General features: G+C 61.1%; 56 protein-coding genes and 2 tRNA genes (1 of these 58 only partly in view). 38 read left to right on the forward strand and 20 right to left on the reverse strand.

Annotated elements, in window-relative coordinates:
• Positions 1-2,646, forward strand: a 2,646-nt coding sequence (locus Q0478_RS04670) for a Hint domain-containing protein (RefSeq protein WP_298676688.1), incomplete at its 5' end; no start/stop codon positions are given.
• 143 nt (positions 2,647-2,789) lie between these two features.
• Here the strand turns inward: Q0478_RS04670 and Q0478_RS04675 are convergent.
• From Q0478_RS04675 to Q0478_RS04690, 4 genes are all read right to left on the reverse strand, one after another.
• Positions 2,790-2,866: transfer RNA gene (locus tag Q0478_RS04675), tRNA-Arg, on the reverse strand.
• A gap of 114 nt (positions 2,867-2,980) precedes the next feature.
• Positions 2,981-4,351, reverse strand: coding sequence for a HAMP domain-containing sensor histidine kinase (locus Q0478_RS04680; protein ID WP_298676689.1), 1,371 nt, complete (start codon positions 4,349-4,351; stop codon positions 2,981-2,983).
• Between the two features lie 15 nt (positions 4,352-4,366).
• Entirely contained in the window at positions 4,367-5,758 is a 1,392-nt protein-coding gene (locus Q0478_RS04685; protein ID WP_298676691.1) for an FAD-dependent oxidoreductase, read from the reverse strand.
• 36 nt (positions 5,759-5,794) lie between these two features.
• The gene (locus tag Q0478_RS04690; protein WP_298676693.1) at positions 5,795-6,526 is read right to left on the reverse strand and encodes a VTT domain-containing protein; all 732 of its coding nucleotides are present in this window, start codon (positions 6,524-6,526) and stop codon (positions 5,795-5,797) included.
• A gap of 305 nt (positions 6,527-6,831) precedes the next feature.
• Between Q0478_RS04690 and rpmH the strand changes: the two genes are divergently transcribed.
• From rpmH to uvrC, 9 genes are all read left to right on the forward strand, one after another.
• Positions 6,832-6,966 carry a 50S ribosomal protein L34 gene (rpmH, locus tag Q0478_RS04695; protein WP_048599009.1) on the forward strand — a complete coding sequence of 45 codons (135 nt, stop codon included), beginning with the start codon at positions 6,832-6,834 and terminating at the stop codon, positions 6,964-6,966.
• Positions 6,967-7,078: 112 nt separating this feature from the next.
• Positions 7,079-7,420 carry a ribonuclease P protein component gene (rnpA, locus tag Q0478_RS04700; RefSeq protein ID WP_298676703.1) on the forward strand — a complete coding sequence of 114 codons (342 nt, stop codon included), beginning with the start codon at positions 7,079-7,081 and terminating at the stop codon, positions 7,418-7,420.
• Positions 7,417-7,638 carry a membrane protein insertion efficiency factor YidD gene (yidD, locus tag Q0478_RS04705; protein ID WP_298676705.1) on the forward strand — a complete coding sequence of 74 codons (222 nt, stop codon included), beginning with the start codon at positions 7,417-7,419 and terminating at the stop codon, positions 7,636-7,638. The genes rnpA and yidD overlap by 4 nt, the downstream gene beginning before the upstream one ends.
• A 109-nt stretch (positions 7,639-7,747) precedes the next feature.
• Positions 7,748-8,686: an ABC transporter ATP-binding protein gene (locus Q0478_RS04710; protein ID WP_298676707.1), complete on the forward strand. Its 939-nt coding sequence runs from the start codon at positions 7,748-7,750 to the stop codon at positions 8,684-8,686.
• Positions 8,683-9,444 carry an ABC transporter permease gene (locus Q0478_RS04715; RefSeq protein WP_298676709.1) on the forward strand — a complete coding sequence of 254 codons (762 nt, stop codon included), beginning with the start codon at positions 8,683-8,685 and terminating at the stop codon, positions 9,442-9,444. The genes Q0478_RS04710 and Q0478_RS04715 overlap by 4 nt, the downstream gene beginning before the upstream one ends.
• A 100-nt stretch (positions 9,445-9,544) precedes the next feature.
• A complete protein-coding gene (locus Q0478_RS04720; RefSeq protein WP_298676711.1) occupies positions 9,545-10,342 on the forward strand; it encodes a S49 family peptidase in 798 nt (265 codons plus the stop codon).
• A 172-nt stretch (positions 10,343-10,514) separates the two neighbouring features.
• Positions 10,515-11,483, forward strand: a complete 969-nt coding sequence (locus tag Q0478_RS04725; RefSeq protein ID WP_298676713.1) for a calcium/sodium antiporter — start codon at positions 10,515-10,517, stop codon at positions 11,481-11,483.
• The gene (locus tag Q0478_RS04730) at positions 11,480-12,259 is read left to right on the forward strand and encodes an SDR family oxidoreductase (RefSeq protein ID WP_298676715.1); all 780 of its coding nucleotides are present in this window, start codon (positions 11,480-11,482) and stop codon (positions 12,257-12,259) included. The genes Q0478_RS04725 and Q0478_RS04730 overlap by 4 nt, the downstream gene beginning before the upstream one ends.
• Positions 12,260-12,559: 300 nt before the next feature.
• Positions 12,560-14,428: an excinuclease ABC subunit UvrC gene (gene uvrC / locus Q0478_RS04735; RefSeq protein WP_298676716.1), complete on the forward strand. Its 1,869-nt coding sequence runs from the start codon at positions 12,560-12,562 to the stop codon at positions 14,426-14,428.
• 18 nt (positions 14,429-14,446) lie between these two features.
• Here the strand turns inward: uvrC and Q0478_RS04740 are convergent, their stop codons facing one another.
• Complete coding sequence (locus Q0478_RS04740) at positions 14,447-14,830, reverse strand: BrnA antitoxin family protein (RefSeq protein WP_298676717.1); 384 nt, start codon at positions 14,828-14,830, stop codon at positions 14,447-14,449.
• A gap of 181 nt (positions 14,831-15,011) precedes the next feature.
• On the opposite strand from Q0478_RS04740, the gene pgsA reads away from it, so the two are divergent.
• Genes pgsA through Q0478_RS04760 form a run of 4 tightly spaced genes read left to right on the forward strand, consistent with a single transcriptional unit; the run spans position 15,012 to position 17,530 of the window.
• Positions 15,012-15,677, forward strand: a complete 666-nt coding sequence (gene pgsA / locus Q0478_RS04745) for a CDP-diacylglycerol--glycerol-3-phosphate 3-phosphatidyltransferase (RefSeq protein ID WP_298676719.1) — start codon at positions 15,012-15,014, stop codon at positions 15,675-15,677.
• Between the two features lie 3 nt (positions 15,678-15,680).
• Positions 15,681-15,926 carry a molybdopterin converting factor subunit 1 gene (moaD, locus tag Q0478_RS04750; RefSeq protein WP_298676720.1) on the forward strand — a complete coding sequence of 82 codons (246 nt, stop codon included), beginning with the start codon at positions 15,681-15,683 and terminating at the stop codon, positions 15,924-15,926.
• A complete protein-coding gene (locus Q0478_RS04755; protein WP_298676722.1) occupies positions 15,927-16,376 on the forward strand; it encodes a molybdenum cofactor biosynthesis protein MoaE in 450 nt (149 codons plus the stop codon).
• On the forward strand, positions 16,373-17,530 hold the full coding sequence (locus Q0478_RS04760) for a crosslink repair DNA glycosylase YcaQ family protein (RefSeq protein WP_298676724.1): 1,158 nt from the start codon (positions 16,373-16,375) through the stop codon (positions 17,528-17,530). The genes Q0478_RS04755 and Q0478_RS04760 overlap by 4 nt, the downstream gene beginning before the upstream one ends.
• On the opposite strand, the gene Q0478_RS04765 is transcribed toward Q0478_RS04760, so the two are convergent.
• The 3 genes from Q0478_RS04765 to ubiA are packed head-to-tail and all read right to left on the reverse strand — an operon-like array spanning position 17,527 to position 20,793.
• Positions 17,527-17,859: a hypothetical protein gene (locus Q0478_RS04765; RefSeq protein WP_298676726.1), complete on the reverse strand. Its 333-nt coding sequence runs from the start codon at positions 17,857-17,859 to the stop codon at positions 17,527-17,529. The two genes, Q0478_RS04760 and Q0478_RS04765, sit on opposite strands and share 4 nt — an antisense overlap.
• Complete coding sequence (locus Q0478_RS04770; protein ID WP_298676728.1) at positions 17,856-19,763, reverse strand: OmpA family protein; 1,908 nt, start codon at positions 19,761-19,763, stop codon at positions 17,856-17,858. Before Q0478_RS04770 ends, Q0478_RS04765 begins: the two co-directional genes overlap by 4 nt.
• A gap of 58 nt (positions 19,764-19,821) precedes the next feature.
• A complete protein-coding gene (ubiA, locus tag Q0478_RS04775; RefSeq protein WP_298676730.1) occupies positions 19,822-20,793 on the reverse strand; it encodes a 4-hydroxybenzoate octaprenyltransferase in 972 nt (323 codons plus the stop codon).
• 11 nt (positions 20,794-20,804) lie between these two features.
• On the opposite strand from ubiA, the gene Q0478_RS04780 reads away from it, so the two are divergent.
• From Q0478_RS04780 to Q0478_RS04790, 3 genes are read left to right on the forward strand one after another with little or no spacing between them, the layout of a single operon-like run.
• The gene (locus tag Q0478_RS04780; RefSeq protein WP_298676732.1) at positions 20,805-21,530 is read left to right on the forward strand and encodes a 16S rRNA (uracil(1498)-N(3))-methyltransferase; all 726 of its coding nucleotides are present in this window, start codon (positions 20,805-20,807) and stop codon (positions 21,528-21,530) included.
• On the forward strand, positions 21,527-22,081 hold the full coding sequence (locus Q0478_RS04785) for a hypothetical protein (RefSeq protein ID WP_298676733.1): 555 nt from the start codon (positions 21,527-21,529) through the stop codon (positions 22,079-22,081). The genes Q0478_RS04780 and Q0478_RS04785 overlap by 4 nt, the downstream gene beginning before the upstream one ends.
• A gap of 30 nt (positions 22,082-22,111) precedes the next feature.
• Entirely contained in the window at positions 22,112-23,482 is a 1,371-nt protein-coding gene (locus tag Q0478_RS04790; RefSeq protein WP_298676735.1) for a glutamate--cysteine ligase, read from the forward strand.
• A 159-nt stretch (positions 23,483-23,641) separates the two neighbouring features.
• Here the strand turns inward: Q0478_RS04790 and plsY are convergent, their stop codons facing one another.
• The 4 genes from plsY to Q0478_RS04810 are packed head-to-tail and all read right to left on the reverse strand — an operon-like array spanning position 23,642 to position 26,890.
• Positions 23,642-24,247: a glycerol-3-phosphate 1-O-acyltransferase PlsY gene (gene plsY / locus Q0478_RS04795; RefSeq protein ID WP_298676737.1), complete on the reverse strand. Its 606-nt coding sequence runs from the start codon at positions 24,245-24,247 to the stop codon at positions 23,642-23,644.
• Positions 24,247-25,518: a dihydroorotase gene (pyrC, locus tag Q0478_RS04800; protein WP_298676739.1), complete on the reverse strand. Its 1,272-nt coding sequence runs from the start codon at positions 25,516-25,518 to the stop codon at positions 24,247-24,249. Before pyrC ends, plsY begins: the two co-directional genes overlap by 1 nt.
• A 3-nt stretch (positions 25,519-25,521) precedes the next feature.
• Positions 25,522-25,941, reverse strand: a complete 420-nt coding sequence (locus Q0478_RS04805) for a hypothetical protein (protein ID WP_298676740.1) — start codon at positions 25,939-25,941, stop codon at positions 25,522-25,524.
• Positions 25,934-26,890 carry an aspartate carbamoyltransferase catalytic subunit gene (locus tag Q0478_RS04810; RefSeq protein ID WP_298676742.1) on the reverse strand — a complete coding sequence of 319 codons (957 nt, stop codon included), beginning with the start codon at positions 26,888-26,890 and terminating at the stop codon, positions 25,934-25,936. Before Q0478_RS04810 ends, Q0478_RS04805 begins: the two co-directional genes overlap by 8 nt.
• A gap of 106 nt (positions 26,891-26,996) precedes the next feature.
• Here Q0478_RS04810 and Q0478_RS04815 point away from each other — a divergent pair, with 106 nt between their 5' ends.
• From Q0478_RS04815 to Q0478_RS04830, 4 genes are all read left to right on the forward strand, one after another.
• Positions 26,997-27,764 carry a uracil-DNA glycosylase gene (locus Q0478_RS04815; RefSeq protein ID WP_298676744.1) on the forward strand — a complete coding sequence of 256 codons (768 nt, stop codon included), beginning with the start codon at positions 26,997-26,999 and terminating at the stop codon, positions 27,762-27,764.
• The gene (gene moaB / locus Q0478_RS04820) at positions 27,761-28,303 is read left to right on the forward strand and encodes a molybdenum cofactor biosynthesis protein B (RefSeq protein WP_298676746.1); all 543 of its coding nucleotides are present in this window, start codon (positions 27,761-27,763) and stop codon (positions 28,301-28,303) included. Before Q0478_RS04815 ends, moaB begins: the two co-directional genes overlap by 4 nt.
• A gap of 134 nt (positions 28,304-28,437) precedes the next feature.
• Positions 28,438-29,901 (forward strand): HlyD family efflux transporter periplasmic adaptor subunit, encoded by a 1,464-nt coding sequence (locus Q0478_RS04825; RefSeq protein ID WP_298676747.1) that lies wholly within the window; start codon positions 28,438-28,440, stop codon positions 29,899-29,901.
• A gap of 2 nt (positions 29,902-29,903) precedes the next feature.
• Entirely contained in the window at positions 29,904-33,284 is a 3,381-nt protein-coding gene (locus Q0478_RS04830; RefSeq protein WP_298676749.1) for an efflux RND transporter permease subunit, read from the forward strand.
• Here Q0478_RS04830 and Q0478_RS04835 read toward each other — a convergent pair.
• The gene (locus tag Q0478_RS04835; RefSeq protein WP_298676750.1) at positions 33,269-34,054 is read right to left on the reverse strand and encodes a protein-disulfide reductase DsbD domain-containing protein; all 786 of its coding nucleotides are present in this window, start codon (positions 34,052-34,054) and stop codon (positions 33,269-33,271) included. The two genes, Q0478_RS04830 and Q0478_RS04835, sit on opposite strands and share 16 nt — an antisense overlap.
• Before the next feature lie 143 nt (positions 34,055-34,197).
• On the opposite strand from Q0478_RS04835, the gene Q0478_RS04840 reads away from it, so the two are divergent.
• The gene (locus Q0478_RS04840) at positions 34,198-34,749 is read left to right on the forward strand and encodes a YqgE/AlgH family protein (protein ID WP_298676752.1); all 552 of its coding nucleotides are present in this window, start codon (positions 34,198-34,200) and stop codon (positions 34,747-34,749) included.
• A 22-nt stretch (positions 34,750-34,771) separates the two neighbouring features.
• Here the strand turns inward: Q0478_RS04840 and Q0478_RS04845 are convergent, their stop codons facing one another.
• Positions 34,772-35,737 carry an L-threonylcarbamoyladenylate synthase gene (locus Q0478_RS04845; RefSeq protein ID WP_298676754.1) on the reverse strand — a complete coding sequence of 322 codons (966 nt, stop codon included), beginning with the start codon at positions 35,735-35,737 and terminating at the stop codon, positions 34,772-34,774.
• Positions 35,738-35,830: 93 nt separating this feature from the next.
• On the opposite strand from Q0478_RS04845, the gene Q0478_RS04850 reads away from it, so the two are divergent.
• From Q0478_RS04850 to Q0478_RS04870, 5 genes are all read left to right on the forward strand, one after another.
• On the forward strand, positions 35,831-37,546 hold the full coding sequence (locus Q0478_RS04850; protein WP_298676756.1) for an acyl-CoA dehydrogenase: 1,716 nt from the start codon (positions 35,831-35,833) through the stop codon (positions 37,544-37,546).
• Entirely contained in the window at positions 37,543-38,598 is a 1,056-nt protein-coding gene (locus Q0478_RS04855; RefSeq protein WP_298676758.1) for an MBL fold metallo-hydrolase, read from the forward strand. Before Q0478_RS04850 ends, Q0478_RS04855 begins: the two co-directional genes overlap by 4 nt.
• A gap of 27 nt (positions 38,599-38,625) precedes the next feature.
• Positions 38,626-39,081, forward strand: a complete 456-nt coding sequence (locus Q0478_RS04860; RefSeq protein WP_298676760.1) for a DUF6173 family protein — start codon at positions 38,626-38,628, stop codon at positions 39,079-39,081.
• 94 nt (positions 39,082-39,175) lie between these two features.
• Positions 39,176-39,310: an aa3-type cytochrome c oxidase subunit IV gene (locus tag Q0478_RS04865; RefSeq protein WP_298676762.1), complete on the forward strand. Its 135-nt coding sequence runs from the start codon at positions 39,176-39,178 to the stop codon at positions 39,308-39,310.
• Between the two features lie 4 nt (positions 39,311-39,314).
• Positions 39,315-39,926 carry a hypothetical protein gene (locus Q0478_RS04870; protein WP_298676764.1) on the forward strand — a complete coding sequence of 204 codons (612 nt, stop codon included), beginning with the start codon at positions 39,315-39,317 and terminating at the stop codon, positions 39,924-39,926.
• A 9-nt stretch (positions 39,927-39,935) separates the two neighbouring features.
• On the opposite strand, the gene Q0478_RS04875 is transcribed toward Q0478_RS04870, so the two are convergent.
• Both Q0478_RS04875 and Q0478_RS04880 read right to left on the reverse strand, forming a co-directional pair.
• Positions 39,936-40,262, reverse strand: coding sequence for an AzlD domain-containing protein (locus Q0478_RS04875; protein WP_298676766.1), 327 nt, complete (start codon positions 40,260-40,262; stop codon positions 39,936-39,938).
• Positions 40,259-40,975, reverse strand: coding sequence for an AzlC family ABC transporter permease (locus Q0478_RS04880; protein WP_298676768.1), 717 nt, complete (start codon positions 40,973-40,975; stop codon positions 40,259-40,261). The genes Q0478_RS04875 and Q0478_RS04880 overlap by 4 nt, the downstream gene beginning before the upstream one ends.
• 54 nt (positions 40,976-41,029) lie before the next feature.
• On the opposite strand from Q0478_RS04880, the gene Q0478_RS04885 reads away from it, so the two are divergent.
• From Q0478_RS04885 to Q0478_RS04895, 3 genes are read left to right on the forward strand one after another with little or no spacing between them, the layout of a single operon-like run.
• The gene (locus Q0478_RS04885) at positions 41,030-41,911 is read left to right on the forward strand and encodes a formate dehydrogenase accessory sulfurtransferase FdhD (RefSeq protein ID WP_298676770.1); all 882 of its coding nucleotides are present in this window, start codon (positions 41,030-41,032) and stop codon (positions 41,909-41,911) included.
• The gene (gene mobA, locus Q0478_RS04890) at positions 41,908-42,495 is read left to right on the forward strand and encodes a molybdenum cofactor guanylyltransferase MobA (protein ID WP_298676771.1); all 588 of its coding nucleotides are present in this window, start codon (positions 41,908-41,910) and stop codon (positions 42,493-42,495) included. Before Q0478_RS04885 ends, mobA begins: the two co-directional genes overlap by 4 nt.
• Complete coding sequence (locus tag Q0478_RS04895) at positions 42,492-44,348, forward strand: bifunctional molybdopterin-guanine dinucleotide biosynthesis adaptor protein MobB/molybdopterin molybdotransferase MoeA (RefSeq protein ID WP_298676773.1); 1,857 nt, start codon at positions 42,492-42,494, stop codon at positions 44,346-44,348. Before mobA ends, Q0478_RS04895 begins: the two co-directional genes overlap by 4 nt.
• A gap of 27 nt (positions 44,349-44,375) precedes the next feature.
• On the opposite strand, the gene Q0478_RS04900 is transcribed toward Q0478_RS04895, so the two are convergent.
• On the reverse strand, positions 44,376-45,395 hold the full coding sequence (locus Q0478_RS04900; RefSeq protein ID WP_298676774.1) for a hypothetical protein: 1,020 nt from the start codon (positions 45,393-45,395) through the stop codon (positions 44,376-44,378).
• A 21-nt stretch (positions 45,396-45,416) separates the two neighbouring features.
• Positions 45,417-45,887, reverse strand: coding sequence for a transcription elongation factor GreA (gene greA / locus Q0478_RS04905; RefSeq protein ID WP_298676775.1), 471 nt, complete (start codon positions 45,885-45,887; stop codon positions 45,417-45,419).
• Positions 45,888-46,163: 276 nt separating this feature from the next.
• Here greA and Q0478_RS04910 point away from each other — a divergent pair, with 276 nt between their 5' ends.
• The 5 genes from Q0478_RS04910 to Q0478_RS04930 all read left to right on the forward strand — a co-directional run bounded on the left by Q0478_RS04910 (position 46,164) and on the right by Q0478_RS04930 (position 51,743).
• A complete protein-coding gene (locus Q0478_RS04910; protein ID WP_298676777.1) occupies positions 46,164-47,807 on the forward strand; it encodes an electron transfer flavoprotein-ubiquinone oxidoreductase in 1,644 nt (547 codons plus the stop codon).
• 228 nt (positions 47,808-48,035) lie between these two features.
• Complete coding sequence (locus Q0478_RS04915) at positions 48,036-49,757, forward strand: tetratricopeptide repeat protein (protein ID WP_298676779.1); 1,722 nt, start codon at positions 48,036-48,038, stop codon at positions 49,755-49,757.
• A 1-nt stretch (position 49,758) separates the two neighbouring features.
• The gene (locus Q0478_RS04920; RefSeq protein WP_298676781.1) at positions 49,759-50,619 is read left to right on the forward strand and encodes a 4-(cytidine 5'-diphospho)-2-C-methyl-D-erythritol kinase; all 861 of its coding nucleotides are present in this window, start codon (positions 49,759-49,761) and stop codon (positions 50,617-50,619) included.
• Positions 50,620-50,690: 71 nt separating this feature from the next.
• Positions 50,691-51,023, forward strand: coding sequence for a hypothetical protein (locus Q0478_RS04925; RefSeq protein ID WP_298676783.1), 333 nt, complete (start codon positions 50,691-50,693; stop codon positions 51,021-51,023).
• Between the two features lie 279 nt (positions 51,024-51,302).
• Positions 51,303-51,743 carry an MmcB family DNA repair protein gene (locus tag Q0478_RS04930; RefSeq protein WP_298676785.1) on the forward strand — a complete coding sequence of 147 codons (441 nt, stop codon included), beginning with the start codon at positions 51,303-51,305 and terminating at the stop codon, positions 51,741-51,743.
• Between the two features lie 3 nt (positions 51,744-51,746).
• Here Q0478_RS04930 and Q0478_RS04935 read toward each other — a convergent pair whose 3' ends face one another.
• On the reverse strand, positions 51,747-51,926 hold the full coding sequence (locus Q0478_RS04935; protein ID WP_298676787.1) for a DUF6324 family protein: 180 nt from the start codon (positions 51,924-51,926) through the stop codon (positions 51,747-51,749).
• A 48-nt stretch (positions 51,927-51,974) separates the two neighbouring features.
• On the opposite strand from Q0478_RS04935, the gene Q0478_RS04940 reads away from it, so the two are divergent.
• The gene (locus Q0478_RS04940; RefSeq protein ID WP_298676789.1) at positions 51,975-52,487 is read left to right on the forward strand and encodes a GNAT family N-acetyltransferase; all 513 of its coding nucleotides are present in this window, start codon (positions 51,975-51,977) and stop codon (positions 52,485-52,487) included.
• Between the two features lie 43 nt (positions 52,488-52,530).
• Positions 52,531-52,607: transfer RNA gene (locus Q0478_RS04945), tRNA-His, on the forward strand.
• On the opposite strand, the gene Q0478_RS04950 is transcribed toward Q0478_RS04945, so the two are convergent.
• Positions 52,608-52,925, reverse strand: coding sequence for a DUF6476 family protein (locus Q0478_RS04950; protein ID WP_298676791.1), 318 nt, complete (start codon positions 52,923-52,925; stop codon positions 52,608-52,610).
• Here Q0478_RS04950 and Q0478_RS04955 point away from each other — a divergent pair.
• A protein-coding gene (locus tag Q0478_RS04955; protein WP_298676793.1) for an RluA family pseudouridine synthase crosses the window boundary here: on the forward strand, positions 52,924-53,796 show its 5' portion. 153 nt of this gene lie beyond the right edge of the window; 873 of the gene's 1,026 nt are visible here — the first part of the coding sequence; it begins with the start codon at positions 52,924-52,926; its stop codon lies off the right edge, out of view. The two genes, Q0478_RS04950 and Q0478_RS04955, sit on opposite strands and share 2 nt — an antisense overlap.

Below are 53,796 nucleotides of genomic sequence, written 5' to 3' on the forward strand. Positions count from 1 at the left end.
GACCAACTGGATTATGCCACGCTAAACGCCATGGGCATTGCCCCCGGCACGCAAGATGGCGTGGTTGATGGCACAGCCGGCAACGATGTGATCGACACGGCCTATGTTGACGCCGATGGTGACGCAATCGACGGCAATGACGCGCTTGACGGGTCCAACGCCGACGTGATTGACGCCGGCGCTGGCAATGACCTGATCAGAGGCAGTGACGGGGCCGATACCATTGAGGGTGGTGCGGGCACCGATACGATTGATTACCGCACCAGTGCGGCAGGGGTTGATGTCAACCTGGCCACAGGCACGGGCAGCGGCGGCGACGCTGAGGGCGATGTATACACCGGTATCGAGCGCGCCTATGGTTCAAGCCATGATGACACGCTGGTAGGCGACGACGGAGCCAACCTGATTTACGCCTATGATGGAGATGACTCTATAGATGGTGGCGCTGGCAATGACATCCTGCGGGGCGCGGCGGGCGCAGACACACTCGAGGGTGGTGAAGGTGTAGACACCGCAGATTATCGCGACAGCGCAGCCATCAATGTCAACCTTGAGACAGGCGCAGCCTCGGGCGGCGATGCGCAAGGCGACGTGCTGAGCAGCATCGAGCGGGTCTATGGTGGCAGCGGTGATGATACCATCACAGGCAACGCCGATGACAACCTGTTCTACGCCTATGACGGCGATGATTATATCGACGGCGGGGCCGGGGATGACTTTATCCGTGGTGGTGCCGGGGCCGACACCATCATCGGCGGCGACGGTATGGACTATGTCGATTATGCCGATGACACCGCAGGCGTCACGGTCGATCTCGCCAGCCAGACGGTCTCTGGCGGTCTGGCCGAGGGAGATGTGATCTCGGGCATTGAATATGTGCGCGGCGGGTCGGGCGATGACACCATCACCGGCGACGCGGGCGACAACTACATCCGTGGTATGGACGGGGCCGACTCGCTCGATGGCGGCGCGGGCAACGATGTTCTTTACTACCGTGACGACACAGCCGGCGTGGACGTAGACCTCTCCCGTGGAACAGGCATTGGTGGCCAGGCCGAGGGCGACACTTTCGCCAACTTCGAAACGGTCCTTGGCGGTTATGGCGATGATACCCTCGTGGGGGATGCGGGCGACAACCGGTTTGAGGGCCGCGAGGGCGATGATGCGCTCTCCGGCGGCGACGGCAGTGATACGCTGCTGGGCGGCACCGGCAGCGACACGCTGACAGGCGGCACGGGGGACGATACCTTTGTGCTCGTCGATGGCGAGGGCAGCGACACGATCACCGATTTCCAGATGCCCACCGACAACGGCGATGGCACCTATACGGTGACCGATACGCTCGATCTGAGCGGGCTGACCTCGGACGGCGGCACAACGCCTGTCACCACCGATGATGTGACCATCTCTGATACAAACGGTGACGGCACGGGCGATGCGATCCTGAGCTTCCCCGGCGGCGAGAGCCTGACGCTAACTGGCGTCACGCTCGACCAACTGGATTATGCCACGCTGACCGCCATGGGCATTGCCCCCGGCACGCAGGATGGCGTGGTTGATGGCACAGCCGGCAATGATCTCATTGACGCGGCCTATGTTGACGCCGGTGGCGACGCAATTGACGGCAATGACGCGCTGGACGGGTCTAACGCCGACGCAATCGACGCCGGTGCTGGCGATGATACGCTGCACGGGGGGCTGGGCAACGACACGCTGGATGGCGGTTCTGGCGATGACTCCCTGAGCGGTGACGCCGGCGATGACGTCCTCACAGGTGGTGCGGGAGCGGATACGCTGGAAGGCGGGGACGGCGCCGATATATTCTTCGCAAACGCCGGTGATGTGGTCGATGGTGGAAGCGGTGGCACCGATAACGATACACTGGATCTCACCGGGTCCACGTCAGCTGGCGGCTCGCTCAAAGTGCTCCTCTCCGGCGCTGATGCTGATGGCAACGGAGTTGACGGCACTGTCGAATATTATGACACGGCGGGCACTCTTGAGGGCACCATGTCGTTCTCCAATATCGAGAACATCGTGCCGTGTTTCACACCCGGAATTTGCATTGCAACACCCCGCGGCGAAGTGCCTGTAGAGGCGTTGCGCGTAGGAGATCTTGTGCAAACGGCAGACAATGGCTTGCAGCCGATCCTGTGGATTGGAAAGCGGACCCTGGAGCAGGCGGAGTTGCAGGCCAACCCTGATTTGCGCCCCATCTTGTTGCAGCCAGGGTGTCTGGGCAATGAGAAACCAATGCTTCTGTCGCCACAGCACCGTTGCATCACCCGAGATCGTGCTCTGGCAGGGGCTTTGGGCGAGCATGAGATGTTTATCCGCGCGAAATTCTTGGCCGAACATCCACAGTTTGATGCCCGTGTGGCCAATGGCAAACGCACTGTGACCTATATTCACATTCTCACAGAGGGCCATCAGGTTATCTTCTCTGACGGGGTGGCCACAGAAACTTTCTACCCGGGCCAGCAGGCGCTTGCGGCCCTGCCAAAGGGCGAAGCCAAAGAGCTGCTCAGCCTTTTCCCAGAGATTTTCGAGATGCAGGACCACAAGGGGATGCGTGCGCCGTCCTATCGCGGGGGGCTTGCACGGGCAAATGTGGCCCGCAAACATATGCTCCACGCCTTCGCCTGAATGTGGAGAGACACCAACGCGATGCGCCTGCCTCCCCAGAGGTGGGCGCTTTGCCTGTTGCACAGCCACAAATAACGCAAGCTACGGGCTTTGCGCAGGCTCAGCAGCACTGCCGCCAGATCAGTCTTTAAAATTTTGGAAAATGGCGGACCGAGGAGGATTCGAACCCCCGACCCCCTGATTCGTAGTCAGGTACTCTATCCAGCTGAGCTATCGGTCCGTGAGGGTGGCAATTAAGCCTTGCGCTTGGGCTTTGCAAGCAGGTTTTCGCAAAAATTCAAATTTAACGCCCTGTGAGATTTTGATGGCGGATGATCTGTGTGGCGCTTGCAGATTATTGAGGCAGGTAGATGCGAAAGCATGTGCCGTTGGCGTCGCTGCTGTGCAACGTCAGCTCGCCGCCATGGCCGCGGATGAGCTCGGCCGCAATCGCCAGCCCCAGGCCCGACCCTCCCTTTCGGGCGCCGCCGTGGAAGGCTTCAAACAGATGTTTGCGCGCTTTGTCCGGCAGGCCCGGTCCGGTATCTGTCACTGTGAGGGTCACGGCATCTGCTGTTCTGATGGCGTTGACGCGCACCTCTGCCTGGGTATGTCGTCCCTCCAGAGCTTCGCGGGCATTGCGCACCAGATTGCTGATCACGCGGTAAAGCTGCTCGCTGTCTGCGCGCAGGGCAAACCCCTCGGGCACGTCGCTGACAAAGGAAATAGCCTGTGTCGCGCCGGCCAGCTGTTCGGCCTCAAAAACATCTGCGACAAGCTGGTCAAAGCGCAGGCTATCAAGCTGAGGCGCGGGCTCTTCGGCTTTTCCGAAGGCCAGAGTTGTCTCGCACAGGTTTACAGCTCGGCGGATTGAGCCGACAAGTTTAGGAGCCATCCGTTGCACCGCTGGATCTTCGCTCAGTTCGATACGGTCGGTGAAGAGCTGGGCGGTGGTGAGAATATTGCGCAAATCGTGGCTGATCTTGGCGACAGCCGCCCCAAGCTGTGCGAGGCGTTCCTTTTGTTTGAGCGCGCCTGTCAACTGCGTTTCAAGGCTTTGCAGCGCTTGTTCGGCTTCGCGCAATTCGGCGACGCGGGCGGAGGGGTTGATGATGTTGTTGGCGTCCTCCGGGTCTGCGGCATAGGCTTGAATATCTCCTACAACCCTCTTGATGGGCCGCACGAGCAACATCCGCACGGCCCAAAACAGCAGCACCGCCGTAAAAACAGAAATCACCGCACTCAGCGCCAAAATCCGCAATCCGTAGTCGATCATGGCCAGCCGCAGGTTTCGGGTGTCGAGCGAAATCTCGATCAGCAGACCCGCCTCGCGCACGGGGTTCCCAATCACACGGATGATCCGGTCTTCGCTGTCAAAGAGCCGGAACATGGCGTCGCGGATCAGCACCAGCGCCGGGGCGTCGCGCAGATCATAGGTCTGGTAGATCGGGCGGGGCATGGGAGAAGAGAGGATAAGCTGGCGGGCCTCGTTGCGGCGCAACACCACGTTAAAGACTTCGGCATTGCGCAACAGCTCCGCCTCCAGCTCGGGTCCGATCATATCATCCGCCAGCAGCGCCAGCGAGGCAATCTGGCCACGTTCAAGGCGGCTTAACAGATAGTCTTCGCGAAACCGCGCAATCGAAGGCACGAAAATAAGAATTTCAGCCAGCATCACAAAGATGACCGTCAAAACCAGAAATCGCCCGGAGAGCGTGTTGATCATGGCCCGAAAAACCTCTTACGGCAAATAGCGCTGCACCGAGCGCACAAGTCTTTTGACCATCTTACTCTGAAACAGCCGTGGAGAGAAATAGGCCCCGGCAACCCTCTTGTTGATCTCTCCAATGGTCGGATAAGGGGCGACCGTGGCGGCAATCTGGCTCATTTTCAGATTGTTGGCGAGCGCCAAGGCCCAGGTTGTGATGAGATCGCCCGCGTGCTCCCCCACGATGCTGGCCCCAACCGGGCGGCCTTTCACAACCATCACCTTGGCAAACCCTGTGGTTTTTCCCTGCGCAATCGCGCGGTCGTTGCCCACATACTCCACCCGCAGAACCTCCAGGCTGGTGCCGTGCAGGGCGTGGGCTTGGGCCTCTGTCAACCCGACCTGGGCAAGCTCGGGGCTTGTGTAGGTGGCCCAAGGGATATGGGCTTGGCTGGCCTTGGCGGGTAGCCCGAAAAGTGCAGAGCGGATCACGATCCCGGCGTGATAGCCAGCCATATGGGTAAATTGCAGCCCCCCCACGACATCTCCGATGGCATAGACACGGCGGTTGCTGGTCTTGAGGGCGGCATTGACAGCAATACTGCCGCGCTGTGTTGCTATCCCTGCCGCTTCAAGGTTGAGCTTTGCGATATTGGGTTTGCGCCCCACCGCGACCAACAGATGGCTGCCCTTGAAAACGCGGCCGTCTTGTGCGGCCACCTCAATCGCTCCGTCGCCGCCCGATACCTTGGCGGCCAGGGCGTTTTCCTCGATGGTGATGCCCTCATCGCGCAGGGCCTGCACCAAGACTGCGGCCGCGTCAGGGTCATCTTTTGCCAGAACCTGCGCCCCCTCAATGACCGTCACCTGACAGCCCAGACGGTGATGCGCCTGTGCCATCTCCAGCCCGATCGGCCCACCGCCTATGATGAGCAGATGCTTGGGGCGCTCGGCCAGCTCGAAGATCGTTTCGTTGGTTTGGTAAGGCACGCTGTCAAGCCCGGCAATCGGAGGCACGAGCGGCGCAGACCCGGTGGCGATCACAATCCGGCGCGCGCGAATTTCGTGGGGCCCCGCCTGCACGGTATCGGCGCCGATAAACTGGCCAAACTCCCGGATGACACGCACGCCGAGCCCCTCGAACCGTTCTACAGAATCATGCGGCGCAATTGTTTCAATCACCTTGCGCACATGCGCTTGTGCGGCGCTGTAGTCTTGGGGGTTCGCGCCTCCACGGGCCTGCGCTGCGGCTGCCTGTGCAAGCAACGCCTTGGAGGGCACGCAGCCATAATTCAGGCAATCACCGCCCATCTTGTGCCCCTCAAGCAAGACAACATCGGCGCCCATCTGGGCCGCCCCTGCGGCCACAGAAAGCCCCCCCGAGCCTGCACCGATGATCAGAAGGTCTGTTTTGATTTGTGCCATGATGTGGCCTTTCAAAGAAGAGGAGGGCAGGGGCGCTCAGAGCGTGTTTTCGCGCCGCAGCGCCTTGAGCAAGACAGGCAGGGCCGCAAGTGCGGCCAGGCCCAGAATGGGAAGCAGGATATGGGCTTCAAAAATGATCCCCAGATCAGGGCTCTCGCCTCGCGCGAACACGTCTGCGAGCCCCGCGCCCACCGATGTATACACCACAGCACCGGGGATGATCCCCAAAAAGGTGCTGATCACAAAACGGTGCCAAGCCACGGCCAGAAAAGCAGGGAGCAAATTGGCCACAAAAAAAGGCACCACCGGCACCAGCCTCATGAGAAACAACATGGACCACTGGTTGTTGTCCAACCCGTCCTTGATGACTTTGATTTTGCCGTCTTGCGCGTCAAGCTTTGCGCCAAGCCGCGCGCCCAATCCCCAGCGGGCCGCAAGAAACACACCTGTGGCTCCCAAGGTGGCACCGGCCACATTGAACAAGGCGCCCGGAAAGGTCGCAAAGAGAAATCCGCCCGTCAGGGTGGCAATCGTAGCGCCGGGCAGCGAGAGGCTCACAATGAGCGCATAGGCGAGGATAAAGCCGAGCGCACTGAGAAAATAATACGAATCCCGGAAGGCAATGAGCGCCGCACGGTTTTGCCGCAGGGCCTCAAAGCTCAGATATTCGCGCAGATAGATTGCCCCCAAAAGGGCGGCAACCACCAAGAGGCCAAGGGCGAAAAGCCCTTTCTTGGAAGATGTGGTTGGTTGGTCTGTCGCGTCCATGTGCTTTGTCCCTTGGTGCTTTGTGATGCACATACCTGCGCCGGATCGCCCCAAAACCCAAGGGGCATAGCAAGCCCTTCACGGGGCCTTGATCATCTGGTCATGTTTTCGTGATCCTTGAAGAAGGATTTCTTGGGAACTGTAACAAATTCCCGCAGGCGTTTGGGGTTTTTGTTGCAAATTCTCCCGAAACGGCGCGCAACAGGTTTGACAGCCTTCCGCATGGCCCCTATAGAGCGGGCTTCAAGTATTCACGAGGCATCCGGGCGACTCGCCTGCCTGCCTTACAATTCGGAGACGGAGCGATGAAGCGCACCTACCAACCAAGCAACCTCGTCCGCAAGCGCCGCCACGGCTTTCGCTCGCGTATGGCTACCAAAGCAGGCCGCAAGATCTTGAATGCCCGCCGCGCGCGCGGCCGCAAGTCGCTCAGCGCTTAAGCTGGTCGCGCTCCCTTGGGAGCCACGGATTGCGAACAGAAATCAAACCGCTTGAGCGCGCTCAGGCGGTTTTGACTTGTTACATTGTCTCTTTGGCGTGAAAATCCTCTCCATGACAACATCTTTGGACATTCTCAAGAAACGGGCCGATTTTCTGGCAGCCTCGCGGGCCGCCAAATGTGGCACCAAAGGGATGATGGTTCAGGCGCGTCTGCGCGAAGATGACGGCCCCTTGCGTGTTGGTTTCACCTGTTCCAAGAAAGTGGGCAATGCGGTGGCGCGCAACCGGGCCAAACGCCGCCTGCGTGAAGTGGCGCGAGCGATTCTGCCGTCGGCGGGGCAGGCGGGCTTTGATTATGTTTTGATCGGCCGGTTTGACGCCACGGCAAGCCGCGATTTTGAGGCCCTCAAGGGGGATCTCGCATACGCGCTGAAAAAGTTGCACCGCGCATGAGCCCGCTGGCCTTTATCTTGTCGCTGCCTGTGCGCCTGTATCGGTTGCTGCTCAGCCCCTGGGTGGGGCATTCGTGCCGCTACCATCCAACCTGCTCGGCTTATGCGCTGGAGGCCCTGCAAAAACACGGTGGCCTCAAAGGAGGCTATCTGACCCTGCGCCGGTTGTTGCGTTGCCATCCTTGGGGGAGCAGCGGCGTGGATAACGTGCCAGACTGAGCGCCCTCTGAGGGCCGCGCGGGGCCTGGTTTTTCCGGCCATGTGCTTTTGGCGGTTTCGCTCGGGCCGCGCGCGGCGTAGGGTCAGGGCGCGAACAGGAGGGCAGAGCATGGCGTTTGTGCAGATCGACAACTTGCAAAAAACCTATGCCGGCGGCTTTGCTGCGCTCAAAGGGGTGAGCCTTGAGATTGGCGAAGGCGAAATTCTGGCGCTGCTCGGCCCCAATGGTGCAGGCAAAACAACGCTGATTTCAGTGCTCTGCGGGCTTGTGTCGCCCAGTGGCGGGCAGGCGCGGATCGGGGGTCATGATATTGTTGAGGCCTACCGGGCCGCACGCCGGCTTGTCGGGCTTGTGCCGCAGGAAATTGCGCTGGAGCCCTTCACCAAGGTGATCGACGCTGTGCGCTTCTCGCGGGGGCTGTTTGGCTTGTCGCGTGACGAGGCCAAGATCGAAAATATCCTCAAGCGGCTTTCGCTTTGGGACAAGCGCCACGCGCGCATCACCCAGCTCTCGGGCGGTATGAAGCGCCGCGTTCTGATTGCCAAGGCGCTCGCGCATGAGCCCCGCGTGCTTTTTCTGGATGAACCGACGGCGGGCGTGGATGTGGAGCTGCGCCGCGACATGTGGCAAATCGTGGCCGAGCTGAAAGCGGACGGTGTGACCATCATCCTCACAACCCACTACATCGAAGAGGCCGAGGCCATCGCCGACCGGATCGGTGTTATCAACAAGGGCGCCTTGTTGCTGGTGGAAGACAAGGCGGCCCTGATGGCCCGCATGGGGCGCAAGGAGCTGTATATTTCGCTGCGCAAGCCCGTCGCGACAGTGCCCCAAGCGCTGGCCGGCTACGGGCTGGAGCTGGCAGATGATGGGGCCACGCTTGTTTACAGCTATGATACCAGCGGCGAAGCAACAGGCATCACGGCACTGCTGGCCGACTTGGCCGGTGCCGGCCTCAAGCTTGCCGACCTGAAGACCCGCCAATCGAGTCTGGAAGATATTTTTGTCGGGCTCACCCGTGAGACCTCAGCGGAGGACGCCGCATGAACTGGTCGGCCATCTGGACAATCTACACCGCGGAAATGACCCGCTTTTTCCGCACGTTTGTGCAGAGTTTCATTTCGCCAGTGATTTCGACATCGCTTTACTTTGTGGTGTTTGGCACAGCAATCGGCAGCCGGATTCAGCAGGTAGAAGGGGTGAGCTATGCGGCCTTTATCGTACCGGGGCTGATCATGCTGTCGGTGATGACCCAATCCATCTCCAACGCCAGCTTTGGCATCTATTTCCCAAAGTTCACTGGCACCATTTTTGAGCTGCTCTCAGCGCCCGTAAATTTCTTTGAAATCGTGCTGGGGTATGTCGGGGCGGCTGCAACGAAAGCCTTGTTTATCGGCTTGGTTATCCTGGCCACGGCCTCGGTGTTTATCGAGTTACAAATCGCCCACCCGCTGGCCATGATGGCCTTTCTCGTGCTCACTTGCCTCAGTTTTGCGCTGTTTGGGTTCATCATCGGGATCTGGGCCGGAAACTTCGAGCAGCTCCAGCTTATTCCGCTTCTGGTGCTCACGCCGCTGATTTTTCTGGGGGGCGCGTTTTACTCGATCAGCATGTTGCCCGCTGTCTGGCAGACGGTGTCGCTGTTCAACCCTGTGGTCTATCTGATTTCGGGTTTTCGCTGGGCGTTCTATGGCGCGGCGGATGTGCCCATAGGGCTGTCTCTTCTGGCCATTGCCGGTTTCACGGGGGCCTGTTTGCTGACCATCGGCTGGATTTTCAAATCCGGCTACCGGCTCAAGCCTTGAGGCGCGCAAAGCACATGCAGCAGGCTTTTTTTCCAAAACACTGCACCCGCGCGGGCCCGCTCCCTTGTTTCGCCCCGCCCTCAGCTTTACATGGGCCTCTATGATACGCAAATTGCCCTTTCTGAAAAACCAGCCGCGCGTGGCTGTTGTGCGCCTTGCGGGGCGGATTGCAGCGGGCACGCGCGGCGCGCTCTCTGATGAGGCGCTGGCCCCACTGCTGGAAAAGGCCTTTCGCAAAGGCAAACCCAAGGCTGTGGCGCTTGTTCTCAATTCGCCTGGTGGCTCGCCAGTGCAATCAGGCCTGATCGCCGCGCGTATCCGCCGGCTGGCAGAAGAAAAGAAGATACCTGTCCATGCCTTTGTAGAGGATGTCGCCGCGTCGGGGGGCTACTGGCTGGCCAGTGCCGCCGATGATATCTGGGCGGATGCCGGCAGCATCATTGGCTCGATCGGGGTGATCTCGGCAGGCTTTGGCGCGCAAGACTTTCTGGCCCGTCAGGGGCTAGAGCGGCGGGTTTACACTGCGGGCAAGTCCAAATCGACGCTGGATCCGTTCCAGAAAGAAAAGCCCGAAGATGTGAAACGCCTCAAGGCAATCCTCGATGACATGCACAAACTCTTCATTGCGCAAATCCAGAGCCGACGCGGCCGCAAACTTGATGCAGAGGCCGAGCTTTTCACAGGCGAGTTCTGGCTTGCGGGCCGGGCGCTTGAGCTGGGGTTAATTGATGGTATTGCCCATATCGAACCCAAGCTCAAAGAGCTTTATGGCGAGAACGTCCGGCTGATCCCTTATGGCCGCAAAAAGCCGTTTTTGGCGCGGTTCGGCGCGGGGCTCGTGAACGAGGGCGTCACAGCCCTAGAGGAGCGTGCAGATTATGCCCGCTACGGGCTTTGAGCGCATGATATTCAAGATCGTCACACTTTTTCTTGTGTCCATGGGCGTGTTGGCCATGTTCGGGAAGCTCAAAGTGCCTGGCGCAAAGCAAATCGCCGACAAGCGTTGCCCCAAGTGCAAACGCTTCCGTATCGGCAAGGGGCCATGCCCCTGCAAAACAAAAGGGTAGAGTATGGATTGGCTACTTGCCTCTCTGGGGCTGGTTATTTTGCTTCTGGCCGGCGATAGCCTTGTGCGCGGTGCTGTCAATCTCGCGCTCAGGGTTGGCATTCCGGCGCTGGTGGTGTCGCTGACAATCGTGGCCTTTGGCACCTCTGCGCCGGAGCTTTTGATTGCCATCAAGGCGGTGATGGAAAACGCACCCGACATTGCCATGGGCAATGTTGTGGGCTCCAATACGGCCAATATCCTGATGGTGCTGGGGTTTCCGGCGCTTCTGGCGGCCATGCACACCTCCGAATGTGACAGCCGTAAAAATTATATCTACATGATCGCCAGCTCGCTCCTGTTCATCGCGCTCGCCTTCCGGGGCGTGTTTGATTTCTGGGCGGGGCTTGTCTTGCTCGCTGCGCTTGCCGCCGTTCTCACGGACAGCTTCCTGCACGCGCGCAATCACCGCCGCGAAACACGCGCGGCCGAGGCGGCACTGGAAGATGAGGCGCTTGAAGAGCTTGAAGGCGCAGACCCAGAGTTGCCCTGGTGGAAGATCATTGTCTTCCTCGCGCTGGGGCTTGTCGGCTTGCCGCTGGGGGCTGATATCCTTGTGGACAGCGCCGTAAACATAGCCCGCGAGTTCGGCGTCACCGAAACGGTCATCGGCCTTACGCTTGTTGCCTTGGGCACATCCCTTCCCGAGCTTGCCACAACGGTCATGGCCGCGCTGCGCCGTCAGGCCGATGTGGCTCTGGGCAATGTGATTGGCTCCAATATGTTCAACCTGCTGGCGATTATTGGCATCACGGCGCTTCTTGGCGATATTCCGGTGGATGGGCAATTCTTGCAGTTTGACCTTTGGGTCATGCTGGGCGCCTCGCTGTTGCTGGTGCCTTTTGTCTTTTTCAAACGCGACATCACCCGCGGGTGGGGCGTGCTGCTCACCGGGCTCTATCTGGCCTACCTTGCCATTGTGGTGATGGCATGAGCGCGGCCCTTGTCACTGGCGGCGCGCAACGCCTTGGCGCAGCCATGGTGCGCTATCTCGCAAAACGGGGCTTTGCCGTTGCGGTGCATTACAACAGCTCTTCACAGGCCGCAGATGCTCTGGTCGCTGAGTTGAGAGAACAGGGCGCGCAGGCCGTTGCGCTCGGGGCCGACTTGCTTGAGGAGGCGACCACCGAAACGCTGGTTGCCCGCGCCAGTGAGGCCCTGGGTCAGCCGCTCACCTGCCTGATCAACAACGCCTCTATCTTTGAATACGACACGCTTGCCACGGCCACGCGCACCAGCTGGGAGCGCCATATCGGCTCCAATCTGCGTGCGCCCTATGTGTTGACACAGGCCTTCATGCGCCAGGCCCCGCCAGCGGGCACCGATGAAAACGGTGAGCCTATGGCCAGTGCGCTCATCATCAATATGCTTGATCAGCGGGTGCGCAAGCTCACGCCGGAATTCAGCACCTATACGATTGCCAAAATGGGCCTTTGGGCGCTGACTCAAACCGCCGCACAGGGACTTGCACCGGCCATTCGGGTGAATGCCATTGGCCCGGGGCCCACCTTGCAAGGCGCGCGTCAGAGCGAGAGCCACTTTGCCCGACAGCGCGAAAGCACTGTCCTTGAGCGCGGCGCAAACCTCTCTGACATCACCGCGGCGCTGGGCTATTTTCTGGATGCACCGGCGGTCACAGGTCAGCTTCTTTGCGTGGACGGTGGCCAACATCTGGCTTGGCAAACCCCAGATGTGTTGGGTGTCGAATAGGGCAAATACAGCATTCGCGCCGCAAGTTTTGCACTGCGATGGTTTTGGCGTGAAGAAGCTTAACAAAAATGTAATAAAACCAATGTCTTGCAGATTTCTCATTAAAAAATCACGCAAAATCAATACCTTGGTAAGCTGCCTAATTTTTAGGCACATTAACCAAATGGCCAAAATACAACGGAAAATCTTGGTTCGCATGAGGTTATACTCAGAGTTATCCACAGGAATCGGGGAGAGCTTTTCTATTGCCCTCGCCTTGGTAACATTGCAGCCAACAGGGCGAATCGTGAAAGGGCAAAGATGAGCGAAACCGAGCCACAGCCCGTCCCCACGGGCCATCAGGTGATTGCCGCTTATGTGAAGCTGCTCAGCGGCGAGCCGGGGGTCTACCGGATGCTCGATAGCCAGGCGCGGGTGCTCTATGTGGGCAAGGCGCGCAACCTCAAGGCGCGGGTCTCCAGCTATGCCCGTCCGACAGGGCACTCGGGCCGCATCGCCCGGATGATCTCCGAAACCGCGACCATGATGTTCCTGACCACGAAAACAGAAACAGAAGCGCTGTTGCTTGAGCAGAACCTCATCAAGCAGCTCAAACCCAAATACAATGTGCTGCTGCGCGATGATAAGAGCTTTCCCAATATTCTGGTCACCCGCCATGATTTCCCGATGATCAAAAAGCACAGGGGCGCCAAGAAAGAGAAGGGTGATTATTATGGCCCTTTCGCCTCGGCGGGGGCCGTATCGCGCGCACTGGCACAGCTTCAGAGGGTTTTCTTGTTGCGCAATTGCTCTGACAGCGAGTTTGAAAGCCGCACCCGCCCTTGCTTGCAATATCAGATCAAGCGGTGCTCGGGCCCCTGTGTCGGAAAGGTGAATGCCGAGGAATACCGCGAGCATGTGCGCGATGCGGTGCGCTATCTCTCTGGGCGGTCTACCGATTTGCAGGAAAAACTCGGCAAGGAAATGCAGGCCGCCTCCGAAACTTTGGAGTTTGAGAAGGCCGCAGCCCTGCGCGACCGTATCAAAGCGCTCACACAGGTGCAGAGCACGCAAGGCATCAACCCGCGCGCCACCGCCGAAGCCGATGTGATCGCCTTGCATATGGACAAGGGGCAGGCCTGTGTGCAGGTGGTTTTCATTCGCGCCAATCAAAATTGGGGCAACCGCGATTTCTATCCGCGCTTGGGCAGTGAAGAAATTGAAGCCAGCGAAGTTCTGGAAGCCTTCATTGGCCAGTTCTATGATGGCAAAGATCCGCCCCGCCTGCTGCTGCTTTCCCACCCGCTTGATGCTCCGGAGCTGATGGCCGAAGCGCTGAGCGAAAAGGTGCGGCATAAAGTGGAAATCATGATGCCCCAACGGGGCGAAAAAGCTGAGCTGGTCGGCTTTGCCGCCCGCAATGCAGAGCAAAGCCTGGCGCGCAAAAGTGCGGAAACCGCCACACAGGCCAAGCTGTTACAAGGGCTGGCCGAGGCCTTTGATCTGCCCGCCCCGCCGCAACGCATTGAGGTCTATGACAACTCCCATATCCAGGGCGCCCATGCTGTTGGCGGGATGATCGTGGCTGGTCCTGACGGTTTTCTGAGAAACCAATATCGCAAATTTGACATCAAAGGCGATAACCATACCCCGGGCGATGACTTTGGCATGATGAAAGAGGTGCTGGAGCGGCGTTTCAAGCGGCTCATGAAGGAAGATCCAAACAAGACAGAGGGCCTCTGGCCCGATCTTCTGCTCATTGATGGCGGCATTGGGCAGGTCTCTGCGGTGCGCGCCATTATGGACAAAATGGGCGTGTCCGATATTCCCATGGTGGGGGTCGCCAAAGGCGTTGATCGCGATGCGGGCAAAGAAGAATTCTACCGCACCGGCAAGCGCCCCTTCGCCCTGCGCCACAATGATCCCGTGCTCTATTTCGTGCAACGCTTGCGCGATGAGGCCCACCGCTTTGCCATTGGCACCCATCGGGCCAAGCGCTCCAAAGCCATGGGCATCACCCCGCTTGACGAGATCGCCGGTGTTGGCGCGCGGCGCAAGCGGGCGCTGTTGGCGCATTTCGGCAGCGCCAAAGCTGTCAGCCGCGCTGCACTTGCCGATCTTAAGGCCGTGGAGGGCATTTCCGACAAGATCGCAGAAGCAATCTACGATCACTTTCACGAGAAAGGCTGACAGGCCAGAGCGCGGGCCTCAGTGGTCCCAGCCGAACTCCTCGCGCCTCTTCTGGTTCAACTCTGCCTTGCGCCGGATCATTTCCGCAAAGAGCGGTGTCACATCGTCATCGTCATAATGTGCCTTCACCATGCCAGAAATCAGCGCCGTCCAGTAAATGCGCAAGACCGTGTTGATCTTGACTTGGTAACCCGGGCCAAGATTGCGAAACCATCTGAGCATATCTTCGTCCAGGCGGATCGAGATTTTTTCTTTGCGGCAGGTCTGGCCAAAGGCGCTTACCGAGCCGGTCCAATCCTTGGGTAAGGAGCGGTCAACCCAGTCAAAGACCAGTTCTTCCTGAAAGCTTTTGAGCTGTTCAAAGAGCTCGACGCGCGCGCTCTGCTTTGTCATGCGTGGCATTTGAGACCTCGTATTTTGCTGTCTTGCCCAATTTGCCAACCAGACCTTAACGAACCTTCACAGCGGCGCGCTGCCCTACGGGCTGTCCATACTGTGGTATGCACAGGTAGCCCTACAGCCAGCCCCACAGCGAAGATTGCCACTTTTACCAAGGCCCAAAGCGGGCTAAAAGAAATCCATAATGGTTTGGAACATACCCAATATTCTCACGGCCCTGCGCCTGTTGGCTGCCCCCTCTGTGGCGGTTATGTTTTTATATTTTACAAGGCCTTACGCCGATTGGTTTGCCCTGATCCTCTTTGTGAGCGCCGCGATAACCGACTGGTTTGACGGCTACCTTGCGCGCATGTGGAAGCAGGAAACCAAGCTTGGGGCCATGCTGGACCCTATCGCTGACAAAGCCATGGTCGTGATCGCTCTGATGATCATCATAGGCTATGCCGACACGAGCTGGACACCATGGCTTGTGTTGCCGGCCACGGTCATTCTCTTTCGGGAGGTCTTTGTTTCGGGTTTGCGCGAGTTTCTGGGCGAAACGGCGGGCACCCTCAAGGTTACGCGGCTCGCCAAGTGGAAAACCACCCTGCAAATGGTTGCAATTGCAGTGCTTTTTTCCAAAGGCGTCTTTGAGCATTACCTTGTCATGGCCTCATGGGGTATGGATGATGCGCTTTTTGACGCCATCATCAGCGGCCGCGAAGAAGACATTCAAGGGCTGCGTTGGAAAGCCGTGGGCATGTATTGGGCCGGTCAGATCGGCGTTGTGCTGCTTTGGGGCGCGGCTGTTCTGACAGTGTTGACGGGCTGGGATTATTTCAAAAAATCAATGCCACACCTGAAGGAATAAGCGATGGATGTGCTATATTTTGCCTGGGTGCGAGAGCGCATTGGTGTGCCAAGAGAGACGGTCCAAAGCTCGGCTGGGACTGTCTTGGACCTTGTGGAGGAGCTGCGCGCGCGCGAGGCACGCTATGCAGCGGCTTTTGCCGATATTTCCGCCTTGCGCGTGGCGCTTGATCAGGAGTTGAGCAATTTTGACGCGTCCCTGGCCGGTGTGCGTGAAGTGGCTTTTTTCCCGCCGATGACGGGGGGATAGATGGAAGTTCGTGTTCAGGAAGAGCCCTTTGATCTTGGTCTTGAAAGCGTTGTTTTTGCAAATAAAACAAGTGCCTCCGGGGCTGTTGTGACATTCACTGGTGTTGTGCGCGACACGCCTGAGGGCACTCTCGATTACATGGATATTGAGCACTATCCGGGGATGACAGAGGCGGCGCTTCGCCAGATTGCGCAGGATGCGTTAACCAAATGGTCATTGGAAGATGCCACGATCATTCACAGATTCGGTAAAATGCACGCAGGTGAGATGATCATGATGGTCGCCACAGCGGCGCGCCACAGAAAGGATGCCTTTGAGGCCGCAGAGTATTTGATGGATTTCCTCAAGTCGCGCGCGCCGTTTTGGAAAAAAGAAGTGAGCAAGAACGGTGCGAGCTGGGTTGCCGCGCGTGATGAGGACGAAACAGCCCTGACCCGCTGGCAAGAATGAAAAGGTTACGCCTTTGTAACCACAGCGCACGCTCTCTCTGGCTTGAAAGACACGGGCTTCTCTCACCGCCCGTTGGCCCCCTAGATACGCTGCAAGTTGTTGAAAAGCTTGGGTTTGTTCAGCTGGATTCCATCCGCCACGTTGAGCGCGCGCATGATCATATTCTTTGGTCCCGCAATCAAGGGTACAGGCCGGAAACTCTCTTTAACCACCTGATAAAAAGAGACTTTTTTGAACACTTCACGCATGACGCCAGTCTCATCCCCATGTCTTTTCTGCCCATGTGGACACTTCAGTTCGCGCGCCGTGCCGAGAAAATTCTGAACGCCGGCTGGTGGAAAGCCATGCCAGACGCTGAAGCGCGTGCCGCGATAAAGGCCCGCATCTCGCGGGAAGGTCCCTTGAGCACAAAGGCCTTTGAAAGCGCAGGCCCCCGGCCCAAGGCCATGTGGCAGCGCCCGCCACATAAGCTGGCGCTCGATTACATGTGGTATGCTGGCGAGCTCGCAACCAGTCACCGCGAAAAATTTGTGAAGTTTTATGACCTGAGTGAACGCGTTTTCCCGGCGCCCTACCGGGAACAGGATCTGGGCCGTGAGGCTCAGATTGACTGGCTCTGTCAGGCTGCGCTGGAGCGATTGGGCTTTGCCAGCGCCGGGGAGGTGCAACGGTTTTGGGGGGTTTGCAGCGCAGCAGAAGTGCGTGACTGGTTGAGTTCGGCGAGGTCGAGACTGGTTCAAATCCGGGTGGAAATGGCCGATAAAAGCGAGGTTTTGCTCTGGTCATTGCCCGAGGTGCTGCACCGTGCTGCGCAGCTTCCGCTCCCGTCACAGCGAATGCGGCTGCTCAACCCGTTTGACCCCGCGATCCGTGACCGCGCGCGGTGCCTGAGGCTTTTTGGATTTGAATATCGCAACGAGATTTTTGTTCCCGAGGCCCAGCGAAAATGGGGCTATTACGTCTATCCGCTCCTGGAAGGCACATCCTTTGTCGGGCGCGTCGCCCTCAAAGCCGACAGGCGGACAGGCGTATTGCATTTGCAAAAGCTCTGGCCTGAACCTCATGTGAAATGGGGCACAGGGCGCCAAAACCGCCTGCAAGCCGAGCTGGCAAGGTTTGCGCGGTTCTCTAGCTTAAGTCTCTGTAAATACTAGTTATCAGACTTGGTCAGCCGTTCGACATAGGCGCGCATTTCTTCGGTTTCGTGGCGTGCATCGCGCAGCCCTTCCATGGCGGCAGCAAGCTCGGCCTCGGTTTGTGAGAGCTGGTTTGTCATTTCAGCTTCGCGCTGCTGAAGATAGGTGATCGCCTGATCACGGGTTTCCTCTGCTTCATGCAGCTCTTGCGCCATCTTTTCCAGCTCTTCCATATCCCCCCGCGACACCCGCGTGAAGCGATGCACCAGCCAGTTGACAAACCAGCCCATGCAGAAGGCGATGAACAGGATAATGGCTGTTGCAAAAATGAACTCGGTGCGTGTCATTGGTCTTGGCCCTCGCTCGGTGTTGTGTCGTCTGTGGGGGTGCTCGTTTCGGTTTTCTCAAAGCTTTCAAGAGTGGTTGGCGGGCTTTCTATCGGCTCCGGGGGCACCAGTTTGAACTCGATCCGCCGGTTGGCCTCGCGGCCCTCTTCTGTGTCGTTTGAGGCAATCGGGCGGGTTTCTCCGTAACCGATGGCTTCAAAGCCGCTGGTCAAAATTTTGCGGTCCCGCATGGCGTTGAGAACAGCCAATGCGCGCGATTTTGAGAGGGTTTCGTTCATCTCCTCCCGCCCTTGGCTGTCTGTGTGACCGGCGATAATCATTCGAAGGTCGGCACAGTTCTTCAACACCTTTGCAATATCGTCCAATGTGCTGAGCGAGCTGGCGTCCACAGTTCCGCTTCCCGGCTCAAAACTGATTTTGCGCTTTTCCAATATGGCGGCGATTTCTGCTTCGCAGGCCTGCGGTGTGAGGAGGCTGGCAACGGGATCAAGCTTTTCCAGATAGGCCACATTGACCGAAAACCGGGCGCCTTCGCCAAGCTTTTGAGCCAGAAGATTTGTGATTGCCGCGCGGGCAGACTTATCGCCTGTCTTGCCGGAAATGATAAGGTCTTCGGCCGTGACTCTGGCCGACCCATGAGACAGAAGTGAAAGGGCTTCAAGCCCTGACAAAACCCGCAGAGGCCAGTCGTTTTGCAAACTCGCATCGGTGCGCGCGCGATTGCTGACATTTGCACTGCCAAAACGGGCGGTTGCAAAGCTTTCCGCGGTTTGGGCGACGCTGTCATCATTGAGCCGGCCGTTGAGTTGGACAAGGCCCTCGGGGCTCAGTGTGGCAATAAACTCTGCCGGACCCTGGCTGGTGTCTGCGGGGTCTGGGGTGAGGACGGCGTGCAGAGCAAATACCTCTGGTAGGCTGTTCTCCAAAGCGCCAATGATGCGGTCAAAGTCGCGTTGATCGGTGCCGGCGGGAGAAATAAGGGTAATGTCGGCATCCGAAAACGTAACAGATCCGCCCTCAAGCTGCGCGACCGCTGCGATCGTTAAAGCGGCCGCATCTGCCCAGTTGGGGGAGGGCACGCCCAGGCCGATCTGGCACTCTGCCTCACCGACAAGTCCGGCTTTGCGCGCGGCTCCCAAGATTTTGGAGCGGGCGTCATCGCTGTCCGCGGAGCAACTGTCAAAGCGCGCGCCCTGCTCATCCCGCAAAAACCGCAATGAAAACGGTGTGATAGCTGGTCTTGGTGAGGAAATTTCAAACCCCACACGCAAGCCGGAAGGCGCATCCCGCGTCAGGCTGTTTTCAATTTTGCGTTTGCGTTCCGCGCTGTCGGCCATGGCCGTGACCTTCACAGAGCGTGCGTCAATCGAGATTTTTGAGCGCGGCAGGGCCTCGAGCGCTTGCAGTCCGAAATCAACGGCATTCTCCCAGCCATCGGGCACGTCATAGTCAGCGCTCTCCAAGAGATCTGCAATGTCTTCATTGTTGGAAATACGTCCGAGGCGCGCCAGAAGATCCGCACGGTCGGCACCGGCCGGGATCAGCCCGATCAGCGAAACTTCGCGGTCATTGCGCAAGATTTCAATGGAAAAACGTGGCGCGGCCAGAGCTGCCAAGGCCGTGACATCCATGTCGTCGATGATGCGCGCCGCATCAACCACGGTGCCGGCAGTGCTGATGGCAACAAAGCGATCGGCCTCGGAAGGGGCAGTGCCGATCAGCAAGACTTGCAGGCCGTTCGCCTCAACCTCCGCCCATGTAAGCCCTTGTAAATCAAGCGCTTGCCGGACGCTATACTCCGATGTCTCTTCAACGAGGGTGACAGAAAACCTGGCCGCAAAGAAAGACAAGAGAGCCGCCAGAGCAAATGTGGTTGTCAGGATAAGGAAGGATGATACGCGCATTAGACCTGTTTTCAGCGGTTGTTGGCCTTCTCTTAAGCGGTGACAGGAGAGGTTTCAATCACACTAAGAGCGCGACGGCGAAAAACAGCAAGGGGATCAGCCCGGCCTCACGGTTTGAGCGGAAAAGAGCCACAAGCCTTGTGGAATCATCCGGATCAAAGCGGTTGAGTTGCCAAAGTAAATGCCAACCCATTGCGCAGGCCCCGGCCAGCGCAAGAACAAGGGAGAGCGGGCCTGTGTCGCTGTTCAGAAGTGCGGACAGGCAGGCAACCCCCATCAGGGTGACTGTGGCGGCCAAAAAGCGGCTGAGCCACATGGGGGTCTGGCTCCCAAAAAGGCGTGCCGTGGATTTGATGCCGATGAGCGCGTCATCCTCGCTGTCCTGATGGGCATAGATTGTGTCGTAAAACAGGGTCCAAGCGATCCCGGCGAGATAGAGATAGAGCGCGGGGGCCTCCAGCGTGCCGCGATGGGCTGTCCAGGCAAACAGCGCACCCCAGTTGAAGGCAAGGCCCAGAAAGACCTGCGGCCACCAGGTGAAGCGCTTGGCAAAGGGGTATATCGCAACAGGAACAAGCGCGAGAATACCAAGCCAGACGGCAGCCATATTGAACGTCAGCAGGATACAAAAGGCGATAAGTGCTTGAAGACACATCCAGATTAGGGCCTGCCGGACAGTGACCTGACCTGAGGGAATAGGCCGTGAGCGGGTGCGCTCGACGGCGCCGTCAAAGTCGCGGTCGGTGATGTCATTCCAGGTGCAGCCCGCGCCGCGCATGAGCCACGCCCCGAGGGCACAGCCTGTGAAGACCCACAGATCATGCCAGGTTGCGAGCCTGTCATGCAGCATGGCCAACAAGAGCCCCCACCAACAGGGGATGAGCAACAGCCAGGTGCCTATGGGCCGGTCGGCGCGCGAGAGGCGCAAATAGGGGCGGGTGCGCGCAGGGGCGTAGCGATCAACCCAATTGCCTTTCACGGCGTCGGAAACCTGTCCGTTCTGCTCTGGCTTCTTTGCGTTGCTGCTCATATGTTTTGCCTATGAGAGATGTGAAAATCAGGTTGTTTGTAGATCACCCGTTGGGGGCGGGGCAATCGCTGGCTTTGGATAAAGCGCAGGCGCACTACCTTTTTGGCGTGATGCGCCAACAGCTTGGTGCGCAACTGGCTGTTTTTAATGGCAAAGATGGCGAGTGGCTCGCAGAAGTTGTGGAGGCTGGCAAACGTGGCGGGCAGCTTTTGTGCGTTGAGCAGCGTGGCCCGCAGCTGACCCCGCCTGATCTTTGGCTGATGTTTGCGCCGATCAAGAAGGCGCGGACCGATTTCATCGTTGAAAAAGCCGCCGAGATGGGCGCGGCCAAGATCGTGCCTGTGCAGACAGATTTCACCAATGCCGAGCGCATCCGGCAGGACCGTTTGCAAGCCCATGCGCTTGAGGCCGCAGAGCAATGCGGCGGCACATTTGTGCCAGAAGTAACTGATTTGCATAAGCTTTCTACAGTGTTGGATGGGTGGGACACGCGCCGGCAGATCCTGTTTTGCGATGAGGCCTTGGTGGGCTCGTCCAGCCTGATGGCTGGCCTCGCCAAAGGCCCATGGGCCATCCTGATTGGCCCTGAAGGGGGCTTTTCGGCGTCTGAGCGCGCGCGGCTACATGCGGCGGCGTTCGCGCATCCTGTCAGCCTTGGGCCGCGCATTTTGCGGGCCGATACGGCGGCTGTGGCGGCGATGGCCTTGTGGCAGCAGGCGTTGGGGGATTGGGTGTGAGCTTTATCCGGCCCGAGGCAACGCAATTTCTGAGCAAATACAAGGAGGTGCTCATAGCCGGCGGGGCATTTGGGTTGGGCGGATACTGGGTCTTTTTCTCCTTCGGCTTGTTGCCGTGGCTCGGTATGATCGTGATGTTGATTTCGGCCCTTTTGCTGTTTGCGCTCTTGCAGCGGGTTTGGTTCGCGCGCGGCGAGGGCGGGCTTGGGGTCGTCGAGGTGGACGAAGGCCAGATCAGTTACTTTGCGCCCCAAGGTGGTGGCATGATTGCGGTGCGCGAACTGTCGCAGCTGCTATATGACGACCGGGCCGTAACGCAAGGGCGGCACACGGCAGTTTGGCGGCTCAGGCAAGCCGGCCAGCCTGAGCTCGTGATCCCTGTCAACGCCGCCGGGGCGGCGCAGCTGTTTGACGCCTTTGCGGCTTTGCCCGGGTTATCGCCCGAGCAATTGCTGGCCGCGCAACGCGGGGCCGACGGTCACGCGCGCGTGATTTGGCGCAAAGATACTTTAGTGCGCATTGACACCCCGCGCCCGCGGCTGCACTCCTAACCTCTCACGCGAACACATCGGAGCACTCACATGTCTATTCCACAGTCCGGCGGCGGCCCGATCGAACATTACGCGCAGCTGGCCGAATATATGGCGGATGGCTGCAAACCCAAGAGCGACTGGCGGATCGGCACGGAGCACGAGAAGTTTGGGTATTGTAAGGACAGTTTGTTACCAATTCCTTACGAGGGGACCCGTTCGGTGCGGGCGGTGCTGGAAGGCTTGCAGCACAAACACGGCTGGGAGCCTGTGTTGGAAGGCGAAAATATCGTTGGTTTACAAAAGGATGGGGCTAATGTGAGCCTTGAGCCGGGGGGGCAGCTCGAGCTGTCGGGCGCGCCGCTGGAAAACATCCATCAGACCTGTGACGAGGTGAACCTTCATCTCAAGGAAGTGAAAGACGTGGCCGACGCTGTGGGCGTGGGTTTTATCGGCCTCGGCGCGGCGCCCATCTGGACTCATGAGCAGATGCCGCTCATGCCCAAGGGGCGCTACAAGCTGATGAATGATTACATGCAGACAGTCGGCACGATGGGGCGTGACATGATGCGGCGCACCTGCACCGTGCAGGTGAACCTTGATTTCGCCTCCGAGGCCGACATGGTGCAAAAGCTGCGCACGGCGATTGCCTTGCAGCCGGTGGCGACCGCACTCTTTGCCAACTCTCCCTTTTTTGAGGGCAAGCCGAACGGCCACAAGAGCTGGCGCAGCCGTGTGTGGCGGGATCTGGATGATGCGCGCACCGGCATGGTGCCTTTCGTCTTTGAAGAGGGGTTCGGCTTTGAGCGTTGGGTGGAATATGCGCTCGATGTGCCGATGTATTTTGTTTACCGAGATGGTAAATATATCAATGCTTTGGGCCAGTCCTTCCGGGATTTTCTGAAAGGCGAGCTGCCCGCCATGCCGGGCGAAATGCCCACGTTGAGTGACTGGGCAGACCACCTGACCACGCTCTTCCCCGAAGCGCGCATCAAGAAATATATGGAGATGCGTGGGGCCGATGGCGGGCCGTGGCGCAGGCTCTGTGCGCTGCCGGCTTTCTGGGTGGGTCTGATGTATGATCAGGGCGCGCTTGATGCGGCTTTGGACCTCACAAAAACCTGGGATGCAGAGACCCGTGAGGCGCTGCGCGTGGCGGCCTCAGAGCAGGGATTGCAGGCCGAGACCCACGGTGTGAAGATGTATGATCTTGCGCGCGAAGTTGTGGCGATTTCAGAGGCGGGCCTGAAGGCGCGCGGCCAGGCAGGGGCGGGCGGGATGATTCCAGATGAGACCCATTTCCTGAGTGCCTTGAAGGAATCCCTGGACAGTGGCGAAGTGCCTGCGGACGAGCTTTTGCGCCGGTTTGAGAGCGATTGGGGCGGTGATATGAGCCGGATTTACGCGGATTATTCCTACTAGCGCACGGTCGGGTTAACGCGGTTTGCTGCCCCCAAAAAGGGGGGGGTGAAAAGCGTGCACACTGCGTGCACCATGCGTGCACCGGGTGATGCCGGTCAAATTTAAGGGAAAATTAATGAATGCAGCGTGCGCAGCTCGCAGGTTGCATATCGGCGGCGCTCAATTCTTGCCGAATTTGGGCTCGGTTCCGGCGCGCAGCCTGTCGATATTGGCGCGGTGGGTGAAGAACACCAGCACGGTGAGCGCCATGCCGAGCAGCAGGATTGTTTGTGCGCCCAATGCGGCCATCCAGACGGTTGATGCACTGGCTGCGGTGATCGCGGCCAGCGAGGAGATCCGCCAGAGCGCGAAGGCGGCCAGCCATGTGGCGCAGCAGGCGAGGCCGACCAGCGGGTTGAGCGCGAGCAGCAGGCCGAAGAATGTGGCCACCCCCTTGCCGCCCTTGAACCGCAGCCAGAGCGGAAAGCAATGTCCAAAAAAGGCCATGAGACCTGCGAGCTGTGCAGCATCTTCGCCCGCCAGTGCGCGCGCCAGCAGGACGGCCACGGCGGCTTTGCCCCCGTCAAGCAGAAGGGTCAGCAGCGCGGCTGTCTTGTTGCCGGTGCGCAAAACATTGGTCGCGCCGATGTTGCCCGAGCCGATGCTACGCAGATCACCTAGGTTCATCACGCGGCTGAGCAGCATCCCGAAGGGCACGGAGCCAAGCAGATAACCAAGGAGCGCCCAGAGCGCGAGAATGGCAGCGGACTGTTCTATCAGGGGCATCAGCCGAAGACCTTTTTGCCGGCAACATAAGTTGCCATCACCTTACCTTGCAGGCGCTGCCCGTCAAAGGGGGTGTTTTTGGATTTGGACAAGAGCGTTGCGCGGTCAAGCACGAAGGGTTTGTTTGGGTCAAACAGCACCAGATCGGCGGGGGCGCCTTTGCTCAGGCGGCCTGCGGGCAGGCCGAGGCGCTTGGCGGGGTTGAGCGCGAGGGCGCGGAAGAGCTGCGCCAGCGTGAGCCCGCCCGCGTGGACAAGGCGCATGGCGGCGGGCAGCAATGTTTCCAGAGCGACGGCGCCGGAGGCGGCTTCCTCAAAGGGCAGGCGCTTGCTTTCTTCATCTTGCGGGGTGTGCATGGAGCTGATCGTGTCAATCAGGCCGGAGGCCACGGCCTCCAGCGTGGCGAGGCGGTCATCCTCGCTGCGCAGGGGCGGCTTGAGTTTGAAAAAGCTGCGGTAGTCGGCCACGTCGAGCTCGTTGAGGGTGAGGTGGTGGATGGAGGTGCCGGCGGTGATGTCCAGCCCGTTGCGTTTGGCGCGCGTGAGCGCGGGCAGGGCGCGGGCGGTTGTGATCTGGTCGGCGTGATAGCGTGCGCCGGTCATTTCCAGGAGCGCGATGTCGCGGTCAAGGCCCATGCGCTCGGCCATGGGCGAAACGGCGGGCAGGCCGCGCAGGGTGGCGAATTTGCCGGAGGTGACGGCGGCGCCTTGCGAGAGGATGGGCTCTTGCGGGTGGCCGATGACCAGCGCGCCGAGGCTTCTGGCGTAGGTGAGCGCCCGTTGGAAGACTTTGGTGTTGGTCACCACGGCGTCGCAATCGGAAAACCCCACGGCCCCGGCATCGAGCAGAAAGCCGATCTCTGTCATCTCGCGGCCCTCGCGCCCTTTGGTGAGCGCGGCGAGGGGCAGGACATTGACGGCGCTGTCTTCATTGGCGCGGCGCTTGACGAACTCCAGCGCCTCGGGCGTGTCGATGGCGGGGGAAGTGTCGGGGCGGATGGCCATGGTTGTCACGCCACCAGCGGCGGCGGCGCGGGCGGCGGAGGCATAGCTTTCTTTGTGGCGCTCGCCCGGCTCGCCGATCTTGACGCCAATATCGACTATGCCCGGCGCGAGGCAAAAGCCCTGACAATCGCGCTGCTCGTCAGCCCCTTGCGGGGCTGCCTCGCGACCTTTGGCGAGAATTGTTCCGTTTTCAACCAGCAGCCAGCCATTGTGTTCGCTCTGGGTTTCAGGGTCGATCAGCTGGGCGTTGGTGAAGAGGGTTTTCATGGCTCACTCCTGTCCGCTCAGAGCGGCATCGCGGGTTTGAAGGATCTGTGCGGCGCCTGCGGCGGGGTCGGGTTGGTATTTGATGAGGTATTTGTCGCCTGTGCGGGTGATCACTTGCAGGGCGGAGAACACATGGCGGGCATCGGCCACCTCGGCCAGCGGGATCACCCGTTTGTCCGGGGCGATGAGCTGTGTCTCTGTGAGGGTCCAGACCATGGCGAGCTGTTCGCGCATGGCATAGGCCCCGCGCGCGCTGATGGCGAGGAGCGAGCCGACAACCCCTGTCCAGGGGTGCGGGTTGTCAAGGGCGATGAGCAGAGCCGACAGCAGCAGCGCCCCGAGGGCGGCCAGCAGCACATGCTCGCGGATGTAGGTGCCGCGGTTGGGTGTAAAAACGGCGAGGGCTGCGGCGTGGCTAGGCATAGGATTCGTCCGCCGCTGTGCGGCTGCGCTGGGCCCGGGCCAGGAGGTCCATGGCGGCCATGCGCACCGCGACGCCCATTTCGACCTGTTCCTGGATCACGCTTCGGGTGACGTCATCGGCGATGTCGCCGTCGATCTCGACGCCGCGGTTCATGGGGCCGGGGTGCATCACGATGGCGTCGGGTTTGGCATGGGCGAGCTTCTCGGCTGTGAGACCGAAGCGGTGGTAATATTCGCGCTCAGACGGGATAAAGCCGCCGTCCATCCGCTCTTTTTGGAGCCTGAGCATCATCACCACATCAACGTCTGCAAGGCCCTCGCGCATGTCGTCAAAGACCTCGACGCCGAATTCTGAAATCTGGCTGGGCATGAGCGTGGGCGGGCCGATCAGGCGGACGCGGTTTTCCATCTTGCCGAGCAGCATGATATTGCTGCGCGCCACGCGGGAGTGGGCGATATCGCCGCAGATGGCAATGGAGAGGCGGTGCAGGCGGCCCTTGGCGCGGCGGATGGTGAGTGCATCAAGAAGCGCTTGTGTGGGGTGTTCGTGGCGGCCATCTCCGGCATTGAGCACGGCGCAATTGACCTTTTGGGCCAGCAGATCGACAGCGCCGGAATGCGGGTGGCGCACCACCAGAAGATCCGGGTGCATGGCGTTGAGCGAGAGGGCGGTATCGACCAGGGTTTCGCCCTTTTTGATCGAGCTGGCGCCCATGGCCATGTTCATCACATCCGCCCCAAGCCGCTTGCCTGCGAGTTCAAAAGAGGCCTGCGTGCGGGTTGAGTTCTCAAAGAACATGTTGATTTGCGTCAGCCCCGCGAGGGCTTCGGAGTGTTTGTTGGCAGAGCGGTTGAGCGCCACATAGGCGTCGGCCAGATCGAGCAGGGTGGTGATATCTGATTGCGAGAGCTGTTCGATTCCCAGCAGGTGACGATGTGCAAAGCCCATGGGCGCAGCTCCTCTCAAAATTGTTGCGCTTATAAGCCTTGGGGCCTTCTGGCGCAATCGGTCATTCGCTGTTTTGGCGGCCAACGCGATGGGGTAGAGTTGGCTTATGGAATCGGCATCAGAGTATCATGCGTGGCGCGAAGCGCTGGAGTGGCAGGTCGCATTTGGCGCCGATGAGGCGCTGAGCGAGGCCCCTGTGAACCGCTTTGAGCTTGCCGAAAAACCAAAGCCAAAGCCAGCGCCCGTGCCGGCGGTGGCCCCCGCGAATGTGCATGTGGAGGCGCTCAAGATTGACGCCGTGGCCGAGGCGCAGAAGGCGGCAGACGCGGCGCAAGACCTGGCCCAGCTGCGCAGAGCGCTGGCGGCCTTTGAGCATTGCGAGCTCAAGCGCGGGGCGCGCAACCTTGTTTTCGCCGATGGCACCGAGGGCGCGCGGCTGATGGTCATTGGCGAGGCCCCCGGGCGCGAGGAAGACCGTGCGGGCCTGCCCTTTGTTGGGCCGGCGGGGCAGCTGTTGGACAAGATGCTGGGCGCGATTGCACTGCGCCGGGAGGCGGATGTTTACCTGAGCACTGTCTTGCCCTGGCGGCCGCCGCATAACCGCGAGCCAAGCTCCGAAGAGATTGCCATGATGCGCCCTTTCGTGGCCAGGCATGTGGCGCTGGCCAAGCCTGACATGCTTGTCTTGATGGGCAATATCGCGTGTGATGTCGGGCTGGGGGAGCGTGGCGTGACGCGGCTCAGGGGGCGTTGGACGCAGGCCTTCGGGCTGCCAGCGCTGCCGATGTTTGAACCTGAGCGGCTGCTGCGCGAGCCCCTGCGCAAGCGGGAGGCTTGGGCAGATTTGCTGGAACTCAAGGCGAGGTTGACATGAGCAAGATTGACGAGAGCAAAGATTTCATCCCCGTGCGCATTGCGGTGTTGACCGTGAGCGACACCCGCGCGCCAGACGAGGATCGCTCGGGCGATGTGCTGGTTGGGCGGCTCACGGCGGCGGGGCATGACCTTGCCGCGCGCAAGATTATCCGCGACGAGCGCGGCGAAATTGCCGAGCAGCTGCGCGCATGGGTGGCCAGCGGGGAGGTGGATGTGATCATTTCCACCGGTGGCACCGGGTTGACGGGGCGAGATGTGACCGTTGAGGCGCATCGGGATGTCTATGAAAAGGAAATTGACGCTTTCGGCACGCTGTTTACCATGATCAGCTTTGGCAAGATCGGCACAAGCGCGGTTCAGAGCCGCGCCACCGCAGGTGTGGCGGGGGGCTGTTATCTCTTTGCGCTGCCCGGCAGCCCGGGGGCCTGCAAGGACGGCTGGGACGACATCCTCAAATGGCAGCTCGATTACCGCCACCGGCCTTGCAACTTTGTCGAGATCATGCCGCGGCTGGAAGAGCATAAGCGGCGCAAGTGAGCGCTCCGGGCGCGCGGCGCAAGACTGCGGGAGCAAAAATTGAAAAGAATTTCGACTGAAATCCCCGGCGCGTGCGTATATAGCCCAAAGGGGCTCTGTTTGCGGGGCTGAGCATCATGTCAAAGGGACGATAAATGAGGTTTTTGCAGCGTGGATTGACGGGGCTGTCTCTTCTGGCGGTGACGCTTGGGCTTCTGACCTTCGGGGCGATTCTGGTGCGAGGCGCGATTGAAGACCGCATGGGCCGCGAAGCGCGGGTGCCGACTGCGCGGGAGCGGGTTTTCTCTGTGAATGCAGAGCGGGTGGTTGCGCAGACCCTGCGCCCGGTGATCAGCGCCTATGGCGAAGTGCAAAGCCTGCGACGGCTTGAAATTCGTCCGGCTGTGGGGGGCATGATTGTTTACATGAGCCCGCAGTTTGTTGCGGGCGGGCGGTTTGCGGCGGGCGAGGTCATGCTGCGCATTGATGCCGCAGATGCCGAGGCGGCGCGCGCGCGCGCGCAGGCCGACCTGCTGGATGCAGAGGCCGAGGCCCGCGATGCGGCCCGCGCGCTTGTTTTGGCGCGCGACGAGCTGGCCAACGCCGAGGAACAGACGGCCCTGCGCGAGCGGGCCTTGGTGCGCCAGAAGGATTTGAAGGCGCGCAATGTGGGCACGGATGCGGCGGTGGAGGCTGCGGAGATTGCGGCCAGCGCGGCCAAAGCGGCGGTTTTGACCCGCCGTCAGGCCTTGGCGCAGGCCGAGGCGCGGGTGGACAGCTCGGCAACCCGTCTGGCGCGTGCGCGCCTTCAGCTGGACGAGGCCGAGCGGCGGCTTGCGGAGACGCAGATCACTGCGCGCTTTGATGGTGTTCTGGCCAGCGTCAACGCGGTGGAGGGCCGTTTGGTCACCCCCGGCGAGCGGTTGGGGGAGTTGGTTGATCCGGAGGCGCTGGAGGTGGCGTTCCGGCTGTCCACTCAGGATTTTGCACGGCTCTTGGCCCCTGATGGCCGTTTGCGGCGCGCCGAGTTGCGGGCTGTTTCCGATGATTTCGGGGTGAATCTGGAGGCGACGGGCACTGTCAGCCGCGCGGGGGCTGCCAATACGGATGGCGAGACCGGGCGGGCGCTGTTTGCGCAGCTGGACAGGGCGCAGGGCTTCAAGCCCGGCGATTTTGTGGCCGTGCAGATTGTGGAAGCGCCTCTGGAGGCGGTGGCCCGGATTGCCGCGACGGCGGTGGGCGTGGATTCGGGGGTGCTGGCCATTGGGCCGGAGGGGCGGCTGGAGCTTGTGCCTGTGGCGGTGCTGCGTCGGCAGGGCGACAGTGTGATCATCCGCGCACCCGAGCTTGAGGGGCGGCTGATTGTCTCCAAGCGCACGCCGCTTTTGGGCGCGGGCATCAGCGTGAGCGCTGTGGAGGCCGGGGCGGCGGCCCCCGCAGAGGCGGCGGCGCCTGAGATGATCGAGCTGAGCGAGGCGCGGCGTGCCAAGTTGCTGGCGGCTGTGCAGGCCAATAAATTCATGCCCAAGGATGTGCAGGAGCGGCTGCTCAAGCAGCTGCGCGCGCCCAAGGTTCCGGCAAAGATGGTTGAGCGGATTGAAAGCCGCATGGGGGGCTGAGGATGCGGGGTCCGGGTTTGATCGGCGCGCTGATCTCTTATTTTACCCGCCACAGGACGGTGGCCAATTTGCTGTTGGTCAGCCTGATTGTGGCCGGTCTTGTGGCGATGCCGCGGATGCGGGCGCAGTTCTTTCCCGATGTGATTATTGACAATGTGTCGGTCACGGTTGCCTGGGAGGGCGCAGGGGCGGAAGATGTGGACCGTGGCGTGGTGCAGGTGCTTGAGCCGGCGCTGCTTGCCGTGGAGGGGGTGGCGGAGGCCAGCTCCACCTCACGCGAGGGGCGCGCGCGGATTGATCTGGATTTTGAGCCGGGCTGGGATATGGCACGGGCCGCCGATGATGTGCAGGCGGCGGTGGACTTTGTCACGCTGCTGCCTGAGGAAGCCGACGAGCCCAAGGTAGAGCGCGGTGTCTGGCGCGACCGGGTGACCGATGTTGTCATCACCGGGCCGGTGGGCGCGGAGCAGCTGGCGCGCTTTGCCGATGAATTTGTGGCGCGCCTCTTTCAGGCCGGTGTGACACGCACCACCATTCGCGGGGTGTCCGGGCAGAAGACCAATGTGATTGTGCCCACCCGCAGCTTGATGGAACATGACATCAGTTTTGCCCAGATCGCGGCGGCCATTGCCGAAGAGGTCAAGGCTGACCCGGCTGGCAATGTCACCGGCGCCAATGCGCGGCTGCGCACCGGGGTTGAAAAGCGCAGCCCCGAACAGCTTGCCCAGATCGTGATCAAGGCGCTGGAGGATGGCTCCAAGCTTACCATCGGCGATGTGGCGCAGATCGAGGTTGAGGGCGCGCTGCGCGGAGAAAGCTATTTTGTGGGCGAAAACCCGGCGATCTCGGTGCGGGTGGACCGTTCGGCCAGTGGCGATGCGATCGGGATTCAGCGGCAGGTCGAGGATGTGGCGGCGAAGCTGGAAGCGACCCTGCCACCCGGGGTGTCGGTGGATCTGATCCGCACCCGGGCCGAGGCCATCACCGGGCGGCTGGACATTCTGCTGGACAACGGGCTTGTGGGCCTCGCATTGGTTGTGGCGCTGTTGTTCCTGTTTCTCAATGCGCGCACGGCCTTCTGGGTGGCGGCAGGTATTCCTGTGGCCATGCTCGCCGCTGTGGCGCTGATGTTTGCCTGGGGGCTGACGATCAATATGATCTCGCTCTTTGCGCTGATCATCACCTTGGGGATAGTGGTGGATGACGCCATTGTGGTGGGCGAGCACGCGGATGCGCGGCTCAGGAAATATGGCGAGGGGCCTGTGGAGGCCGCCGAGAACGCCGCAAGGCGCATGGCCATGCCTGTCTTTTCGGCCACGCTGACCACGGTGATTGCCTTTTTTGCGCTCACCTTTGTGGAGGGGCGCTTTGGCGACCTTATTTCGGACATCCCCTTTACAGTGGTTGTGGTGCTGCTCGCGAGCCTTGTGGAGTGTTTTCTCATTCTGCCCAACCATATGGCGCATTCTCTCAAACACGCGTTTGTAGATCATTGGTATGATTTGCCCAGCCGCTTTGTGAACCGTGGCTTTGAATATCTGCGCGAGCGCTGGTTCCGCCCATTGATGGGCTGGGTGATCCGGCTGCGCTACCCTGTATTTGCCGCTGTTGTTGTGGTGTTGGCGGGGCAGGTGGCCTTGTTTGTGCGCGGCGATGTGCAGTGGCGCTTTTTCAACGCGCCAGAGCGCTCCTCGATTTCGGGGAATTTCGCGATGGTTCCCGGTGCGAGCCGTGAGGACACCTTCGAGGTGATGCGGCTTTTGCAAAAGACTGTCGACGAGCTGGGCGCGGAATATGCCGAAAAGCACGGTGGGGTGAACCCGATTGACTATGTGCTGGCGCAGGTGGGTGGCAACACCTGGCCGCCTTTGGCGGGGGCAGACACCAAGGAGCCCGACGAGCTTGGCGCGGTGGCGATTGAGCTGATTGACGCAGATTTGCGGCCCTATTCGAGCTTTGCCTTTTTGGCCGAGCTGCAAGACCGCCTGCCCAGCCATCCGCTTTTGGAAACGGTGAGCTTTCGCGGCTGGCGTTCGGGGCCGGGGGGCAGTGCGCTGGACGTGCAGTTCTTTGGCGCAGAGGCGAGCACGCTGAAGGCCGCCAGCGAAGCGCTGAAAGAGGCTGTGGCGCAATACCCGGAAGTGAGTGGCGTGGAGGACGATCTGGCCTATGACAAGGGCGAGTTTGTGCTGGATCTCAATGCGCGCGGACAGGCGCTGGGCTTTACCATTGACGGGGTGGGGCGCGAGCTGCGCCACCGTCTCAGCGGGCTGGAAGCGGCCACTTATCCGGACGGTGCCCGCTCGGCGAGCATTCGTGTGGAGCTGCCCGAGGCGGAGGTGACGGCCGATTTCATCTATCGCACCCAGCTGCGGGCGCAGGATGGCAATTATGTGGCGCTCAGCGATATTGTGAGCCTGCGCGAACAGGCGGGCTTCTCGACCATCCGGCGCGAAAACGGGCTGCGCACGGTTTCTGTGACGGGGGATATTTCCGAAGATGACGCCGACCGCGCCGCCGAGATCATGCTGGCGCTGGAAGAGACCATTCTGCCCGAAATTGCCGCGCGCTATCAGGTGGAGTGGCGGCTGGCGGGGCTGTCTGAGCAGGAAGATGCGTTTCTCAATGATGCGCTGACCGGCTTTATCCTGTGCCTTGTCGGGATCTACCTTGTGCTTGCTTGGGTCTTTGCCAGCTGGACGCGGCCGGCTGTGGTGATGGCCATTATTCCCTTCGGGCTTGTGGGCACGATTTATGGCCATGCGGCTTGGGATGTGCCCTTGAGCATGTTCACGGTTGTGGGCCTGCTGGGGATGACCGGGATCATCATCAACGACTCGATTGTTTTGATCACCACCATTGATGACTATGCCGAGGAGCGCGGGTTGATTCCCTCGATTGTGGATGGCGCGGTGGACCGGCTGCGCCCGGTGCTTCTGACCACCCTCACCACCGTGTTGGGGCTTGCGCCGCTTTTGTATGAAACCAGCCAGCAGGCGCAGTTTCTCAAGCCCACGGTGATCACGCTGGTTTACGGGCTCGGTTTTGGCATGGTTCTGGTGTTGCTGGTGGTGCCTTCGCTTATGGCTATGCAGGCGGATTTTTCAAAGCAGATCAAGAGCCTGCGCCGCGCCCTTCGGGCGCGCTCTGCCCGGGCCGTTCAGGCCCCTGTCGTGGCCGGAGCGGGGTTGATCGGGCTTTGGTTTGTGCTGACCCTGGGTTGGTTTGCGCTGGTGGGGCAGCTTGCCCCACCGCTTGCGACCCTCGGTGATAGTGCCGCTGCGGCTTTGGCGCTGTTTTTGGGCGGGGCCGGTGTGATCGTCGTTTTGGTGGCGCTTGTCGGCCTTGCCGCCGCCCGGCGGATCACTCAATCACAGCCCTGAATATCCAGGGCGTGGCGCTCGCCGATCAGGGTGAGGCGCAGGGCTGAGCGGTTGAGTGCAAAGGCCCCCCCGAGGGCATGAACCAGCTCTGTGCGGACCGTCAGGACAGGGCCTTTGCGGATCAGCTCGGGCTCTGTGGCCCAGATCAGCGGATCACCTGTTTCAACAGCGGCCTCCTCGCGCCCGCCCAATGGTGCCACCGGTCCGGAGAGCGCCACAATGATCCCGCGCGCGCCCGCCTCTGTCTGGCAGCGCAGCCCATTGCTGCGCGTGGGCACGGTCTCGCGTGCGCGTTTGATCTGCGTGACGGCGCCGCGCTGCTTGGGCAGGAAGGTTGCAGCCAGATCCAGCTGCAAGGGCACGCAAATGTCTTTGCACACGCCGATCTCAAGGCGCCCCTTGAGATGAATGGGCCGGTGCGCGGCCTGCGGGGTGATGCGCAGGGGCAGGAGCAGCCGCTCGGTGTAGATGATCGAGCGCATGTCATTGCTGCGATAGATTTCAGGGCGGGGCCATTCGGGCGTCACCCGGGCAAGGTTGCGCGATCCGTGCCAGTCAAAACTGGGCGGGATTCCCGCATCGCCGGGGGCGCGCCAATAGGTGTGCCAGCCGGGCGCAAGGGTGATCTCCAGCGCTGCTATCCGCTGTCCGTCGGGCTCTGCCCAGCCCTGCAAGAGCCGGGCCTGCGCCTTATCGGCATAGGGGTTGGCCAAAAGCGGCGCTGACAGGGCCAGCAAGGTGGCCAGGGCATAAGAGACAATGCGTTTCATGCCCCTCTGATGCGCCAAACCGGCTGCGCAGGCAACTCACAAAGCAGCGAGAAAGATTTCGCTGCCACCACAGAGCGGGCCTTGTGAGGCGGGTGCAGGCTTGGCTATGGTGCCCCAACCCGCAACACAGAGGTCCGCGCCCCATGAGTGATCTGACTGGCCAACTATTGATTGCCATGCCCGCGATAGGCGATCCGCGCTTTGAACGTGCCGTGATCCTGATTTGCGAACACTCCCCGGATGGCACCATGGGGCTTGTGCTCAACAAACCCTCTCGCGAGGTCTCTTTTGCGGCGCTGTGCGAGCAGCTCTCGCTGGGCCCACCCGAAGCCAGCCGCCCCGTCCATTTTGGCGGCCCCGTCGAGATGGGGCGCGGCTTTGTGCTGCATTCTGGCGAATATGTGTCCGGTCAGTCCTCCCACCTTGTGCTTGAGGGGGTGCGCTTGAGCGCCTCGCTGGATGTGCTGGAGGATATGGTTACGGGCACAGGCCCGCGCGAGGCCCTGGTGTGCCTTGGCTATGCCGGCTGGGGGGCCGGACAGCTGGAGCAGGAGCTGCGCGCCAATGGCTGGCTGACGGCACCGGCGGATGCGGCCTTTGTCTTTGCGGGAGGCGGAGCTGAAAAATGGAGCGCCGCGCTCAAGACGCTGGGCGTTGATCCGCTGTTGCTCTCGGCCACAGCCGGTCATGCCTGACTTCGCTCGTTGCTGGGCCGGGTTAGCCCTGCCTGGGTGCGCGCGGCGCGGCGGCGCGGGTAAGGCGATCGTTGATCGCACGGCCAATGCCCTCATCCGGAATGGGGGAGACCGCAATTTGGGACGCGCTTTCATCCAGCCTGCGCAGCATGGCAAAGAGATTTGCCGCCGCTTCTTGTAGATCGCCCACGGCCGAGAGGTTGCAGGTTGCGCCTGTCACGGGGCCAAAACCCAGCAGGCTTTCGCCGGGGCGCGGGCTTTGCACATTGAGCCGCAGGTGGGCTTCGGGGGCGTAATGCGAGCTGAGCTGCCCCGGCGCGGTGATGGCGGCAGGGGTGGTGGCTTGCGCCAGCGGCCTACCCAACACAGCGCTGATCTGGGTCTCGGTGATCGTGCCGTGGCGCAGCAGCGTGGGGATGGGGCTGGTGAGGCCCACAATGGTGCTTTCCAGCCCGATTGCGGCAGCGCCGCCGTCCAGCACGGCCTCTATTCTGCCCTCCAGCCCGCCGAGCACATGCGCGGCGGTGGTGGGGCTGATCTTGCCCGAAGGGTTGGCCGAGGGCGCAGCGATTGGCCCGTCAAAACCGGCCAGAAGCGCTCGCGCAACGGGATGTGCGGGGCAGCGGATGGCGAGGCTGTCTAGGCCTGCGGTAACGAGCGAGGCGATGCCGTGGCCTTCGCGCAGGGGTAGCACGAGGGTGAGCGGGCCAGGCCAGAAGGCCGCGGCGAGGTGCGTGGCGGCCTCGTTCCACTGCACATAGTTTTGAGCGGCGGCGATATCGGGCACATGCACGATCAGCGGGTTGAAGCTGGGCCGGCCCTTGGCTGCGTAGATACCGGCGACGGCCGTGCCGTTGCGCGCATCGGCCCCGAGGCCATAGACCGTCTCTGTGGGCAGGGCGACAAGCCCGCCTTTGGCCAGCGTGGCAGCGGCCTGTGCGATGCCCGCGTCCGTGGCGGGCAGGAGATGTGTCTTGGCCAAAGTCATGACGCCGCGTTATTGCAGAACTGGGGTGGGAAAGCTTGTAAGTGAGAGGGTAGGCAAAGCCAAGTGGCGCTTTTGAAAGATGAGGAGAGGCATATGGGGTATCGAGCTCCGGTCCAGGACTATGATTATATTCTCGAACATGTGGTGGATTATGCCCAGGTCAGTGCCACGCCTCAGTTTTCGGAGGCCACGCACGACTTGAGCCACGCGATTCTCAGCGAAGCAGGACGGATGTGCGAAGAGGTGCTTGCCCCGCTCCAGCGGCTTGGCGATCAGGACCCCGCGCGGTTGGAGAACGGTGTTCTGCGCAGCTCAAAGGGCTTTGCCGAGGGCTATCGCGCCATTCGCGAGGGCGGCTGGGTGTCGGTGGCCGCCAGCCCCGAATATGGGGGCATGGGGCTGCCCATGACGGTGACAACGGCGGTCAATGAAATGATGAGCGGCGCTTGTTTGAGTATCCAGCTCAACCCGTTGATGACCCAGGGCCAGATCGAGGCGCTGGAGCATCATGCATCTGACGAGATCAAGGCGATTTATCTGCCCAAGCTGGTTTCGGGGGCCTGGTGCGGGACAATGAACCTGACCGAGGCGCAAGCCGGCAGTGATGTGGGCGCGCTCACATCCAAGGCCGAGGACAACGGAGACGGAACCTATGCGGTGACCGGCCAGAAGATTTACATCAGCTGGGGGGACAATGATTTTAGCGAAAATGTCTGCCACCTGGTTTTGGCGCGCCTGCCCAATGCGCCCGCGGGCACCAAGGGGATCAGCCTGTTTCTGGTGCCCAAGTTCATTCCCGATGAAAACGGTGAGGCCGGTGTGGCCAACAGCCTCAAGGTTGTGAGCCTTGAGCATAAATTGGGTCTGCACGGCAGCCCGACGGCCGTGATGCAATATGACGGCGCGACGGGCTGGATGGTCGGGGCGCCCAATGCCGGGTTGGCGGCGATGTTCACCATGATGAACAATGCCCGCCTTGGTGTGGGATGTCAGGGGATCGGCGTAGGCGAAGCGGCCTATCAGAAGGCCCTGGCCTATGCCTGCGAGCGCAAGCAGGGGGCCACGCCCGGGGGGCGCGGGGCGATTGTGGATCATGCCGATGTGCGCCGGATGCTTACAACCATGCGGGCCGAGGTGTTCGCGGCGCGCGCGATTGCGCTGGCCAATGCGGTGGCGATTGATCTGGCCCATGCCACCGGCGAAGCCGAGTGGCAGGCGCGGGCCGGTCTGCTCACCCCGATCACCAAGGCATTTGGCACTGACACCGGGATCAAGGTGGCCGAAATGGGCGTGCAGGTGCACGGCGGCATGGGCTTTATCGAGGAGACGGGTGCTGCGCAATACAGCCGCGATGTGCGAGTCACGGCGATCTATGAAGGCACCAACGGCATTCAGGCGATGGACCTTGTGGGGCGCAAGCTGATGGACGGTGGCGAGGCCGCGCACGGGCTGGTGGACGAGATGCAGGCTTTCGCCGAAGCCGCCCGCGCCACGCGTCCGCGCATGGCCGGGCTGTTGTGGGACGCAACCGAGACCCTGCGCGAGGCGACCGAGTGGATGGTCAGCCAGAAAGACCTCACCGAGCGCTTTGCGGGCGCGGTGCCGTTTCTGAGCGCCTACGCGCGGGTTTTGGGCGGTTATTACCACCTGCGGGCGGCTGTGGCCGAGGGCGAAAACGGCCCCCGCAGCAAGCTGGCCCGGTTTTATATCAACCGTTTGTTGCCCGAGCATAAGGCACTTTTGGACCACGCCATGCAGGGGGCGGATGACCTGTATGCGCTGGGCGTGGACGAGTTGGGCCTGGCATGAGTGCACCTGACATGAGTGCACCTGTGCAAGGGCTGCGCTACCCCTGGCCTGAGCCGCCGGCCCCCGGCGGCTGGATGGAAGTGGCCCCGGGGGTGCTCTGGATCCGGCTGCCGCTGCCGATGGTGCTGGATCATGTCAATGTTTATGCGCTTGACGAGGGCGACAGCTGGACCCTTGTGGACACGGGTTTTCACAGCAAGCGTTCTGTGGCGATCTGGGAAGAGTTGCTCAAAGGGGCGCTGGGCGGCAAGCCGGTGAGCCGTGTGATCCTGACCCATCATCACCCCGACCATATCGGCATGGCGGGCTGGTTTATGGCGCGTGGCGCAAGCCTCTGGGCTTCGCGCACCGCATGGCTGATGAGCCGGATGTTGATATTGGATGAGGAAGATGCGGTCACGCCGCAGGCAGTCGACTTCTGGAAGCGGGCCGGGATGGACCCTGAAATCCTGGCCAAGCGCGTGGCCGAGCGGCCCTATAACTTTGCCGATGTCTGCGCGCCCATCCCTGTGGGCTACACGCGGCTGAAAGAGGGCGATGTGCTCAGGGCCGGTGGGCGCAGCTGGGATGTGCGCGAGGGCAACGGCCATGCGCCTGAGCACCTCACATTCTGGAGCCGCGAGGACAATCTGGTGTTGTCGGGTGATCAGATCATTTGTTCGATCAGCCCCAACATTGGCGTTTACCCCACCGAGCCGGAGGCCGACCCTGTGGGGGAGTGGATTGCCTCTTGCGAGCGGTTTGCGGCGCTGGCGCGTGAAGAGCATATCGTTCTGGCGGGCCACAAGCGTCCCTTTACGGGGCTGCCTTTCCGGATGCGCCAGCTGAAGGAGAATCACGAGCACGGGCTGGACCGTCTGGCAGCGTTTCTGAGCGAACCCAAGACGGCAGCGGAGTGCTTCTCTGTCCTCTTCAAACGAAAAATTGACCAGGGAACCTACGGTTTGGCCCTTGTGGAAGCTGTCGCACACCTTAATCATTTGCACAGGGAAGGCCGTGTGGCGCGTGTGCTGCGCGCTGATGGGGCCTATCTTTGGCAAAAACGCGCGTAAGGCCGTGCGCCGAGAGGGTGGTGTGAGATGGGTGATGCAATTGTAACTTCTGCAGAGGCGATGGAAGCGGCGGCGCTTCCAAAACGGCACGAAGCCCATTGCACTGCGCCCCCACCAAGGGCTGGGCAGCCTGTCTCGCTCACATCAAAGCCGGTGGCCCAAAAAAGCCCTGCCGAATGGGCCCATGAACGCTTGGTGCTCTATATTCAGGCGTTTGAAGCCCAGCTGGACAACGAACATGAGGTTGCCATGGGCTTCACAGGGGCGGACGCCGGGGTTCTGCGGATCGAGGGGATGGGGTTTTTTGACCCAGATATGGTGACCTTTTATGGCTCCGACGCCAGCGGGGCCAAGACCCAGCTTGTCCAGCATGTCAGCCAGCTCAATGTGATGTTGCGCGCCCTGCCCAAGGCCCCCAAAGCGGCAGAGCCTGTGCGGATCGGCTTTCGGCTGGCCCGCGCCCTGGAAGACGAGGCGAGCTGAGCGCGCGGCAAAAGTGTCGCGCCGGGGCGGCAATATAGTGACAGGCGCTGGCAAATACAGTAAGGAGCAAAAAACGCGAACGCAGGAGACAGAAATGAGCGATCACAAGCACGGCGAGATGGACACAAAAGTGCAAGAAGATACTTTCAGCGGCTTCATGACTTGGGTGACCCGCACAACGATTGTTATCATTCTGGCGCTTATTTTCGTTTACATGGTGAACGGATAAGTTTTTGAGTTCTTTTAACAAGTTTTTCCTGATTTTTGCAGTGGCTTTGGCTCTTTCGGCCTGTTCCAAACCTGCCAAATGGTCCTCGGACGAAGAGCTCGCGCGGGTGCAATACCGGGCGGCAGGGCCAGCCAAGCTGACCCTTTTCACCATGATCAACAACCGCTCGGGCGCCGGGGCGCACAGCGCTTTGATGATCAACGCCAGCCAGCGGGTGATTTGGGACCCTGCCGGGACGTTCCATCATCCGGCGATCCCTGAGCGCCATGATGTGCTCTTCGGGATCAATCCGCAGGTTGCGGATGTCTATACCCGCTATCACGCCCGTCAGACCTTCCATGTGGTTGTGCAGGAGCTTGAGGTGAGCCCGGAGGTTGCAGAAATGGCGCTTGGGCTGGTCAAAGGCCATGGCAATGTTGCGGATGCCCAATGTGCGCTGACGACCTCGCGCATCCTGCAACAACTGCCCGGCTTTGAGAGCATCAAGGTGGGCTGGTATCCCAAGGCTTTGGCCGAGCAGTTCGCAGCCTTTGAGGGCGTGACCGAGCGGCGGCTTTATGAATATGACGATGCCAATCTGGCGGCCTATGACCCCAGCAAGGTCAAGCTCAACTAAAGCTTTGCCTCACCCCAGAAGATACAGCCCCAGATAAAGCGTGGCCGCGCCGGCTGTGATCGAGACGATGACAGAGCGAAACCACAGACCTGCCGCCAGCGTGACAAAGGCCGCGAGGCCCCGGGGCAGATCAAAGCTGCCATCTGTGGCTGCGGGCCAGAGGATCATGGGGGCAATCAGCGCCGGCAGAACGGCCACCGCCGTGTAGCGCAAATGGCGCAGCAGCCATTCGGGCAGGGGCCTGTCGCCGACAAAACCAAGAAAGGCAAAGCGCAACAGGAAGCTGCCCAGGGCCAGCCCTGCGATGACATACCAAAGCTCGGGGCGTTCTATCATGCCATGACCCCACGCTTTTTGAGGATCAGCTCGGCTTGCGCACCGACGACCATGCCAAGGCTGGCCGCGATGATCAGGCCGAGGTTGAAGGGCACCCATGTGAGCGCGAGCGCCGAGAGGCTGGCGACCAGCGCGGCGGCCAGATGCGCGGGCGTGCGCAGCATGGGCGCGATGAGGGCGAGAAAGGTGATTGGCACGGCAAAGTCGAGCGCGGCACTTTCGGGGATGCTCTCGCCGATGAGCGCGCCCACAAGCGTCATCAGATACCAGAAGGGGATGACCGGCAGGCAGGTTGCAAAGAAATAGGTCACACGCTGGCTGAGGCTCCAGCCTGCATTCCGCTCATAGGCGGCAACGGAGCAGGCGTAGGACTGATCAACCGTGAGATAGGCGATGAGCGCGCGTTGCCAGAGGGGCGCTGCGCCGAGATAGGGCGTGAGCGAGGCCGAATACATCGCCATGCGCAGATTGACCGCAAGGCCCGACAGCAGGGCAATGACCGCAGGGGCGTTTTCATTGAGCAGTTGCAAAGTGGTGAACTGGGCCGCGCCCGCGATGACGGCGACGGAGAAAAGCAGGGCTTCTGCAATGCTGAGACCTGATTCTGTTGCGACGACGCCAAAAACGAGCGCAAAGGGCGAGACGACGAGAATGAAGGGGGCTGCGTCGCTTATCCCCTGTTTGAGGGGTGATTTTGGAGTGGTTGCGCGCATGGCTTGCCCTTACATTGAGGCCAAAGGGCTAGCGCGTTTCCAAGGGAGAGTAAATTGGGCAAGAGCAGTGAGACGGAGGGTTATATCCTCGCGCCCGATCCTGAGGCGGTGCGGCTGACCCGCAGTGTGACGGGGCGCGACCAAACGGGGGCGCTGACCGAGATCAATGTGGTGGAGGAGCGGCCGCTGACGATTTTCCTGAACGCCCGCGAGATTGTCACGGCGATGACCATTGGCGATTATCCCGAATATCTCGCGCTCGGGTTTCTGCGCAATCAGGGCATGATTACCGACGCCGACGCGGTGCTGGGGGTGGAGTATGACGCGGAATCCGAAGCCGTTGTGGTGCGCACCGAACAGGTGACGCGCTTTGAGGAAAAACTCACCAAAAAGACCCGCACCTCGGGCTGCGCTGTGGGCACGGTGTTTGGCGATATGATGGAAGGGCTGGAGGGCTTGCGCCTGCCTCTGAGCGCGGTGAAGCTCTCTGAGCTTTACGCGCTGGCGAGCAAGATCAACCGCACCCCTTCAATCTATCTCAGCGCCGGGGCCATTCACGGCACGGTGCTCTGTGAGGGCGGGCAACCGCTTGTTTACATGGAAGATGTCGGGCGGCACAACGCAGTTGACAAGGTTGCCGGCTGGATGCTGAGCGAGGGGGTGCGCCCTGAGGGCAAGCTTTTGTACACAACCGGGCGGCTGACCAGCGAGATGGTGATCAAAACCGCGCTGATGGGCATTCCGGCGCTTGTCTCGCGTTCGGGCTTTACCGCTTGGGGCGTGGAAATTGCGCGCCAGGTCGGGCTGACGTTGGTGGGGCGGATGCGTGGGCAGCGCTTTGTTTGCCTGAGCGGGGAGGAGCGGCTTGTCTGGGATATTGACCCGGCCAGCGTGCCGGACGAGCCGAAGAAGAGCGCGCGGAAGGGGGCCGAATGAAACAGCCGGCAGGGGTTATTCTGGCGGGCGGTCTGGCCACGCGGATGGGCGGGGGCGACAAGTGCTTGCTGCCCCTGGGCGGCGCACCGATGCTTGCGGGGATTGTGGCACGGCTTCAGCCGCAGGTGGCAGAGCTGGCGCTCAATGCCAACGGCGATGCCAGCCGTTTTGCGGGTTTTGATCTGCCTGTTGTGCGCGACAGTGTGGACGGCTTTGCAGGCCCGCTGGCGGGCGTGCTTGCGGGGCTGGACTGGGCTGCGCAGGCGGGGCATGAGAGCATTGTGACGGCGGCGGGGGACACGCCTTTCTTCCCACAAGATTTGGTGGCGCGGCTTATGGCGGCTTGCGCAGGGATGGCGCATCCGCTCGCGCTGGCTTGCACGCCTGACGGACGCCAACCGACGTTTGGGCTTTGGCCCGTGGCCCTGCGCGAGGATCTGCGCGCGGCGCTCACAGGCGGCTTGCGCAAGGTTGTGCTCTGGACCGATCGCCACGGTGGGCAGATGGCCGAATTTCCTGAGACATTGGCGTTTTTCAATATCAACACACCAGACGAGCTGGCGCAGGCCGAGGCGATGCTATGAAGATTTACGGGGTTGTCGGCTGGAAGAATGCGGGCAAGACAGGGCTCATGGAGCGGCTTGTGGCCGAGATCACCGGGCGCGGCTTTCGGGTGTCAACGGTGAAGCACGCACATCATGCGTTTGATGTGGACCACGCCGGCACGGACAGTTATCGCCACCGCGCGGCCGGGGCCAGCGAGGTGGTGCTGGCCTCGCGCAAGCGGGTGGCGTTGATGCAGGAGATGCGCGGAGCAGAGGAGCCGGGCCTTGAGGCGCTTCTGGCGCGGATGGGGGATGTCGATCTGGTGTTGATCGAGGGTTATAAGCGCGATGTGCACCCCAAGGTTGAGGCCCATCGCGCCGAGACTGGCAACCCGCTGATCGCGCCGCAGGATGCGACGGTGCGGGCCGTGGCGTCTGACAGCCCCGCCGCGCAGGAGCTGCGCAGCCTTCAGACACCGGTGTTTGCGCTGGATGACACCTGCGCGATTGCGGATTTTATCCTGGCTGAGGTGGGGCTTGCAGAGCCCGCACAGATATCCGCTGTGAAACAGGGCACGCACAGGCCAGACGAACCATCGGAGGGACTGACGAACCGGTTATCGGATCGGCCATCGGATCTGGCTCCGCCGCCTCTGCGCGATGATTGTTTTGCGCTGCCGGCGGGGGTGGATTGGACGCCTGTTTCAGAGGCCCTGACACGGCTGTCGGCGCGTTTGCACAGGGTTGTGGCCGAGGAAAGCCTGCCGTTGCAGGCCGCTTGTGGGCGGATTCTGGCGCGGGATGTCACCGCGCTGCGCGCCCATCCGGCGCAGCCCAATGCGGCGGTAGATGGCTATGGCTTTGCCTTTGACGCATTGGGCACAGAGGCGGTGCATCACTTGCCGCGCGTGCCCGGGCGGGCCGCTGCAGGTGTGCCTTTTGATGGGGCGGTGCCTTTTGGTGCGGCCCTGCGAATACTGACCGGGGCGACGCTGCCTGAGGGTGTTGATACGGTGGTGCTTCAGGAGGATGTCACCGCCACTGAGGCCATGCTTGCCTTTCGTGGCGGGATCAAACCGGGGGCCAACACGCGCAAGGCGGGCGAAGACAAACAGGCCGGGGAGCGGATATTGCGCGCCGGGCGGCGGCTGACCCCGGCAGATCTGGCGCTGGCGGCGGCAACCGGGCTGGGGGCCTTGCCGGTCTGTCAGCTGCTGCGGGTTGGGGTGCTTTCAACAGGAGACGAACTTGTGGAGGCGGGCGCGGCGGCGGGGCCTGGGCAGATCTATGATGCCAACCGGGTGATGCTGCTGGCGATGGTGGGCGATATGGGCTTTTTGCCCGTTGATCTGGGCCGCGTGGAAGACAGTCGCACGACGCTCAAGCAGCGGCTGGATGCGGCGGTGGCGCAGTGCGACGTGATCTTGACCTCCGGAGGGGCCTCCAGCGGTGAGGAAGACCATGTGTCTGCCCTGTTGCAGGCCGAGGGGGCGCTTCAGGAGTGGCGGATTGCCATGAAACCCGGGCGTCCTTTGGCGCTGGGGCTTTGGGGGGGGGTGCCGGTATTCGGCTTGCCGGGCAACCCGGTTGCGACCTTGGTTTGCGCCTTGATTTTTGCCCGCCCCGCGATGGGCGTTTTGGCCGGGCGGGGCTGGCAGACCCCGGAGGGTTACGCGCTGCCGGCCGGGTTTGAAAAGCGCAAGAAACCCGGGCGAACCGAGTTTTTGCGCGCCCGCGTGCGGGCGGGTGTTGTGGAGATTTTTGCCTCCGAGGGCTCAGGGCGCATCAGTGGTTTGAGCTGGGCGGAGGGGCTGGTCGAGCTGCCGGAAGCGGCCTGCAACATCACGCCGGGCGATCCGGTGCGCTTTGTGCCTTACAGCAGTTTTCTCTAGCCGCCGCGCGCAGGCGGGCTTGCCTGTTTAGTCAAACACGCCTGTAACGCGGCCAAGCAGCATGAAGGCGCGGGCGCTGCGGGTGGCGGCGAGCGCGCTGATTTCGCTGTCGCTGGCCTCGCTTTCAAATTGCACGAAGCTTTTGTCAAACCGGCGCAGGAAGTGGTGCACGGCGTCCCGGAAGATCGGATCTTCGCGCATACGCCCGGCTGTGAGCGCCAGGGACGAGCGGTCCCGCACCCCGCCAAGGGCGGCGATTTCGCGGCCGCGCGTGCCGGCGGCAAATTTGCGCCAGACATCCGGATGGGCCATATCGGGGGTGAGATCGTCCATATAGATGCCGTCTTGGCTGAGCAGGGTCAGCACATCTTGAGCGGCCTGCACGAGACCGGCGACGGCCCTATCCTTGAGCGCGCGGCGCAAGGCGGTGAAGCCCTGTGTATCCTCGGCTGTTTCGGGGAAATTGATGGCGCGGATGAAGTCTTCCCGGCCGATTGCGGGGGCCATGTCTTCGGCGGAGGTGCCAAGCGGCAGAGAGGTTTGCGCGGCCTCGGCCTGTGGGTGTGGCGCGGGGCGTTTGGCGCGCGGGTCGCGCGTGGAGGTAAAGGTGGCCAGGGCGCTTTCTGTTTTGCGCTGGGCCGCGGCGATTTCATCCAGTTTGCGCGCCACCGAAGGCTCTGACCCGACGCGCCCTGCGTGGCTTTGGACGATATAGGCGTGGCGGATCGCATCAATCGCGGCTTGCAGGCGTTGGCTTTCCTCGCGCATGATCTTGGAGGAGCGCGCGGCGGTTGCGGCCACCCATATCATTCCCACCGGCATGAAGATGGCCAGCATGGTCATCATGAAACGCAGCGGGCCTTCGCTGCTGCTTGTCGCGTCGTCTGCGCCGGAGGGTGCGGGCAGGACGACAAAAAACACCACCGCGCCCAACAACCAGAGAGCAGACAGCACCAGCGCGATGATTTCGATAGAGGTGATTTTTTCAGCGGCGGGGCGGTCGTAGATTCCGAGCTGGGTCGGACGTGGTTCTTGAGGCTCTGACATGGCGCACTCTTACAATTACAATCAGGCGAAGGTGATTTTCAGGATTTCATAGCTGCGCTCTCCGCCCGGGGTGCGCACCTCGACACTGTCGCCCTCGTCTTTGCCGATCAGAGCGCGGGCGATGGGCGAATTCATGTTGAGCAGACCCTTTTCGATATTGGCTTCATGCTCGCCGACGATCTGCCAGGTTTTCTCCTCGTCGGTGTCTTCATCGACCAGCGTGACCGTGGCACCAAACTTTACGGCACCGGAAAGCTTGGCCGGGTCGATCACCTCGGCGCGGCTCAACACAGCTTCAAGCTCCTGAATGCGCCCTTCGATAAAGCCCTGTTTTTCGCGCGCGGAGTGGTATTCGGCGTTTTCTTTCAGATCGCCCAGTTCGCGCGCTTCGGCGATGGCCGAGATCACCGCGGGGCGCTCGACGGATTTGAGGGTTTTGAGCTCAGCCTCAAGCGCAGCATGGCCTGCGCGTGTCATTGGAAATTTGTCCATTACACTGCCTTTTGTCTTTTTATTGTCGCCTATTGCGGATGGAGCGGCGCGGTTTGCGCTGCCTTGCGTCGGTTTGGAGCAGTTTGTCTCAGAGAGGGGTTGTCTTGCAATAGGGGAATGGTCGGGGCGCAGCAATAGCGCGAATTTGGCGACTGACGTGTGGAAACTTTGCAGATTGGCCAATAATCGGTCCGGCTGCGATTGACGTGGTGACTTGATGCCATGTAATTCTGCGTGAAATTTTGTTACCCAACACGCGCAGGAAGGGAAAAGAACATGTCCGATACAGCCCGCGAGACTATGGAATATGATGTTGTGATCGTTGGTGCGGGGCCTGCGGGCCTGTCGGCTGCGATCCGCCTCAAACAGCTTGATGAAACGCTGGATGTTGTCGTGCTGGAGAAGGGCTCCGAAGTGGGCGCGCATATTCTCTCCGGCGCGGTGCTTGACCCTTGCGGGCTTAACAAGCTGATCCCTGACTGGAAGGAAAAGGGCGCGCCGCTGAATGTGCCTGTGAAGGAAGACAACTTCTATATGCTGGGTGAAGCGGGCGAGATGCGCATTCCCAACTTCCCGATGCCGCCGTTGATGAACAATCACGGCAATTACATTGTCTCCATGGGCAATGTCACCCGCTGGATGGCCGAGCAGGCCGAAGCGCTAGGTGTCGAAATTTTCCCAGGCATGGCCTGTAGCGAACTGGTCTATGAGGGCGAGCGGCTGAAGGGTGTTGTGGCGGGTGAGTTCGGCCTGAACCCCGATGGCAGCAAGTCGGACGGGTATGAGCCCGGCATGGAGCTGCACGGCAAATATGTGTTCCTCTCCGAAGGTGTGCGCGGCAGCCTCGCGAAAGAGGTGATTGCCAAATACAACCTCGCCGAGGGCCATGAGCCGCAGAAATACGGCCTCGGTATGAAAGAGATTTGGGAGATCGACCCGGAGAAGCACCGCGAGGGCAGTGTGACCCATACGATGGGCTGGCCTTTGGGCGGCAATGCGGGTGGCGGCTCGTTTATTTATCACCTTGAGAACAATCAGGTTTATGTCGGGTTTGTGGTGCATCTCAACTACAAGAACCCCCATCTTTACCCCTATATGGAGTTCCAGCGCTTCAAGCATCATCCGATGGTGGCCGAGCTGCTCAAGGGCGGCAAGCGCGTGGCTTATGGCGCGCGGGCCATTTCAGAGGGCGGCTATCAGTCGATGCCCAAAATGGTTGCGCCGGGTGTGGCGCTCTTGGGCTGCTCTGTGGGCATGGTCAACGTGCCGCGCATCAAGGGCAACCACAATGCGATGCTCTCGGGCATGGCGGCGGCTGAAGCGGCGCATGAAGCGATTGCCGCGGGCCGCGCGGGCGACGAGCTGGCCGCTTACGAGGCCGAGGTGCGCACAGGCGCGATCGGCAAGGACCTCAAGAAGGTGCGCAATGTGAAGCCGATGTGGTCCAAGTGGGGCTTGCTGCCTTCGCTTGTGCTGGGGGGCTTGGATATGTGGACAAACACGCTCGGCTTCTCGCTTTTTGGCACCATGAAGCACGGCAAGAACGACGCCGACAGCACCGAGCCTGCGGCGGCGCATAAAGAGATTGATTATCCCAAGCCCGATGGCACGCTGAGCTTTGACCGCCTCACGAACGTGAGCTTCTCGATGACCAACCACGAGGAGAGCCAGCCTGCGCATTTGAAGCTCAAGGATGCCTCTGTGCCGATCTCGATCAACCTGCCGAAATACGCAGAACCTGCGCAGCGCTATTGCCCTGCGGGTGTTTATGAGGTGGTTGAGAAGGATGGCGAGGACCAGTTCGTGATCAACTTCCAGAACTGCGTGCACTGCAAAACCTGTGATATCAAGGACCCGAGCCAGAACATCAACTGGACAACGCCTCAGGGGGGCGATGGGCCGAACTATCCGAACATGTAACGCAAAACGGGCGGGGGCTGACCCCACCCCTTTTGTGTGTGGCGCTGGGGTGCCAAGGCGGCAGGCCAGCGGGACGATCCCTGAGGGGCAGCCGCTGGTGTGCTCCCTGCGCGCCGCACTTGGGCAGTGATGTGCCGCTTGGAGTGAGGCCGGGAGGCCTTCACCTTGCGTTTACGGCTTTCATGTTTAGGTTGGGGGCTGGATATTAATGGCAAGAGGGCCGCAGGGATGTTGACAGCTTTCAGACAGGTGGCGCTTTTGGTGGGGCTTGCCGGGGTTTTGGCTGCGCCGCTGCCCGCCGTCGCAGGGAGCTTTTCGGGCGCATATTTGGCAGCACGGCAGGCCCAGTTTGCCAATGATTACAGCACAGCAGCGCGCTATTTCACCATTGCTTTGACGCGCGATCCATCCAACATCAGCTTGATGGAAGAGCTCGTCTTGGCACAGGTGGCGCTGGGCCAGTTTGAGCGCGCGGCAGTCGTGGCGCGCCAGATGGAAGCCAATGGCCACAAAAGCCAGATTGGCCAGATGGCTTTGGCCGCCGTTGAAGGGGCCGAAGGGGCCTATGATGCGCTGATTGCGCGCGCTGATGCACAACGGCTGATGGGCGATCTTGTGGATCGGCTGGTCAAGGCCTGGGCGCTTGTGGGCCGGGGCGATATGCGCGCTGCCCTGATCGAGTTTGATGCGGTGACGCAGGCCAGCGGCACCCGTGCTTTTGGCATGTATCACAAAGCGCTGGCGCTGGCGCTGGTGGGCGATCTTGAGGCCGCCGAGGCGCTGTTTGGCGCCGGGCAACCCGGCACGATCATCGGCGCGCGGCGCGGGGTTGTGGCGCATGTGCAGATCCTGAGCCAGCTTGGCCGGACGACAGAGGCGCTCGCGCTGCTGGACGCCCGCTTCGGCGCGACGCAAGACCCTGAGATCGTGCAGATGCGCAGCAAGATAACCGCTGGCGAGGGGCTGCGCTTTGATGTGTTGCGCGGGCCCAAGGAAGGCCTCGCGGAGGTGTTTTTCACCATTGCCGGGGCGCTCGCGGGGGAGCCGCGCGGCACGGACACCTTGTTGTTTGCCCGTGTGGCGCAACATATTCGCCCGGATTTTGTGGATGCGAGCCTGCTGTTGGCGCAACTTCTGGAAGATCAGGGGCAATATGAGGCAGCGGTTGCGGCTTACCGTGCGGTGCCAGCCAGCCATCCGGCCTTTCATGTGGCCGAAATGGGCCGCGCCGAGAGCCTGCGCGAGGCCGGCAAGCTGGATACGGCGATTGAAGTATTGACGCGCCTGGCACAGAGCCACGGGCAGCTGCCCGTCGTGCACAGTGCTTTGGGCGATTTGCTGCGCAGTGATGAGCGGTTTGAGAGCGCCGCAGAGGCATATGACCGCTCTCTCGCGCTTTGGGAGGGGCGCGAAAACACTGATTGGCGCACCTATTACACCCGCGGTATCGTGCATGAGCGTCTGGGCAATTGGGCGCAGGCGGAGGCCGATTTTCGGACGGCCTTGAAGATCAGCCCGGGGCAGCCAAACGTGCTGAATTATCTTGGATATTCGCTGGTTGAAAAACAGATCAAGCTTGATGAGGCGCTGGAGATGATCCAGGAGGCCGTCGCGGCGCGCCCGCAGAGCGGCTATATTATCGACAGCCTTGGCTGGGCGCTGTTCCGGCTTGGGCGTTTTGAGGAGGCCGTGCCGCATATGGAGCGGGCGGCAGAACTGATGTCGATAGATCCGGTTGTGAACGACCATCTGGGCGATGTCTATTGGGCCGTGGGCCGCCGGCTTGAGGCGCAATTCCAGTGGAAGCGGGCCCTGTCATTCATTGACTATGGCGAGGTGAGCGAGGATGCCGACCCCGCGCGGATCCGGCGCAAGCTTGAGGTTGGGCTGGACCGTGTGCTTGAGGAAGAGGGCGCGACACCGCTTGAGCTTGTGAAAGACGATCGCTGATATGCGCCCGCAATCAGGTGCAGCTGGCGCGCAGCCGGTTTGGGCGCGCGCTTTTGCGCCGGCAAAGGTTAACCTTGCCCTGCATGTGACCGGGCAGCGCGCCGACGGCTATCACAGCCTGGAAAGCCTCGTGGTCTTTGCCAATATCGGAGACAGCTTGCGCGCCCGCAGAAGCTCTGTGGCGCAGCTGCATGTGCAGGGGCCCATGGCACAAGCTGTGCCGGAGGGGCCTGAAAATCTGGTGCTCAAAGCCGCAGCCTGGGCCGGGCAGACGGCTGCGTTTGAGCTGGAAAAAAACCTGCCTGCTGCGGCCGGCCTGGGCGGGGGGTCCTCTGATGCGGCGGCGGCTTTGCGTGCGCTTGAGGCACTGACGGGGCAGGCTGTCGATGTGGCCAGGCTGGCCGAGCTGGGGGCGGATGTGCCGGTGTGCTATCGGGCGCGGGCGTGTCTCATGCGCGGTGTGGGCGAGCTGATCGAGGATGTGACCCTGCCGCCCATGGCCGCAATTCTGGCCAATCCGCGGGTGGATGTGGCCACGCCCGCCGTCTTTGAGAGGCTGGACAGCAAGACAAACCCAGGCTTGCCTGCGCTGCCCGGCTTTGCGGATGCCGCTGCCTTGCAACGGTTTCTGGCCGAGCAGACCCGAAACGACCTTGAGGTGCCGGCGCGCGCGCTTGCACCGGTGATTGATGAGGTGCTGGACCGCCTTTGGGGCCTTGAAGACGTGCGCCTTGCGCGCATGTCAGGCTCCGGGGCCAGCTGTTTTGCGCTGTTTGACGAGATCAGCGCCGCCGAGCGCGGCGCAGAGGCGCTTCGGGCGCAGCGGCCTGATTGGTGGATCGGCGCCGTTTGGCTGAGTTGAGAGAAATTTCTGCGAAAGCTTGCAACCTTTTGTTCACCGATTAGATTTAGGCTGAGAGAAGGAATCAGCTCATGCCCAAGCTCATCAAACTCTATATTGTGAATGTCGCGATCGGCTTTGCCTTGGCCGGGCTGTTTGTGGCCATGCTGCTGTGGTTCAATATTGCCAATCTCTGGCATCTTGTGAGCACCTCGGACAAGGGTATCCTGGCGGTCATGATCCTTTGGGTGTCAAACGGGATTATTTTTGCCGGTGTGCAGTTTGGCATCGCCGTGATGCGCATAAAGGATGACGATGACGACGAGCCACGCGGTGGCACGCGCGCGCCCAGCCTTGTGCATCTCGCTGAGCCGGTGCCTGTGCGCGTGACACCAAAGCGCCAGCCACAGGCCCGCCGCCCCTAAACGCTCATTCTTTTCAAGAAAATGTGGTGACGGAACCACCGCAGCCGTTGGGTTATCTCATTCCCGAGGACCTGTATGTACAGGTGGGCGTCAGGTAACATGGCCAGGGCCATGACAGAGCCAACTCCCTCGGAATTGCTTAAGGCCACCGGAATGCAACCGTAAACGAGAAGGGCAGAAGCCGTCAAACGATAGGTAGGGCTTCGCAGGGGGCTGCGCAAGGGCCATTGGCCGCGAATCGGGCTTGATAGACGTTCACATTTTGTTCACCATGAGGCCATGACAGATATTTTTGAGAGATCACAACAGGGCCAGCTTCTGGCGCGCGGTGTGTGCCGACATTTGCGCAGCTATGATTTTGCAACCGTGGAAGAGTTTGTCCCGGAGCGTGGCAAGCGTGTGGACGTGATGGCACTTGGGCCAAAGGGTGAGATTTGGGTGATTGAGTGCAAATCCAGCCGCGAGGATTTCAGGGCCGATCAGAAATGGGAGGGCTACCTGGAGTGGTGTGATCGGTTTTTCTGGGCGGTCGATGAGGCGTTTCCGTTGGAGCTCTTGCCGGATGACACCGGGCTGATCATGGCAGATGCCTATGGCGCGCAAGTGGTGCGCATGGGGCCGGAAAGCAAGCTTGCTGCGGCACGGCGCAAGAAGGTTACGCTCAAATTTGCCCGCGATGTGGCCCGCCGTCACCACCGGTTGCGCGATCCGAAGCTATAGGGCCTAGCCGCGGATGGCCTTGGCCGCCGCGCGAATTTCTTCGGCGATTTCTTCGGCCTCTTCAGGTGTGAAATCCATCGGGATTTCAACACCATCTGCCTCAACAAAAATGCGCACCATGCCCTGATCTGTCGGGCCGATCTGCATATTGGCTTCGATGTCGCGTTCGGTGTTGATGCCCATGGCGGCTCTCCTTCGTTGCGGTTTTGAGCTAGCGAGTTTTGGCTTGCGATGCAAGGGCAGCGCAGGCAGGCTCCTGCCATGAACGGGATAAGTTTGCGAGACTTTGGTGCCAAAGATGCGCGCTGGCTGGCCGAGCAGCACGGGCTGCTTTACGCGCGTGACGAGGGGTTTGACGCCAGCTTTCAAGTGCTTGTCAGCGAGATTATCGCCGATTTTCTCACCAGCCATGATGCGGGCAGCGAGCGGGGCTGGATTGCCGAACGCGCGGGCAAGCGCCTCGGCTCGATCTTTTGTGTGCGCCTTGATGAAAACACTGCCAAGCTCAGGTTGTTTCTGCTCTTGCCCGAGGCGCGCGGGCTGGGTCTTGGCCGCCTGCTTCTGGGCACATGTATGGAATTTGCCCGCGCGCGGGGCTACCGCGCGATGAAACTCTGGACCCATGAGAGCCACAAAGCGGCCTGTGCGCTTTATGCCCGTGCAGGCTGGCGCTGTGTTTCGTCAAAACCTGTGCGCAGTTTTGGTGTCGATCTTGTGGAACAAAGCTGGGAAATCGCGCTTTAAGCCCCTTGCATTCGAAAGCGTGGAGCGCTAAATCGCCCCCAGTGCCGCCTTAGCTCAGTTGGTTAGAGCGCCTGATTGTGGATCAGGAGGTCCCTGGTTCGAGACCAGGAGGTGGTACCACTACTTTCCCGCTTCAACCGTGATCTCTTGCAAGAGCGTTGATCCGTCGCGCGCAAAAACCAGGATGCGCCCGTCTTGCGTGACCACGGCAAACCAGTTTTCGCCTTGTGTGACGGCTTGGGCCTTTGTGCCCTCGGGCAAGCTGATGCGCGCAGGCAGCGGTGGCACATCGGCCTGCAAGCGGATGACAAGCAGGGCAATCACCGCTACAAGCCCGACAATCATCACCCCCGCAAGGGCTGTTACCAGAAGTTTGAGGTAGCGCACGAGGCTTGGGTCAACTTCAATTTGCTCTTGGCCTTCGGGGGTTTCATTCATGGCACATGCCTCGCTAGAATTCCGGATATTGGCGGACCCGCCTGCCCGCCTTGATAAGGCGCTTTCACGCGATGTGCCAGAGGCCGCCGCCTTGAGCCGCACACGCCTTGCCAAGCTGATGGAGCAGGGCGCTGTGCGGGTCAACGGCACACTGGCCGCAAACCCCAAGGCGCGGGTGGAAGAGGGGGATCTTATCCAGATTACGCTGGAGGCGGCTGAAGAGAGCCATATCACGCCGCAAGCGATCGCGCTGGATGTGGTCTATGAAGATGCCGCGCTGATCGTGGTGAACAAGCCCGCCGGCATGGTCGTGCATCCGGCGCCGGGCACGCCGGACGGCACGCTGGTCAATGCGTTGATGCACCATTGCGGGGAGTCACTTTCTGGCGTGGGTGGCGTGGCCCGCCCGGGGATCGTGCACCGCATCGACAAAGACACAAGCGGGCTTCTGGTGGCTGCAAAAACCGATCAGGCCCATCACGGGCTCGCCGTGCAGTTTGAAAAGCACACAGTTGCGCGGCACTATCGGGCGCTGGTCTATGGCGTGCCCGAAGCCTCTGATCCGCGGTTAAGCGGCTTGCGGGGGGTGAGCTTTGAGGCGGCGGGTGTTATGAAAATCTCAACCCAGCTGGCGCGCCACAAGCATGACCGCCAAAAGCAGGCGGTGTTTTTTGAGGGTGCGCGCCACGCGGTGACACGGGCAAGGGTGGTTGAGGCCTTTGGCGCGCCGGCCTCGGTTTCTTTGGTGGATTGCTGGTTGGAAACCGGGCGCACCCATCAGATTCGGGTGCATATGGCCCATGCCGGTCACGGTCTTCTGGGGGATCCTGTCTATGGGGGGCGGCGCAAACTCAGCGAGAAAGCCTTTGGT

The sequence above is a fragment of the uncultured Lentibacter sp. genome, from assembly GCF_937123735.1.
Lineage (GTDB): Bacteria > Pseudomonadota > Alphaproteobacteria > Rhodobacterales > Rhodobacteraceae > Lentibacter.

What these genes read in the sequence shown, in the direction of transcription:
- Q0478_RS04860 (WP_298676760.1), top strand. Translation starts at nt 38,626, where the DNA reads ATGGGTGATGCAATTGTAACTTCTGCAGAGGCGATGGAAGCGGCGGCG.
- Q0478_RS04725 (WP_298676713.1), top strand. Translation starts at nt 10,515, where the DNA reads ATGGATTGGCTACTTGCCTCTCTGGGGCTGGTTATTTTGCTTCTGGCC.
- Q0478_RS04935 (WP_298676787.1), bottom strand. Translation starts at nt 51,926, where the DNA reads ATGGGCATCAACACCGAACGCGACATCGAAGCCAATATGCAGATCGGC.
- Q0478_RS04740 (WP_298676717.1), bottom strand. Translation starts at nt 14,830, where the DNA reads ATGCCACGCATGACAAAGCAGAGCGCGCGCGTCGAGCTCTTTGAACAG.
- Q0478_RS04780 (WP_298676732.1), top strand. Translation starts at nt 20,805, where the DNA reads ATGAGAGATGTGAAAATCAGGTTGTTTGTAGATCACCCGTTGGGGGCG.
- rnpA (WP_298676703.1), top strand. Translation starts at nt 7,079, where the DNA reads ATGACAACATCTTTGGACATTCTCAAGAAACGGGCCGATTTTCTGGCA.
- Q0478_RS04690 (WP_298676693.1), bottom strand. Translation starts at nt 6,526, where the DNA reads ATGGACGCGACAGACCAACCAACCACATCTTCCAAGAAAGGGCTTTTC.
- mobA (WP_298676771.1), top strand. Translation starts at nt 41,908, where the DNA reads ATGAAACAGCCGGCAGGGGTTATTCTGGCGGGCGGTCTGGCCACGCGG.
- Q0478_RS04815 (WP_298676744.1), top strand. Translation starts at nt 26,997, where the DNA reads ATGGAATCGGCATCAGAGTATCATGCGTGGCGCGAAGCGCTGGAGTGG.
- Q0478_RS04790 (WP_298676735.1), top strand. Translation starts at nt 22,112, where the DNA reads ATGTCTATTCCACAGTCCGGCGGCGGCCCGATCGAACATTACGCGCAG.
- Q0478_RS04755 (WP_298676722.1), top strand. Translation starts at nt 15,927, where the DNA reads ATGGAAGTTCGTGTTCAGGAAGAGCCCTTTGATCTTGGTCTTGAAAGC.
- Q0478_RS04925 (WP_298676783.1), top strand. Translation starts at nt 50,691, where the DNA reads ATGCCCAAGCTCATCAAACTCTATATTGTGAATGTCGCGATCGGCTTT.
- Q0478_RS04855 (WP_298676758.1), top strand. Translation starts at nt 37,543, where the DNA reads ATGAGTGCACCTGACATGAGTGCACCTGTGCAAGGGCTGCGCTACCCC.
- Q0478_RS04920 (WP_298676781.1), top strand. Translation starts at nt 49,759, where the DNA reads ATGCGCCCGCAATCAGGTGCAGCTGGCGCGCAGCCGGTTTGGGCGCGC.
- Q0478_RS04810 (WP_298676742.1), bottom strand. Translation starts at nt 26,890, where the DNA reads ATGGGCTTTGCACATCGTCACCTGCTGGGAATCGAACAGCTCTCGCAA.
- greA (WP_298676775.1), bottom strand. Translation starts at nt 45,887, where the DNA reads ATGGACAAATTTCCAATGACACGCGCAGGCCATGCTGCGCTTGAGGCT.
- Q0478_RS04760 (WP_298676724.1), top strand. Translation starts at nt 16,373, where the DNA reads ATGAAAAGGTTACGCCTTTGTAACCACAGCGCACGCTCTCTCTGGCTT.
- Q0478_RS04850 (WP_298676756.1), top strand. Translation starts at nt 35,831, where the DNA reads ATGGGGTATCGAGCTCCGGTCCAGGACTATGATTATATTCTCGAACAT.
- Q0478_RS04805 (WP_298676740.1), bottom strand. Translation starts at nt 25,941, where the DNA reads ATGCCTAGCCACGCCGCAGCCCTCGCCGTTTTTACACCCAACCGCGGC.
- Q0478_RS04685 (WP_298676691.1), bottom strand. Translation starts at nt 5,758, where the DNA reads ATGGCACAAATCAAAACAGACCTTCTGATCATCGGTGCAGGCTCGGGG.
- Q0478_RS04910 (WP_298676777.1), top strand. Translation starts at nt 46,164, where the DNA reads ATGTCCGATACAGCCCGCGAGACTATGGAATATGATGTTGTGATCGTT.
- Q0478_RS04835 (WP_298676750.1), bottom strand. Translation starts at nt 34,054, where the DNA reads ATGAAACGCATTGTCTCTTATGCCCTGGCCACCTTGCTGGCCCTGTCA.
- Q0478_RS04720 (WP_298676711.1), top strand. Translation starts at nt 9,545, where the DNA reads ATGATACGCAAATTGCCCTTTCTGAAAAACCAGCCGCGCGTGGCTGTT.
- Q0478_RS04875 (WP_298676766.1), bottom strand. Translation starts at nt 40,262, where the DNA reads ATGATAGAACGCCCCGAGCTTTGGTATGTCATCGCAGGGCTGGCCCTG.
- Q0478_RS04915 (WP_298676779.1), top strand. Translation starts at nt 48,036, where the DNA reads ATGTTGACAGCTTTCAGACAGGTGGCGCTTTTGGTGGGGCTTGCCGGG.
- Q0478_RS04765 (WP_298676726.1), bottom strand. Translation starts at nt 17,859, where the DNA reads ATGACACGCACCGAGTTCATTTTTGCAACAGCCATTATCCTGTTCATC.
- yidD (WP_298676705.1), top strand. Translation starts at nt 7,417, where the DNA reads ATGAGCCCGCTGGCCTTTATCTTGTCGCTGCCTGTGCGCCTGTATCGG.
- Q0478_RS04895 (WP_298676773.1), top strand. Translation starts at nt 42,492, where the DNA reads ATGAAGATTTACGGGGTTGTCGGCTGGAAGAATGCGGGCAAGACAGGG.
- Q0478_RS04900 (WP_298676774.1), bottom strand. Translation starts at nt 45,395, where the DNA reads ATGTCAGAGCCTCAAGAACCACGTCCGACCCAGCTCGGAATCTACGAC.
- Q0478_RS04930 (WP_298676785.1), top strand. Translation starts at nt 51,303, where the DNA reads ATGACAGATATTTTTGAGAGATCACAACAGGGCCAGCTTCTGGCGCGC.
- ubiA (WP_298676730.1), bottom strand. Translation starts at nt 20,793, where the DNA reads ATGAGCAGCAACGCAAAGAAGCCAGAGCAGAACGGACAGGTTTCCGAC.
- rpmH (WP_048599009.1), top strand. Translation starts at nt 6,832, where the DNA reads ATGAAGCGCACCTACCAACCAAGCAACCTCGTCCGCAAGCGCCGCCAC.
- Q0478_RS04730 (WP_298676715.1), top strand. Translation starts at nt 11,480, where the DNA reads ATGAGCGCGGCCCTTGTCACTGGCGGCGCGCAACGCCTTGGCGCAGCC.
- Q0478_RS04880 (WP_298676768.1), bottom strand. Translation starts at nt 40,975, where the DNA reads ATGCGCGCAACCACTCCAAAATCACCCCTCAAACAGGGGATAAGCGAC.
- Q0478_RS04865 (WP_298676762.1), top strand. Translation starts at nt 39,176, where the DNA reads ATGAGCGATCACAAGCACGGCGAGATGGACACAAAAGTGCAAGAAGAT.
- Q0478_RS04840 (WP_298676752.1), top strand. Translation starts at nt 34,198, where the DNA reads ATGAGTGATCTGACTGGCCAACTATTGATTGCCATGCCCGCGATAGGC.
- Q0478_RS04825 (WP_298676747.1), top strand. Translation starts at nt 28,438, where the DNA reads ATGAGGTTTTTGCAGCGTGGATTGACGGGGCTGTCTCTTCTGGCGGTG.
- Q0478_RS04710 (WP_298676707.1), top strand. Translation starts at nt 7,748, where the DNA reads ATGGCGTTTGTGCAGATCGACAACTTGCAAAAAACCTATGCCGGCGGC.
- plsY (WP_298676737.1), bottom strand. Translation starts at nt 24,247, where the DNA reads ATGCCCCTGATAGAACAGTCCGCTGCCATTCTCGCGCTCTGGGCGCTC.
- Q0478_RS04940 (WP_298676789.1), top strand. Translation starts at nt 51,975, where the DNA reads ATGCAAGGGCAGCGCAGGCAGGCTCCTGCCATGAACGGGATAAGTTTG.
- Q0478_RS04845 (WP_298676754.1), bottom strand. Translation starts at nt 35,737, where the DNA reads ATGACTTTGGCCAAGACACATCTCCTGCCCGCCACGGACGCGGGCATC.
- Q0478_RS04680 (WP_298676689.1), bottom strand. Translation starts at nt 4,351, where the DNA reads ATGATCAACACGCTCTCCGGGCGATTTCTGGTTTTGACGGTCATCTTT.
- moaB (WP_298676746.1), top strand. Translation starts at nt 27,761, where the DNA reads ATGAGCAAGATTGACGAGAGCAAAGATTTCATCCCCGTGCGCATTGCG.
- uvrC (WP_298676716.1), top strand. Translation starts at nt 12,560, where the DNA reads ATGAGCGAAACCGAGCCACAGCCCGTCCCCACGGGCCATCAGGTGATT.
- Q0478_RS04830 (WP_298676749.1), top strand. Translation starts at nt 29,904, where the DNA reads ATGCGGGGTCCGGGTTTGATCGGCGCGCTGATCTCTTATTTTACCCGC.
- Q0478_RS04770 (WP_298676728.1), bottom strand. Translation starts at nt 19,763, where the DNA reads ATGCGCGTATCATCCTTCCTTATCCTGACAACCACATTTGCTCTGGCG.
- Q0478_RS04950 (WP_298676791.1), bottom strand. Translation starts at nt 52,925, where the DNA reads ATGAATGAAACCCCCGAAGGCCAAGAGCAAATTGAAGTTGACCCAAGC.
- Q0478_RS04715 (WP_298676709.1), top strand. Translation starts at nt 8,683, where the DNA reads ATGAACTGGTCGGCCATCTGGACAATCTACACCGCGGAAATGACCCGC.
- pgsA (WP_298676719.1), top strand. Translation starts at nt 15,012, where the DNA reads ATGGTTTGGAACATACCCAATATTCTCACGGCCCTGCGCCTGTTGGCT.
- moaD (WP_298676720.1), top strand. Translation starts at nt 15,681, where the DNA reads ATGGATGTGCTATATTTTGCCTGGGTGCGAGAGCGCATTGGTGTGCCA.
- pyrC (WP_298676739.1), bottom strand. Translation starts at nt 25,518, where the DNA reads ATGAAAACCCTCTTCACCAACGCCCAGCTGATCGACCCTGAAACCCAG.